Source organism: Bradyrhizobium sp. STM 3557, from assembly GCF_045571465.1.
In the GTDB taxonomy this organism is placed as follows: Bacteria; Pseudomonadota; Alphaproteobacteria; order Rhizobiales; family Xanthobacteraceae; genus Bradyrhizobium.
This window is the reverse complement of record NZ_CP120697.1, coordinates 3,916,315-3,972,223: the sequence shown is the minus strand read 5'-3', so window position 1 is coordinate 3,972,223 and position 55,909 is coordinate 3,916,315. Positions and strand designations below refer to the sequence as shown.

General features: G+C 63.9%; 51 protein-coding genes, 2 tRNA genes and 1 pseudogene (1 of these 54 cut by a window edge). 25 read left to right on the top strand and 29 right to left on the bottom strand.

What is annotated here, in order from left to right; all coding sequences use genetic code 11:
- Positions 1–118 precede the first annotated feature (118 nt).
- Positions 119–424: an ETC complex I subunit gene (locus P6U24_RS18010; protein ID WP_407153878.1), complete on the bottom strand. Its 306-nt coding sequence runs from the start codon at positions 422–424 to the stop codon at positions 119–121.
- Between the two features lie 239 nt (positions 425–663).
- On the opposite strand from P6U24_RS18010, the gene P6U24_RS18005 reads away from it, so the two are divergent.
- Positions 664–1,860: an OpgC domain-containing protein gene (locus P6U24_RS18005; protein ID WP_407153877.1), complete on the top strand. Its 1,197-nt coding sequence runs from the start codon at positions 664–666 to the stop codon at positions 1,858–1,860.
- 21 nt (positions 1,861–1,881) lie between these two features.
- Here the strand turns inward: P6U24_RS18005 and P6U24_RS18000 are convergent, their stop codons facing one another.
- Positions 1,882–2,802, bottom strand: coding sequence for a VOC family protein (locus tag P6U24_RS18000; RefSeq protein WP_407153876.1), 921 nt, complete (start codon positions 2,800–2,802; stop codon positions 1,882–1,884).
- A gap of 930 nt (positions 2,803–3,732) precedes the next feature.
- Between P6U24_RS18000 and P6U24_RS17995 the strand changes: the two genes are divergently transcribed.
- Positions 3,733–6,000, top strand: a complete 2,268-nt coding sequence (locus P6U24_RS17995; protein ID WP_407153875.1) for a TOMM precursor leader peptide-binding protein — start codon at positions 3,733–3,735, stop codon at positions 5,998–6,000.
- A gap of 14 nt (positions 6,001–6,014) precedes the next feature.
- The gene (locus tag P6U24_RS17990) at positions 6,015–7,616 is read left to right on the top strand and encodes a SagB family peptide dehydrogenase (RefSeq protein ID WP_407153874.1); all 1,602 of its coding nucleotides are present in this window, start codon (positions 6,015–6,017) and stop codon (positions 7,614–7,616) included.
- A 129-nt stretch (positions 7,617–7,745) separates the two neighbouring features.
- On the opposite strand, the gene P6U24_RS17985 is transcribed toward P6U24_RS17990, so the two are convergent.
- The 3 genes from P6U24_RS17985 to P6U24_RS17975 all read right to left on the bottom strand — a co-directional run bounded on the left by P6U24_RS17985 (position 7,746) and on the right by P6U24_RS17975 (position 9,613).
- A tRNA-Pro gene (locus P6U24_RS17985) sits at positions 7,746–7,822 on the bottom strand.
- A gap of 173 nt (positions 7,823–7,995) precedes the next feature.
- Positions 7,996–8,649: a cold-shock protein gene (locus P6U24_RS17980; protein ID WP_407153873.1), complete on the bottom strand. Its 654-nt coding sequence runs from the start codon at positions 8,647–8,649 to the stop codon at positions 7,996–7,998.
- Between the two features lie 202 nt (positions 8,650–8,851).
- Positions 8,852–9,613 carry an SIR2 family NAD-dependent protein deacylase gene (locus P6U24_RS17975; protein WP_407160504.1) on the bottom strand — a complete coding sequence of 254 codons (762 nt, stop codon included), beginning with the start codon at positions 9,611–9,613 and terminating at the stop codon, positions 8,852–8,854.
- A gap of 317 nt (positions 9,614–9,930) precedes the next feature.
- Between P6U24_RS17975 and P6U24_RS17970 the strand changes: the two genes are divergently transcribed.
- On the top strand, positions 9,931–10,095 hold the full coding sequence (locus P6U24_RS17970) for a hypothetical protein (protein ID WP_407153872.1): 165 nt from the start codon (positions 9,931–9,933) through the stop codon (positions 10,093–10,095).
- An 80-nt stretch (positions 10,096–10,175) separates the two neighbouring features.
- Here P6U24_RS17970 and P6U24_RS17965 read toward each other — a convergent pair whose 3' ends face one another.
- Complete coding sequence (locus P6U24_RS17965; RefSeq protein ID WP_407153871.1) at positions 10,176–10,457, bottom strand: hypothetical protein; 282 nt, start codon at positions 10,455–10,457, stop codon at positions 10,176–10,178.
- Between the two features lie 134 nt (positions 10,458–10,591).
- Between P6U24_RS17965 and P6U24_RS17960 the strand changes: the two genes are divergently transcribed.
- Positions 10,592–10,732 carry a hypothetical protein gene (locus tag P6U24_RS17960; RefSeq protein ID WP_407153870.1) on the top strand — a complete coding sequence of 47 codons (141 nt, stop codon included), beginning with the start codon at positions 10,592–10,594 and terminating at the stop codon, positions 10,730–10,732.
- 630 nt (positions 10,733–11,362) lie between these two features.
- Here the strand turns inward: P6U24_RS17960 and P6U24_RS17955 are convergent.
- The gene (locus tag P6U24_RS17955) at positions 11,363–11,665 is read right to left on the bottom strand and encodes an HU family DNA-binding protein (protein WP_407153869.1); all 303 of its coding nucleotides are present in this window, start codon (positions 11,663–11,665) and stop codon (positions 11,363–11,365) included.
- 651 nt (positions 11,666–12,316) lie between these two features.
- Here P6U24_RS17955 and P6U24_RS17950 point away from each other — a divergent pair.
- Both P6U24_RS17950 and P6U24_RS17945 read left to right on the top strand, forming a co-directional pair.
- Positions 12,317–12,769 (top strand): VOC family protein, encoded by a 453-nt coding sequence (locus P6U24_RS17950; RefSeq protein ID WP_407153868.1) that lies wholly within the window; start codon positions 12,317–12,319, stop codon positions 12,767–12,769.
- 324 nt (positions 12,770–13,093) lie between these two features.
- The gene (locus P6U24_RS17945) at positions 13,094–13,735 is read left to right on the top strand and encodes a glutathione S-transferase family protein (protein ID WP_407160503.1); all 642 of its coding nucleotides are present in this window, start codon (positions 13,094–13,096) and stop codon (positions 13,733–13,735) included.
- A 25-nt stretch (positions 13,736–13,760) separates the two neighbouring features.
- On the opposite strand, the gene P6U24_RS17940 is transcribed toward P6U24_RS17945, so the two are convergent.
- Positions 13,761–14,015, bottom strand: coding sequence for a hypothetical protein (locus tag P6U24_RS17940; RefSeq protein WP_407153867.1), 255 nt, complete (start codon positions 14,013–14,015; stop codon positions 13,761–13,763).
- Between the two features lie 127 nt (positions 14,016–14,142).
- Positions 14,143–14,400, bottom strand: a complete 258-nt coding sequence (locus tag P6U24_RS17935; protein WP_407153866.1) for a PilZ domain-containing protein — start codon at positions 14,398–14,400, stop codon at positions 14,143–14,145.
- A gap of 195 nt (positions 14,401–14,595) precedes the next feature.
- Between P6U24_RS17935 and P6U24_RS17930 the strand changes: the two are divergent.
- Positions 14,596–15,320 (top strand): annotated as a pseudogene (locus P6U24_RS17930) (amino acid ABC transporter substrate-binding protein); the annotation flags it as partial.
- A gap of 571 nt (positions 15,321–15,891) precedes the next feature.
- Here the strand turns inward: P6U24_RS17930 and P6U24_RS17925 are convergent.
- The 3 genes from P6U24_RS17925 to P6U24_RS17915 form a co-directional block, all read right to left on the bottom strand.
- Positions 15,892–15,966: transfer RNA gene (locus P6U24_RS17925), tRNA-Glu, on the bottom strand.
- A gap of 483 nt (positions 15,967–16,449) precedes the next feature.
- The gene (locus P6U24_RS17920; protein ID WP_407153865.1) at positions 16,450–16,656 is read right to left on the bottom strand and encodes a hypothetical protein; all 207 of its coding nucleotides are present in this window, start codon (positions 16,654–16,656) and stop codon (positions 16,450–16,452) included.
- A 196-nt stretch (positions 16,657–16,852) separates the two neighbouring features.
- On the bottom strand, positions 16,853–17,140 hold the full coding sequence (locus P6U24_RS17915; RefSeq protein WP_407153864.1) for a DUF2061 domain-containing protein: 288 nt from the start codon (positions 17,138–17,140) through the stop codon (positions 16,853–16,855).
- Between the two features lie 240 nt (positions 17,141–17,380).
- Between P6U24_RS17915 and P6U24_RS17910 the strand changes: the two genes are divergently transcribed.
- The 4 genes from P6U24_RS17910 (at position 17,381) to P6U24_RS17895 (ending at position 20,911) form a co-directional block, all read left to right on the top strand.
- A complete protein-coding gene (locus tag P6U24_RS17910) occupies positions 17,381–17,626 on the top strand; it encodes a hypothetical protein (protein WP_407153863.1) in 246 nt (81 codons plus the stop codon).
- Positions 17,627–17,925: 299 nt separating this feature from the next.
- A complete protein-coding gene (locus tag P6U24_RS17905; RefSeq protein ID WP_407153862.1) occupies positions 17,926–18,936 on the top strand; it encodes a PrsW family intramembrane metalloprotease in 1,011 nt (336 codons plus the stop codon).
- A gap of 75 nt (positions 18,937–19,011) precedes the next feature.
- The gene (locus tag P6U24_RS17900) at positions 19,012–19,584 is read left to right on the top strand and encodes an HdeD family acid-resistance protein (RefSeq protein WP_407153861.1); all 573 of its coding nucleotides are present in this window, start codon (positions 19,012–19,014) and stop codon (positions 19,582–19,584) included.
- Between the two features lie 238 nt (positions 19,585–19,822).
- Positions 19,823–20,911 (top strand): 3-deoxy-7-phosphoheptulonate synthase, encoded by a 1,089-nt coding sequence (locus P6U24_RS17895; protein WP_407153860.1) that lies wholly within the window; start codon positions 19,823–19,825, stop codon positions 20,909–20,911.
- A 65-nt stretch (positions 20,912–20,976) separates the two neighbouring features.
- Here P6U24_RS17895 and P6U24_RS17890 read toward each other — a convergent pair whose 3' ends face one another.
- The 3 genes from P6U24_RS17890 to epmA are packed head-to-tail and all read right to left on the bottom strand — an operon-like array spanning position 20,977 to position 23,397.
- On the bottom strand, positions 20,977–21,225 hold the full coding sequence (locus P6U24_RS17890) for a hypothetical protein (RefSeq protein WP_407153859.1): 249 nt from the start codon (positions 21,223–21,225) through the stop codon (positions 20,977–20,979).
- 25 nt (positions 21,226–21,250) lie between these two features.
- Positions 21,251–22,348, bottom strand: a complete 1,098-nt coding sequence (locus P6U24_RS17885) for a lysine-2,3-aminomutase-like protein (RefSeq protein WP_407153858.1) — start codon at positions 22,346–22,348, stop codon at positions 21,251–21,253.
- Positions 22,345–23,397, bottom strand: a complete 1,053-nt coding sequence (gene epmA / locus P6U24_RS17880; RefSeq protein ID WP_407153857.1) for an EF-P lysine aminoacylase EpmA — start codon at positions 23,395–23,397, stop codon at positions 22,345–22,347. The genes P6U24_RS17885 and epmA overlap by 4 nt, the downstream gene beginning before the upstream one ends.
- 153 nt (positions 23,398–23,550) lie before the next feature.
- Between epmA and efp the strand changes: the two genes are divergently transcribed.
- Complete coding sequence (efp, locus tag P6U24_RS17875) at positions 23,551–24,117, top strand: elongation factor P (protein WP_407153856.1); 567 nt, start codon at positions 23,551–23,553, stop codon at positions 24,115–24,117.
- A 132-nt stretch (positions 24,118–24,249) separates the two neighbouring features.
- On the opposite strand, the gene mdoH is transcribed toward efp, so the two are convergent.
- Entirely contained in the window at positions 24,250–26,388 is a 2,139-nt protein-coding gene (mdoH, locus tag P6U24_RS17870) for a glucans biosynthesis glucosyltransferase MdoH (RefSeq protein ID WP_407153855.1), read from the bottom strand.
- Positions 26,376–27,887, bottom strand: a complete 1,512-nt coding sequence (locus tag P6U24_RS17865; protein ID WP_407160502.1) for a glucan biosynthesis protein G — start codon at positions 27,885–27,887, stop codon at positions 26,376–26,378. The genes mdoH and P6U24_RS17865 overlap by 13 nt, the downstream gene beginning before the upstream one ends.
- Positions 27,888–28,382: 495 nt before the next feature.
- On the opposite strand from P6U24_RS17865, the gene P6U24_RS17860 reads away from it, so the two are divergent.
- Both P6U24_RS17860 and P6U24_RS17855 read left to right on the top strand, forming a co-directional pair.
- Positions 28,383–30,263, top strand: coding sequence for a hypothetical protein (locus P6U24_RS17860; RefSeq protein ID WP_407160377.1), 1,881 nt, complete (start codon positions 28,383–28,385; stop codon positions 30,261–30,263).
- 142 nt (positions 30,264–30,405) lie between these two features.
- Complete coding sequence (locus P6U24_RS17855; RefSeq protein ID WP_407160376.1) at positions 30,406–30,669, top strand: hypothetical protein; 264 nt, start codon at positions 30,406–30,408, stop codon at positions 30,667–30,669.
- A 44-nt stretch (positions 30,670–30,713) separates the two neighbouring features.
- On the opposite strand, the gene P6U24_RS17850 is transcribed toward P6U24_RS17855, so the two are convergent.
- Complete coding sequence (locus tag P6U24_RS17850; protein ID WP_407160375.1) at positions 30,714–30,908, bottom strand: hypothetical protein; 195 nt, start codon at positions 30,906–30,908, stop codon at positions 30,714–30,716.
- Between the two features lie 186 nt (positions 30,909–31,094).
- Between P6U24_RS17850 and P6U24_RS17845 the strand changes: the two genes are divergently transcribed.
- Positions 31,095–32,330 (top strand): MFS transporter, encoded by a 1,236-nt coding sequence (locus P6U24_RS17845; RefSeq protein WP_407160374.1) that lies wholly within the window; start codon positions 31,095–31,097, stop codon positions 32,328–32,330.
- Between the two features lie 2 nt (positions 32,331–32,332).
- The gene (locus P6U24_RS17840; protein ID WP_407160373.1) at positions 32,333–33,127 is read left to right on the top strand and encodes an amidohydrolase family protein; all 795 of its coding nucleotides are present in this window, start codon (positions 32,333–32,335) and stop codon (positions 33,125–33,127) included.
- A gap of 42 nt (positions 33,128–33,169) precedes the next feature.
- Here the strand turns inward: P6U24_RS17840 and P6U24_RS17835 are convergent, their stop codons facing one another.
- The gene (locus P6U24_RS17835; RefSeq protein WP_407160501.1) at positions 33,170–33,658 is read right to left on the bottom strand and encodes a cupin domain-containing protein; all 489 of its coding nucleotides are present in this window, start codon (positions 33,656–33,658) and stop codon (positions 33,170–33,172) included.
- Positions 33,659–33,698: 40 nt separating this feature from the next.
- Positions 33,699–34,181 carry a carboxymuconolactone decarboxylase family protein gene (locus tag P6U24_RS17830; protein WP_407160372.1) on the bottom strand — a complete coding sequence of 161 codons (483 nt, stop codon included), beginning with the start codon at positions 34,179–34,181 and terminating at the stop codon, positions 33,699–33,701.
- A 53-nt stretch (positions 34,182–34,234) separates the two neighbouring features.
- Here P6U24_RS17830 and P6U24_RS17825 point away from each other — a divergent pair, with 53 nt between their 5' ends.
- The 3 genes from P6U24_RS17825 to P6U24_RS17815 all read left to right on the top strand — a co-directional run bounded on the left by P6U24_RS17825 (position 34,235) and on the right by P6U24_RS17815 (position 37,231).
- Positions 34,235–34,792: a MarR family winged helix-turn-helix transcriptional regulator gene (locus P6U24_RS17825; protein ID WP_407160371.1), complete on the top strand. Its 558-nt coding sequence runs from the start codon at positions 34,235–34,237 to the stop codon at positions 34,790–34,792.
- A gap of 51 nt (positions 34,793–34,843) precedes the next feature.
- Positions 34,844–36,067 (top strand): lytic murein transglycosylase, encoded by a 1,224-nt coding sequence (locus tag P6U24_RS17820; RefSeq protein WP_407160370.1) that lies wholly within the window; start codon positions 34,844–34,846, stop codon positions 36,065–36,067.
- 180 nt (positions 36,068–36,247) lie between these two features.
- On the top strand, positions 36,248–37,231 hold the full coding sequence (locus P6U24_RS17815; RefSeq protein WP_407160369.1) for a hypothetical protein: 984 nt from the start codon (positions 36,248–36,250) through the stop codon (positions 37,229–37,231).
- A 10-nt stretch (positions 37,232–37,241) separates the two neighbouring features.
- On the opposite strand, the gene P6U24_RS17810 is transcribed toward P6U24_RS17815, so the two are convergent.
- On the bottom strand, positions 37,242–37,874 hold the full coding sequence (locus tag P6U24_RS17810; protein WP_407160368.1) for a TetR family transcriptional regulator: 633 nt from the start codon (positions 37,872–37,874) through the stop codon (positions 37,242–37,244).
- Positions 37,875–37,967: 93 nt separating this feature from the next.
- On the opposite strand from P6U24_RS17810, the gene P6U24_RS17805 reads away from it, so the two are divergent.
- Both P6U24_RS17805 and P6U24_RS17800 read left to right on the top strand, forming a co-directional pair.
- The gene (locus P6U24_RS17805) at positions 37,968–38,633 is read left to right on the top strand and encodes an O-methyltransferase (RefSeq protein WP_407160367.1); all 666 of its coding nucleotides are present in this window, start codon (positions 37,968–37,970) and stop codon (positions 38,631–38,633) included.
- A 369-nt stretch (positions 38,634–39,002) separates the two neighbouring features.
- A complete protein-coding gene (locus P6U24_RS17800) occupies positions 39,003–42,272 on the top strand; it encodes an efflux RND transporter permease subunit (RefSeq protein WP_407160366.1) in 3,270 nt (1,089 codons plus the stop codon).
- 233 nt (positions 42,273–42,505) lie between these two features.
- Here the strand turns inward: P6U24_RS17800 and P6U24_RS17795 are convergent, their stop codons facing one another.
- On the bottom strand, positions 42,506–43,315 hold the full coding sequence (locus P6U24_RS17795; RefSeq protein WP_407160365.1) for an SDR family NAD(P)-dependent oxidoreductase: 810 nt from the start codon (positions 43,313–43,315) through the stop codon (positions 42,506–42,508).
- Positions 43,316–44,174: 859 nt separating this feature from the next.
- Complete coding sequence (recJ, locus tag P6U24_RS17790) at positions 44,175–46,016, bottom strand: single-stranded-DNA-specific exonuclease RecJ (RefSeq protein WP_407160364.1); 1,842 nt, start codon at positions 46,014–46,016, stop codon at positions 44,175–44,177.
- Between the two features lie 276 nt (positions 46,017–46,292).
- On the opposite strand from recJ, the gene P6U24_RS17785 reads away from it, so the two are divergent.
- Entirely contained in the window at positions 46,293–47,381 is a 1,089-nt protein-coding gene (locus P6U24_RS17785) for a methyl-accepting chemotaxis protein (RefSeq protein WP_407160363.1), read from the top strand.
- Positions 47,382–47,419: 38 nt separating this feature from the next.
- Here P6U24_RS17785 and P6U24_RS17780 read toward each other — a convergent pair whose 3' ends face one another.
- The 5 genes from P6U24_RS17780 to P6U24_RS17760 form a co-directional block, all read right to left on the bottom strand.
- Positions 47,420–48,139: a haloacid dehalogenase type II gene (locus P6U24_RS17780; protein ID WP_407160362.1), complete on the bottom strand. Its 720-nt coding sequence runs from the start codon at positions 48,137–48,139 to the stop codon at positions 47,420–47,422.
- A gap of 15 nt (positions 48,140–48,154) precedes the next feature.
- Positions 48,155–49,156: a class II fructose-bisphosphatase gene (gene glpX, locus P6U24_RS17775; protein ID WP_407160361.1), complete on the bottom strand. Its 1,002-nt coding sequence runs from the start codon at positions 49,154–49,156 to the stop codon at positions 48,155–48,157.
- A 234-nt stretch (positions 49,157–49,390) separates the two neighbouring features.
- On the bottom strand, positions 49,391–50,710 hold the full coding sequence (locus P6U24_RS17770; protein ID WP_407160360.1) for a homoserine dehydrogenase: 1,320 nt from the start codon (positions 50,708–50,710) through the stop codon (positions 49,391–49,393).
- A 24-nt stretch (positions 50,711–50,734) separates the two neighbouring features.
- Entirely contained in the window at positions 50,735–51,955 is a 1,221-nt protein-coding gene (locus P6U24_RS17765) for an LL-diaminopimelate aminotransferase (RefSeq protein WP_407160359.1), read from the bottom strand.
- Between the two features lie 226 nt (positions 51,956–52,181).
- Positions 52,182–52,427, bottom strand: coding sequence for a hypothetical protein (locus tag P6U24_RS17760; protein ID WP_407160358.1), 246 nt, complete (start codon positions 52,425–52,427; stop codon positions 52,182–52,184).
- A 280-nt stretch (positions 52,428–52,707) separates the two neighbouring features.
- On the opposite strand from P6U24_RS17760, the gene P6U24_RS17755 reads away from it, so the two are divergent.
- Both P6U24_RS17755 and P6U24_RS17750 read left to right on the top strand, forming a co-directional pair.
- Positions 52,708–54,513 (top strand): PHA/PHB synthase family protein, encoded by a 1,806-nt coding sequence (locus tag P6U24_RS17755; RefSeq protein WP_407160357.1) that lies wholly within the window; start codon positions 52,708–52,710, stop codon positions 54,511–54,513.
- A gap of 72 nt (positions 54,514–54,585) precedes the next feature.
- The gene (locus tag P6U24_RS17750) at positions 54,586–54,984 is read left to right on the top strand and encodes an MAPEG family protein (RefSeq protein WP_407160356.1); all 399 of its coding nucleotides are present in this window, start codon (positions 54,586–54,588) and stop codon (positions 54,982–54,984) included.
- Between the two features lie 15 nt (positions 54,985–54,999).
- Here P6U24_RS17750 and P6U24_RS17745 read toward each other — a convergent pair whose 3' ends face one another.
- Positions 55,000–55,909 carry the 3' portion of a threonine ammonia-lyase gene (locus P6U24_RS17745; RefSeq protein WP_407160355.1) on the bottom strand. The gene runs 311 nt beyond the window's last position, so only the last 910 of its 1,221 coding nucleotides appear in the window; the start codon falls outside the window, past its right edge; the stop codon is at positions 55,000–55,002.

Here is a 55,909-nt window from a genome sequence, read left to right as displayed (position 1 = left end):
CTTGTGCGGCGCCGGGTCTGCATGGTGGCACTGCCTCAGGCCCCGGAGCAACCCTGAACGTTCAGCCCGTGCCCGCGAGGGAACGCCGACAAGCATCGGCTCGTCGGTGCGTGCGGTTTCAGTGTGTCCAAGGCTCGCCGCGACGGAAGGAGAAATTGTCGGCATAGGCGACCTGCCGCTTCACCGGCTCCTTGGGCTCGATCACCTGATAGGGAATACCCTTGCGCTCGCAATAGGCGACCGCCTCTTCGCGAGTATGGAAGCGCAACGTGACCTGTTGCTTCATGTCGGATGACGAGGTCCACCCCATCAGCGGCTCGATCGCGCGCGGCTGCTCCGGCTCGTAGTCGAGCTGCCATTCCCGGGTCTTGGCCTTGCCGGATTGCATCGCGTTCTTGGCCGGCTTAAAAATGCGTGCGGTCATCGGTGGACAGGGCCTTTCAGAGCGACGGTAAACAGAGCGACGGTAAAGCGCGTGGCGGAAATCTCCGGGATGGGCTAGAGGCACCTTTCGGGAATTTGATCGGTGATTCCCACCCTGGATGCTACCTATTTCCTGCCCCGTATAGTCATTCCGCTGCGCCCTGACAATCTCGGATGACTGGCACGGCGGCCGCTCGCCTCTGGACGATCTTCAACTCCAACTGTACGTCGAAGCCGCCCATGAAAATCAATGCCACCCTCCCCGAGAAAGGCCGCGATCTTCGGCTCGACCTGTTCCGCGGGATCGCGAACTGGGCAATCTTCCTCGACCACATCCCGGACAATGTGGTGAACTGGATCACGACGCGGAATTACGGGTTCTCCGATGCCGCCGATCTGTTCGTGTTCATCTCCGGCTACACGGCCTCCTTCGTCTATGCGCGGATGATGATCGAGCGCGGCTTCATCGTCGGCGCCACAAGGCTGTTCAAGCGGGTCTGGCAGCTCTACGTCGCCCATATCGTGCTGTTCGTGATCTACATCGCCGCCATCAGCTACCTGGCAACCCGGTTCGGCGATTCCGAGATCATCGACGAGTTCAACGTCGCGGGCCTGGTCGACCACGCCACCGAGACGCTTGGCCAGGGGCTGATCCTGAAGTTCAAGCCGGTCAATCTCGACGTGCTGCCGCTCTACATCGTGCTGATGGGCTTCTTCCCGCCGGTCCTGTGGCTGATGCTGCGTCAGCCCGACCTCACGATGGCCGGCTCCATCGTGCTGTGGCTCGTGGCGCGCCATTTCGGCTGGAATTTCGCCGCGTACCCGGCTGGCACCTGGTACTTCAACCCTTATGCCTGGCAGGTGCTGTTCGTGTTCGGCTCCTGGTGCGCGCTCGGCGGCGCCCGCAAGTCGATGGCCATCATCATGGCGCCGGTCACGCTGTATTTCTGTCTGGCCTATCTCGCCTTCGCGCTGATCATGACCATGGCCGGTCGCTTCCCGGATTTTGGCGCGATGTTTCCGCATTGGTTCTATTCAGCTTTCAATCCGAACGACAAGACCAACCTGGCGCCATATCGCTTCCTGCACTTTGCGGTGATCGTGGTCCTGGTGATCCGCTTCGTGCCGAAGACCTGGCCCGGTCTGGAATGGCGGGCGTTCGACCCGCTGGTCGTCTGCGGCCAGCAGTCGCTCGCCGTGTTCTGCGTCGGCGTGTTCCTGTCGTTCGTCGCGCATTTCACCCTGATGATGAGCTCCGGCTCGTTGCTCGCGCAGATCCTGGTGAGCGTGGCCGGCATCGCCATCATGACGACGGTCGCCTATTACATCTCCTGGTCGAAGCGGCAGGACAAGCCTGCAGCAAAGCCGGCTGCGGCCAAGCCTGCGGAGACAAAACCAGCGGAGCCAAAGCCGGCAGCCGAGCCCAAGCCGGCCTGATCTCCGCGCCGGCGCGACGCGTCAGCGCGTCTTTGGCTTCTTCGAGGACGGCGGCACCGCGGCCGGAGCCGGCCTGGACGCCCGCGTCCGCTTTTCGACCAGGCGACCGCGGGAGGCAAAGCCGCCCCATTCGGCCGCCCAGCCGATCTCAAATGACGGCAGGTCGGCGGAGGTGGCATCGGGCCGCTCACCTTGCAGCGCAAACATCGCCCCCTGCGGATCGATACAGCGGGCGATCCAGATGCCATTGGGCAAGTCGATCGGACCCTGAACCACCTTGCCGCCGAGCGCCGTCACGCTCTGCAAGGCGACAGTGAGATCGGCCACGTTGAAATAATAGAGCCAGAACGGGAACGGCGCACGCGGCAGCTTGGTGAACATACCGCCCAGCGTGTCCTCTCCGGCTGAGAACAACTGATAGCCATCGGCGAGGCTGGCATCGCTGCCAGCCATCCGCCACCCCAGCAATTCTTCGTAGAACGCGAACGCCTGGCGCCGCTCGGCAGCCAATAGTTCATGCCAGCCGACTCGCCCGATCTTGTTTCCATCCTTTGGCGGCGGCGGGATGTTCAGTCCCTGCACGAACGCCAGCGAGGCTGTCTGAGGATCGGCAACGATGGCGATGCGGCCGATATTGCTGTCGGTCGGCGGCACATAAACCCTGCCGCCCAGCGCCTCGAGACGGCTCACACTGGCATCGAGATCGTCGACGGCGACATAGCCAGCCCAGCGCGGTGCTGCACCACGCGAAATTCCCTCCGGTGGAAGCGCCATCAGCCCACTCACCGGTGTGCCGCCTGATGTCAGCACGCGATAGGCGAACTTCGCCGTCGACGCATCCTGCGCGTCCCATCCCAGGACCTCTCGATAGAACGCTTCCGCTGCGGCGATATCGGTGGTCAGGAGTTCGTACCAGACGAAGTGTCCGTGCTCGCTGGTCATGTCCTCATGTCCACTGAACCCAATCCGCTTCTGGACCACTAATAAGGCGCTGCATGCTGCGCGTCGATGCTGTCGCAGAGCACGGTGATTGTGGCGTTTTGCTGAAGCGAGCTACGCGCAACGCGCTGTCGAGATATTCATAAAGATGAATAGAATCGCGAGGTTACGTTACGCAAGAAACTTCTCGCGCCTTGCGTGATTTATAGGTGCAGCGTACTATGAAAGCGGGGCGGATCGACACAAACCTTTCGAAGGTATGGAGGATGTCACGATGTCAAAAACGAAGCCAGCTTCGAAACGGAAGCGAGCAGCCAAGGTCGCCGTGCCCGCGTTGGGCGCTGCTGGTCTGAGCCTCTCGCTAGTCGGCGCCGCGTCGGCAGCCCCCGCCCCGACTGCGGCCGACGCGCCGAAGACGCTGGATCTTTCCGCAACGCACCCAATCACGTTGGGTGAGGAAGAGCTCGCCGACAGCAGCCTCGCGACCTTCCATCTCTTCGACAAGGAGAATGCAGGCGGCGAGCGGGTGCAGACCGCGTGGCGCGGCTGCGGCGGATGCCGTGGTTGCCGAGGCTGTCGTGGTTGCCGCGGCTGTGGTTGCGGTGGATGCGGCGGATGCGGCGGTTGCTGTCTGTCCTGGGGCGGCTGCCGTCTGTGCTGATCTGGCACAGCGTCAGGTCCTTTGATCAACGATTTTGATCGACACTAGGATATCTAGCCGGGCATGACTTGGTCTGCCCGGCTATTTCATGTCGTCTTCCCACAATCGGCCCAATTGGCCGCCAAGCCGGTCGTCCGATCGATGTCGGTCGCTCCTTCCCGGCCCCTGCGGAATTTCCAGCACATGTCGACCAGAGCCCAGAACCTTTCCATCGCGGGAGCGACCGCCCGCCCGTCGCAGCGCCGCCCTGTCGCGTTCGAGGCGTTTTCGCGATGAGCGTGCGCAAGACCAAATCCGGCTCCGCATCCCGGACCGCCGCCGGCAAGAGCACGCTGCAATTCGCGCCCAATTTCACCGCCTATGTGATGCCGCCCGACGTGGTCTGTATCTATTCGGAGGATCGCAAGTTCTTCCTGCACGGCGAGCTCTATTGCGCGCTGGCCGCGGCGATCGGCAAAGGTGGCAAGACCGCGAGCGACCTGGTGATCCAGCTCGGCAAGCGCTTCCCGCCCGCCAAAGTCGAGGAGGCGCTCAATCGTATGGTCGAGCGCCGCTATCTCGTGAACGGCGGCAAAGCGGCCGATGACACGCTTGCCGGCTATTGGGCCAGCATCGGCCTGCCTGCAGGTAAAGCCGAGCGCAATCTCGCGACGTACAAAGTGCGGGTCGAGGCGATCGACGTGAAGGGCGCCGCGGAGTTGAGCGCTGCACTCGGCAAGCTCGGCGTGCGGGTCGTCAGCCGTTCTCCCGATCTCACCGTCACGCTGGTCAACGACTATCTCGAACGGCAATTGGCCGAGCTGAATCGCAGCCGTGTCGCCGACAACACGCCGTGGCTGCTGGTGCAGCCCTCAGGCGTGTTTCCGCTGGTCGGCCCGCTGTTCACCCCCGGCCATACCGCCTGCTGGACCTGCCTGTTCGACCGCATGATCCGCAACCGCGAGATCAAGGGCTTTCTCGATCGCAGCGGTGCCAAGCCGGTTGCTGTCTCGCCACTTGCACGCAACACGATCGGTCAGAGCGGAATCCAGTTCGCAGCCGTCGAGATCACGAAGGCGATCGCGACCGGCTTCCGCACCGAGATCCGCGACCACATCATGAGCGTCGACCTGACGGGCTCTGTGCTTACCAAGCATTACGTCGCGCAGCGGCCACAATGCCCGACCTGCGGCGACAAGAGGCTACTCAATCCGCGGCGCAAGGCCGAGCCGATCAAGCTCGATGCCGGCGCCAAGCTGCTGATCACCTCGGGCGGCTATCGCACGGTGACGTCGCGCGCCACCGTGGCGCGCTTTCGGCGGCATGTCAGCCCGCTCACCGGCGTCGTGAAGCGGCTGGAGCGGATCGAGGCCGATCTGCCGATGAACACCAACTTCTTCGCCCAGCATAATTTCTCCGCGCCGGCGCAGAGCGTCGATCAGTTGCGACACGGCCTGTCCGGCGGCAGCTTCGGCAAGGGCTCCACCGCCGAGCAGGCCGAGGCCAGCGCGCTGATGGAAGCGATCGAGCGTTATTCGGGCATCTATCAGGGCGACGAGATCCGAAGCAGCAAGCGCTTCACCGATTTCGCCGAGGGCGAGGCGATCCGGCCGAACGACATCCTGACATTCAGCGAGGCGCAATACGCTGCCCGCAATGATCACACGCACCATGACGACGCGCAGCCGGCCCCTGAGCCGTTCGATCCGGACGCCAGGATCGAATGGTCGCCGGTGTGGTCACTGCGCGACCAGCGCTTCAAATACGTCCCGACCAGCCTGCTCTATTTCTTTTACAGCGGCCCACGCGCCTTCCACGCCGATTCCAACGGCTGCGCGGCCGGCAACACGCTGCAGGAGGCGATCGTGCAGGGCTTCCTCGAGCTGGTCGAGCGCGATGCCTACGCGATCTGGTGGTACAACCGCTCGCAGCGGGGCGAGGTCGATCTCAGCCGCATCGACGATTCCTACGTCCGCGACCTGCAGAGCCAGTTCGCGGATTTCGGCCGCAAGGTCTGGGTGCTCGATGTCACCAGCGATCTCGGCGTGCCGACCTATGTCGCGATCATGCACTGGACGAAAAACGGCCAGGAGCATATCGAGTTCGGCTCCGGCGCGCATTTCGATCCGCGGATCGCTCTTCTGCGCACCCTGACCGAGCTCAGCCAGTTCCTGGCGATCGGCATGATGAATGGCGGCAGCGGGGAGAAGCCGAGCCTGGACGGCGAGACGCCGCTCCGAATCGAGAACTATCCGTTCCTGCTGCCGGCGAAGAATCCGATTCCAACCCCGGAGCTTGGCTTGCCAATCCCGCGCGCGACCACCCGCGAGCAGGTCGACGCCTGCGTCGAGATCGCCCGCCGCGCCGGCCATGATTTCCTGGTCCTTGATCAGACCCGGCCCGATGTCGGCGTGCCGGTGGTGCGCGTCATCGTGCCGGGCTTGCGCCACTTCTACCGGCGCTTCGGGCCCGGCCGGCTCTACGACGTCCCGGTCAAGCTCGGCCTGCGCGATCAGCCGATTCCTGAGACCGAGCTGACGCCGTTCCCGCCGCACAGCTGATTGCGGAGACAGCCATGGCCAAGCGTGGACGGGTGACAAAAGCCAGGCCAAGGGCCGCGCCCAAACGGACGGCCAAGGCCAATCGAAGAGCCAGCAACAGGACAGCGGTGAAAGCAAGGGCGCCCGCGCCACCGGCGGCGGCGCAGCAACGGCTCGCGACGCCGGTGCTGTCGGTCCGCGCCAGTCCGCGGGTCACGTTGGAGAACTGGAGCAACGGCCATCTGGGCGCGGTCGTCGATTTCTATCGGTTTGACCTGGGTCAGCCGAGCGAGGGCGCCAAAAAGCGGGTGCTGGCGCTGAAAGACGGAATCAGGCTCGCTGCGCTTGGCGGAAGGGCCGCCGCAGACCAGGAGGTCGCCCGCGTGGTGCGCCTACTGGCCCGGAAAGGACTCCTCGAATATCCGCTGACGCGCATGGCCGCTCGCGCGGAGGTCGCGATCATCGAGCCGCAGATGGCGGACTATTGGCCTCATGTCGCCAAGCTCGCGAACACCGACACGCTTGTGCTGTCACGCTTCGCCTACCTTCGCCGGCGCAGCAGCGAGATGGTGCTGGAATCGCCGCGTGCCGGCGCGCTGATCCGGATCATCGATCCGGCCATCGCGACCATGCTGACGATGCTGGCGACGCCGCAGACGGTCGGAACTTTGCGCAAGCTCGCCGGCTTTCCCGGCACTGAGCTGCTTGGCCTGCTCGTCGACTGCGCGATCCTGTTCAAGGTCGATGGGCCGGGCGATGACGGCCGCCGCTCGCGCGAGGGCGACGAGACCCTCGTGATGTGGGACTTCCACGATCTCTTGTTTCACGCGCGCAGCGCGGAGGGGCGGCAAGCCAATCTGGTCGGCGGCGCCTATCCTCATCTCGACTCGATCGCGCCACCACCGGCCATCCGACCGAGCTGGCCCGGCGAGCGCATCGATCTCAAGGCTGCACTGCCCGCGCCGTCCGAGACGGTCTCGCCGGCTGCAAGGCTGTTTCGAGATCGCGTGTCGGTGCGCGACTACGACAATCAGAATCCGGTCACGCTCGCCGAGCTGTCGTTGTTTCTCGACGGCGCCGCCCGGGTGCTGTCGCGCTGGGAAAGCCCGCTCGATCTCGAAGATGGCAGCGATGGTCCGATGCTGGACTACACCCGCCGGCCCTACCCCACCGGCGGCAGCGCCTATGAGCTCGAGCTCTATGTGACGGTCGCCAATTGCGCCGGCTTGGCGAGTGGTCTCTATCACTACGATGCCGGTGCGCACACGCTGACTCGGATTCCGGCGAAGCCCGAGCAGCTCAGTGCCATGCTCGACTTCGCGCAGTTTGCGATGGGCGCAGACGGACGGCCGCAGATCCTGCTCACGGTGACGTCGCGCTTTGCGCGGCTGGCCTGGAAGTATAGCTCCATCGCATATGCGTTGACGCTGAAGGATGTCGGCGCGCTGCTGCAGACGCTCTACTTGATGGCCGCCGACATGGGGCTCGGCGGCTGCGCCGTCGGCACCAGCGATATCGACCTGTTCGAGAAAACCACCGGCCTGCCCTTCCATGTCGAAGGGCCGGTCGGGCAGTTCACGCTCGGTCGGCCGATCGCGACCGACGAGGCGCCGGACGCTTTGCCGACGCAGACCTGATCCGTACGGGCACAGCGGCGTCACTCAGCAGTACCGGCGGCCGAGCCACGCGCGGCCGGGACAGCTCACTCCCAGAGCTGTGACGCAACGCTCAGGCTCACCATTAAGCCCTTGATAAGATTGGTGATTTGGTCGGGGCAGCTGGATTCGAACCAACGACCTGCAGTACCCAAAACTGCCGCGCTACCAGGCTGCGCTATACCCCGATGCTCGGTGGCCGCGGAGGCCACGCCAGCGTGAGCCCGACGTCACTACACGCTCACAGCGCCTGCAGCAAGATGCAGCAGGCACGGTGGCGACGGTAGCTTTGCGCCCCCTCCCGCACAACTGAAGGAGGGCTCCGATCGAAGTCACAACTTCGTTGCATCGGCAGATCGGTTCAGTGCGATGAGAGCGCAGATGAGCCGGTCTCGGGATGAATTTCGGCTGCCATCATGCCCTTGGAGCCGGGCCCGTAGCGGACGAGCACGTATTGCCCCGGCCGCAGTTCGGTCATGCCGAAGCGCCGCAACGTCTCCATGTGCACGAAGATGTCAGGCGTCCCCTCGCCGCAAGTCACGAAGCCGAAGCCGCGCAGCCGGTTGAACCATTTGACCTGCGCGCGCTCCAGCCCGCTGGTCGGCGTGACCGTCACATGCGTTCGCGGCGGCAGCATCTGCGCCGGATGAATCGCGGTCGACTCATCCATCGAGACGATGCGGAAGGCTTGATAGCCCTTTTGTCGCTGCACGCACTCGCAGACGATCCGCGCGCCTTCATAGGCGGTTTGATAGCCGTCGCGCCTAAGCACCGTAACGTGCAGAAGCACGTCCGGCCAACCATTATCAGGAACGATAAAGCCGTAGCCCTTCGATGCATCGAACCATTTGATCACGCCGCTGATTTCGACGAGGTTCTCGCCGAGTCCCGCCAGGGCATCGATCGTGGTATCGCGCGCCGCACCGCCTGAAAACTCGCCCCCGAGCCGGTTTGGTGTAGACCCACCAGGCACCGGTACCCCGAGCTTTTTGGACTCAAATCCGTCCGACCCCATAACCCCGGACCTCACAGATGAAGTGTGAGACGCCACCCCTGCAACGGCGCCCGCAGAAACGCGCTATCATCAACAATACTCACGATGAATCACGCGAATCTCTCGAATCAAAAGATAACATTCCGTTGTGCTTCGCATAGACAAAAATCGGCCACACCTGAAAACTATAAACAGGGTTGCATGTCTGCGAATCACTCAGGACTCAGTTACCGACAAACGGTCCGAGAGTTTCACCGATGTCGTAGCGAAGCACGAGATCGGCAACGTCGTCCTGATCAGTCTGTTCCCGGTTGATGATGACGAGCTTGGCGCCTGCTTTCTTTGCCATCAAAGGAAATCCCGCCGCAGGCCACACCACGAGCGATGAGCCGATCGCGATGAACAGGTCGCACTGCTGCGCGAGTGCGGCGGCGCGCTCCATCTCTGCTTCGGGCATCGCCTGACCAAAGGAGATGGTCGCCGTCTTCACCGGCTCATTGCAGATGGTGCAATCCGGGGCCGCGCCGTCTGGCTCGAAGCGCTCCTTGACCCAGGACAGCTCGTAGCGCTGCCCGCAGCCGATACAGCGGGCGTAGGTGGTGTTGCCGTGCAGTTCGATGACGTCAGCAGCGGCGAAACCGGATGCTTGGTGCAGATTGTCGATGTTCTGGGTGATGACCGCGGGGATCTTGCCGGCGCGGTAGAGCGACGCCAGCGCGCGGTGTCCTCGGGCTGGCCTCGCCTGCGCGAAGGTCGCGTCCATCGCGAACCGGCGCCGCCAGGACTCGTCGCGTGCGTCCTGGCTCGCCACGAACTCATCAAAGCCGATGGGCCGGTTGCGGGTCCACAGGCCGCCTGGCGAACGGAAATCGGGAATGCCTGCTTCGGTCGAGATCCCGGCGCCGGTGAAGGGTACGATCACCTTCGCGGCGGCGATCATGTCACCGAGCCGTTCCACGCCCGTTCGAAGATCCGAAGCAATCATCGGCACCACCTGACCAACGAAGACCCGCCAGTCATAGCACGGCCTTGCGGTCGGGCGCTGCGATGCTGGCCATCGTAGGCGGGGTCGCTCTCTGACCCCCTGCTCGACCGCGGCCATGCCTTCCGCCGCGCGTTGATCCGCTCGCGAGCCTCGCGCCGGAACTTCCAACGCATGACGACCTCGCGGAAACCAGGCTATTCGGCAGGCTGAGCCGCGACAAATCCGCTGGCATCGGCGCCATGCCGCGATCGTCCGCATTCGCGCCTCATTCGAGATCGCACATCGCGCCCGTGATTCGCTTCTAAGCAGGAGATGGCATGACGAGGAAGAATGAACGGCAGGAACGTCTTGCCAAGGAACGCGAAGATATCGCCGCGCGCATTGCCAAGTTCAAGGCGACGCAGGACCGCTTCATGCGGGAGCGTCAGGAATACGCCGCGGCGATCTGGCGACGGGCATCGTCCGAGGATTCCATGAACTGAAGGGATCGATCAGTTGAAGGCGTCCCTCGTGCACCCGCCTATAGCGAGAAGCCCGGAAGCAGAGCTCCCGGGCCTCATCATCACCAGTAGTGATAATAATGGCGGTGCCGGTAGTAGGGATACGGCCCGCCATAATAGGCGTAGGGGCCGGGTTCATAATAGTAGCGCGGTCCGTAGTATGCGTAGCCTGGGCCGTAGTAGTATGGACCCGAGGCGGCAATGGCGCCCGCAGTCAACGCACCGGCTGCCAGGCCGAATGCCAGACCCGGGCCGATGCGGTGCGCTTCGGCCGGTGCCGGGGCTGCAATCGCTGTCGCGGCCACCGCGCCCACGGTTGCCAGAACTGCCAGTGTCTTTCTCATCTGATGTCCTCCAATCAAACACGGGCTGCCCGTCAACGCGTGGCCTGTGCGTTGGTTGCAACAATGCCCATTTGTTCCGGTGGTGCAGGAACTCGCTGCGTGCGCCGGCCGTTCTCTGTCGAACGAGGTTGCGCATGGCATCGTGGCTGGAACTGCTCCTGAACGTGATCGGCTATGGCGGTTTCGTCATTCTGGCCACATGGCACCCGCGGCCTCACGTGGACGATCCCTCGCACGAAGTCGGCACCGATGACTCGCGGAGCGCGATGAGGTGAGCAGGTGGGACGCCGTCGCCACGCGAACGGCGCGATGACACGCTTCAGTCACGCCGACGTCCACGTCACGTCGACCCACAGCTTATCCGCAGCATATCCACAATCCGTCCACAGCTGCCCGAGAGAGAGAGTCGTTCGGCAACTGACACCGCTTACCGCGCAAAACTCCCCCGCTCCGCCGCCGGCCTCAGATCAAGATCTCCTGCCTTCGAGTTGCGGGTCACGTGGCTGGAGCAGAGGTCGCTGATGCCTGGGCCATTCCCCTTGAACCTTTTGCCGCGCCCCGCAGACCAAAAAGTGCTGGGGATTTCAGGGCCCAGTCTTTCGGGCAGCGTCACGCGGCGAACATACTCCGCCGTTGTGGCGCTGCCGACATATCTGGGCCTCACCGCTCGGCCGCGTCCTGCCCCGCGCAATGGGCGGTATCGCCGCAATCCTCGTGCAACGCAGTCGTGCCTGCGCGTGCCTGCTGTGATATCGCCGCAACCAGCTCAGCTTCGAGGCTGCATTTCCCGCGATGTTCGCTCGGGCTTCCCTCCGGAGCATTGGTGAAAACAGATCGCGCAAAAAAGAAGGCCCCCTGAGCAGGGGGCCTTCGAACTCCAGGCGTACAGCTTGATGCGCAGCGGCTCAGGCCACCGCGTCCTTGGCAGCCTTGACCGGACGAGCGCGCACGATCTTCCGGGCCGGCTTGGCCTTGAACATCATCTCCTCGCCGGTGAAGGGATTGGTGCCCTTGCGCGCCTTGGTGGCGGGCTTCTTGATCACCACGAACTTGGCAAAGCCGGGCACCAGGAAGGTGCCGTTCTTTTTCAGCTCCTTGTGGCCGACGTCGGTGAGCGTCTCCATGACGTTCTTGACGTCACGCTTGGACAGCTCGGTGGAGGTCGCAATTTTCTCGATCAACTGCGACTTGGACATTTGGGTAGCCATCGTATCTCCTTTAGATTGGTACCGATGAAGGACTAGACGACCGCGCGGCTCTCTGCGCATTGCTGCACGGATCGGTCGGGGTGACGGCTGCCTTGCACAGCCGGACTTTGAAGTCGTCTGGTGACGTGTACCCCGCGTTTTTTCGGGATTCTCCTGCGTTTTAAGGGCCCCGAAGCACCCAGAGCGCCGCCAAAATTCCAATGGTGCGGGCAGAAGTCAAGTGAGGCGTGAGCGTCATTTGCACCGCACGTTTCATTTTCCCCTGTATTTCAAGGCTTTTTTGGCTGCGGCGCATCACCACGGGTCCGAGCGGGCACGAAGGCGGCCACGGAATCCCTGTATTTTAAGGCGATTCCGTACCTCCGGATGCGGTCCGCGAATCACTTGGCGCGGAGCGAATCCGCGAGCCGCGAGAGATTCGGCTTGTTTTCAAGGCATTTCTGAATTGAATCTGAACGACGCCTGATCTCGCCGGCGTGGGTCGGCGCCGCTGCCGTGGTGCAACACCGTGGTTTCGGAAATGAACAAATCCCCGCGAGACCCGGCGGCCCCTCCTCGACAGCAAGTGCCTGAGGCGGCTTTTGCTGCTATTGACCGCGAGCGCAAAAACGCTTCACGCCTTTGCCTTCAGAAGTCCAGGAGACAGGAAACATGCGTTACCTCCACACCATGCTGCGCGTGCGCAATCTCGACCGCGCGCTCAAATTCTATGCCGATGCGTTCGGGCTCAAGGAGGTCCGCCGCATCGAGAACGACAAGGGCCGCTTCACACTGGTTTTCCTGTGCGCGCCTGACGACGAACCCCTGCTGAAGAGCCTGCCGCCGGGCCGCGGCGCGCCGCTGGTTGAGCTCACCTACAACTGGGACGAGGAGACCTATGGCGAGGATCGCTTTTTCGGCCATCTCGCCTATGAGGTCGACGACATCTACGCCACCTGCGAACGGCTGATGAAGCTCGGCATCACCATCAACCGTCCGCCGCGCGACGGCAACATGGCCTTCATCCGTTCGCCCGACCTGCATTCGATCGAGCTATTGCAGAAGGGCGAGCCGAAGCCGCCACAGGAGCCGTGGGCATCGATGCCCAACACCGGCCACTGGTAGTCTTTTCAAGACAGCCGGCCGTGGGAACGCCGGCGGCGCGACCACGTTATCTCTGCGATGGGCAAATGCGGACGATAATGAGGAGGCGACGATGGGCCGAGGAATTCTGTTGTGGCTGCTCGGCGTGCCGATCCCGGTGATCATCCTGCTATGGCTGTTCTTCGGCCACTGATCGCGGGACGTGCAAGCCCGGATAATCTAAAGTGCGCCTGAAAGCCCCGCCCTGGTGGGGCTTTCAGCATGCATGCCCCGCGTATGCTGCCCGCGCGCAAAGCCGGGATTTGCGCTATCGGTACGGCGATCCTGTTCAATGCGGAGAGCGACGTGTCGAACGAGCAGCGCCTGACAATTTGGGGCCGTCCCAACTCGGTGAATGTGCAAAAGGTGCTGTGGTGCCTCGCCGAGCTTGACCTCGCATTCGAGCGCATCGACGCCGGCATGCAGTTCGGCCGCAACCTTGAGGCCGATTATCTCGCGATGAATCCCAATGGCCGCATCCCGACGCTGGTCGAAGGCGATTTCGTGCTGTGGGAGTCCAATTCGATCATGCGCTATCTCTGTCTCGCGCATGGCCGACACTCGTCGATCTATCCGCACGAGCCGCGGCAGCGGGCGGCGGTCGATCGCTGGCTGGACTGGACGCTTTCGACTGTGCAGCCGATCGAGCGGCCGGTGTTCTGGGGATTGATCCGCACGCCGCCCGCAGAGCGTGACATGATCGCGCTGCAGAAGGCCACCGACGCGGCCGCCGAGGTCTGGCGCATCCTCGACCGCCAGCTCGCGACGCGTCATTTCGTCGAAGGAGATCTGTTCACGCTCGCCGATATCGCGCTCGGCGCATACGCGCGGCGATGGTTCGGAGTGGAGGGCGTCGTGAAGCCGGACCTGCCGCAGCTGGCGCGCTGGTTCGCGAGCCTCCAAGGCCGGCCGGGCTTCGTCCGCTACATCGCTCCGCCCTTGTCCTGAGCAGGCGCGTTCGCGCACTCTCGCATCATCTGCCGAATCCGCTTCCCGCCTCGACGCTCACCGCGCCACCGATTTTGACGCAGGTGTCGGTGCCCTCAATGCGCCTGAAGTTCGGGCCAAAGGACGCGCAGGGGTTAGCGGCGCCCGTGCCGACACGCGATGGAGATTTCACCGGCGGCAGCGGCTTGGACAACACCGAAAAATCGCCTGATGATCCGGCGCCTGCAGTCGAGATGGCGCACAGCCAGAGGGCCATACCGGGCACGATCAGCTTGAACATGTCAGCATCTTACCGCGCCAGGCGCGAGGCTGCTACCTCTGAGATCATGCTGCGATCAGAAGGACCGCATCATCATCTCATCTCTTTGATCGAGCATGTCGCCGCCCTGCGGATTCGGATCATGCTCTCAACCGATAAACTTCACGCCGACCGATGAGCCGCGCCGCCACACCACGCGGCACAAGTGGCCGGTGCGCGCATCACGCGAAAAGGCCAGCCGAACGGTCGCAGGCAGCGTTGCCGCCTCGTCCAGGGTAATCCGGGCGCCGGCGCTAGAGATGTTCTGCACGAGGCAATGCCGCACAGCAAAGCCGCCGTCCAGCGTGAGCCAGGCCGGTTGCTTCAGCGATTTTCGGGCTTCGCGTTTCCGATTGGATGCAGCCATTCTTGCGTCGGTCTCCTGAACGGCCTGCACTAGCCCAGCCCGCCTAACGGATCGTTGCATCGATTGCAGAGCCACACGCTTGCGCCTGGCACTCCCGGAAATCACGCCGCGGCGGCATTTAGGCACATCGAAGGAGCCGGCTACCGGTTCACCATCCCGCAGGGTGAACAAAGGCTGTCCGGTCCATCAGGAAACTTCGCCTTGGATATCTGCTCCAAGATCGTCGATGAGGTGAAGGCGACGCTGAAGTTCGAGAAAGCTCGAGGTCAAGCTGATGCCGGTGTCATCGGCGAGCCGTATTCCGCTGATGACGAACGGCACCATCGACCTCGAATGCGTTTCGACGACCAACAATCTCGAGCGCCACAAGCTGGTAGCTTTCTCGCCGACCTATTTCCTCACCGCCAATCGGTTCGTCGCCAAGACGTCGACCGGGATCAAGACTATCGACCTCAAGGGCAAGACCGTCGCCTCGACCGCAGGCACGACCAACATCAAGCAACTGTTCGAGGCGAACAGCTCGCGCCAGCTCGGCATGACCATCATGACGTCGAAGGACAACGCGGAAGGCTTCCTGTTGGTGGAGACCGGTCGCGCCGACGCCTATGTCATGGATGACATCCCTCGCTGGCCTCGTGGCGGGTGCAAAGACCCCGTCGGCCTATGCGATTTCGACCGACGCATTTTCCATTCCGGAGCCCTACGGCATCATGCTGCGGCGAGATGATCCCGCCTTCAAGGCCGTCGTCGACCGGGCGACCACCAAGCTCTACACCGGCCCTGAGATGACCGCGCTGTATGCCAAATGGTTCACGTCGCCGATTCCGCCGAGCGGCATCAACTTCAATTTTCCCATGACACCCGTAATGGAAAAGGCCTTTGCGCATCCAAACGACAGCGGCGATCCCAAAACCTACTGACAAGGCCTGCCGACAGAGCCTGCTAGGCTGATCGAACGCGCTGGACGGCAATAGCAACACCCCTCTTTCACCAAGGTTGTGTAAACACATAAACACGCCTTGCCGTTGTTAGCGCCCCGCCGTACCATGAAACCGTTCGAGGTAGAGCGTGCGCTTCCCTAGCCCCGCATGCTCGTGCGTCCTCGAAGGAGCGGTGATCACTCGGCTGCCCGAGTGATCCCCTCGTCTGCCTTCCCCAGAGGGTAACGAGGGTGGCGGTTTACCCCCGCCGCCCCGCTTCTGTGGCCCGAGGTGTATCGTTGGCCGGCGACACCTCACAGTTCACACCATACTCATCGATTCCGAACGACGTCAGGATCGTCGCGACCGTTTGAGAACGACATCGTCGGCCTGACACGTGATCTTCAGGTCAATGAGGCCGAGCACGACAGACGCAAGACCGATCGCCAGGTGGAGACCGGCGCGATCGTCAAGCTCGAGGACCTCCACGCGAACCAAATTCCCCAGACCCTTCGGCCGGTTTGGGAAAGTCAGCAAAGGCTGAGTGGTTTCAACGATCGGAGGCTGCCACTGGCGCTCCCTAGCGGAATCGAACCGCTCTCTCCACCGTGAAAGGGTGGCGTCCTGACCGATAGACGAAGGGAGCAAAACGCCTGATGACACGGGACTTCGGGAAGTCCGTGCGGCACCGCCGTCCTGCGCAATGGCAAAGCGCTGGCAAATCAACGTCCTGGACGAGGATTTGACCGTGCCGGCCGGTCGATCGTGACGATGATTCCGGCCTGCGCGGCGAACGTATAGTGGCCTTTCGCCGACGGGGCAAGCGGTCGCAGTTCTCGCAGCGCTGGCTCGGATTTCCTCAGCAAAAAGGTCGGCGGGCGCTACGCCGCCGACCTTTTGTCGCGACTGCCGGCTCCCGGTAGGTCCGGTTCCGTCGCATTTCCATACGCCAAGCCTGCGCCCCGTTGGTTAACAAGACGTTAACAAGACTATCCGGTTGATTGCGGAAATCTGTGATCTCCGTCACTTGCGTGTGCGCGAGATGCAAGCGGCCGCTCCGGGGGCTGGCCGCCAGTTCGCCCCCCTCTTTAACGACGCATCTTGCTGCTGATGGCTTTTGATCGGGCCGTCAGTGAGGAAGTTCTGCGGCGAGCCGTTCGCGCACGCCGATCTCCTGGCATCCCGACAGCCGGACAAATTCCTGCGGATGCATGTCGTGCCCGTGCGAGCCGAGCGCACTCTGCTGCGACATCGGAATCTGGACATGGTCGCTGGCGACCACGCCGTTCGTCCGCGGACCCTCGACGAGGCCGGTGGCCCTGCACGATGCGGTCATGGCGAACTCCCTCGAGAGAGTTGTCTGCCCCCATCTGAATTATAGACCTCGCGGCGGCGGGCACAATTGCGCAGCGTCAACCGCGGCGGTGCCTGTCGCGCTGCAACAAACCTTAAATGCAAAGTCTTGGGTTCGGTGTGGTTGCGATCCCTATCCGTAAGATGACGGCCTCAGCAAGAGGCGCGGCCCCACTGGATCATCGCCCAGAGCCGCTCGTGCAGGTACAGGCAATCTTGGTGGCGAATTCGAGTCCCGCAATCGAGCCTGCGAGTGTCAGCCGTCCGGTCAGAAACCAACTGATCAAGAATGTGTCGACAGTGCCCAATGTCCGCCAGCTAATGGCTTTGAGCACCGATCTTGTGTGCGATTCCGCCCGTTGTAGCGCGTTCACGCCTGGACCTCCCCTGCTCACCTGCTCGACCTTAGGGGCAGGTCGTGTTCGTTCTCCTAATTCCGGCTCCGTAGCTACACTGTCTTCACTCATTGACAAAATGTCGTCAGCATGAGTTTGAACACGCAAAAGAAGCAATTCGGTAAATTATCAATCTTAAGCTGCATACCTTCGTTTACTATCGACAAAGAATCGTCAAGGTCGAATGGAATTGCCCCACAAATGCACACTTTCGACGCGAGATCAGACGCGATCTCGCGATCACCAGAGTCTTGTCGCTGACCGCGTTCGATTTTCCGCATCATTGGGTCATGACCCGAAGACGAGGGCGCCATGAAGCTTGTACCCGTTCTGATTGTAGCGTGCGTAGTGAGTCAGACCGCATTTGCGGAGGGCCTGGAATGCCGTCGGGTCTCCGACCCGACGCCCCACCTCAGCTGCGTCGAGAAACCCGCAACCGCCGAAGCGCAGCGTCCCGACGAGCCGGCCTCGGTCGATTCGTCACGCCGCAACATCGGATCCAGCCGCAATAATGACGGCGTCACGTCGCGGACCACCCGGATCTGCCGCAACTGCTGAACCGTTTCGAAGCGAATTGGATACCGGTTCGCGTCAACCAAAGCGGATCAAGACAAGCGAGAGCCTCCGTCCCGATTCAAATCGGAACGGAGGCTCTGGTGCGATTTGGCCCGGCGCCAGTTTCCTGGGCGGCTCGGGTCAGGCTGCCGCTTTTTCGTGCGTTTCGAGCAACCTTTGCGTCTCAATCTGGCAGACGACATCGGATCGAAATCCACTACATTGCTAAAGCGACGGCAGATCGTCGCGCCGGCGTGATCGGCGTCGGATGACCTTTTCAACATGGCCTATTGCCAGCTGAGATGAACCTGCTCGAATCATTACCTACGGTGATCGGAACAGCGGCGGTGGCGCCTGCCCTGCTCATGTTGTGGCTCGTGGTCGCCGCTGGCGATAATCCCGGGCCACCGGTGAGGGTATGGACCGCGTTCCTGCTCGGCAGCGCCAGCATCCTGCTGCTGGGGGTGCTCCGCGCCCCGTTCCACAACACCATCCACGTTGCGCCCGAAAATCCCTGGGTCGCCCAGCTCATCCATTCCGTCTTTGGTGTCGCTTTTCCCGAGGAAATCGTGAAGGTGATGGTGATCGCCGCGATCTCCTCGCGTCGGCGTCATTTCGGCAATGCCATGGATACGGTGGTCTATGGCGCGGCGGTCGGGCTCGGCTTTGCCGCCTATGAGAACCTCGCCTATCTCGTGCAGCACGCCGACATGTGGCGCTCGCTCGCCGCGCTGCGCAGCGTTCTCACTGTGCCGTTCCATGGCGCGCTCGGCATCATCGCCGGCGCATATCTTGCGATCGCCCGTTCCGGCACGGCGCTCGGCGCCCACCGGCATCATCGGGACTGGGCGCGAACCTCGAGCTGGGTCCTGGCACTGGCCGGTCCCGTTGTCTTGCACTCGGCTTTCGATTTCCCGCTGCTGATGCTGCAGCGAAATGCCGATCTCGGCCCAAACGTGCGGATCTGGCTCGGCGTCATCAGCGTCCTGATCGGTTTCAGCTCGATCGGCTTTGCCATCCGCCTGGTCCGCCGGGTGGCGCATCATCATACGCCGCGGACAGAGGTGGCACGAGCGCGGCTCTCCCAGTTGCGGCGGATGTGGGCGCTGCTGCTGGTCGGAGGCGGCGCCGGCTTCTTCGGGCTCGCCTTCGTGCTGACCTCGATCCACCACTGGCTGCTCAATCCCGACCGCAACGTCGCGATGGTGGTGGTGCCGCTCGGGCTGACGGCGATTCTGCTCGGCACGGGTCTCCTGATCGTCACGACGGCAGTCTATATTCTTGGTCGCAATCGTATCAGGAGCACGGCCTGAGATGCGTTGACGGATGTCAATCTGTGATCCGGTCGTGCGCCGCATGATGCTGGCGATGGTGCCCGGAGTATTGTCATGACCCTTCCTGAGGACGTCGAGAAGCTGCAATCGAACATGCGCGATGCCGTGCGCGCACATTGGAAGGCATTCCTGTTCGAAGGCATCCTGCTTGCGGTGCTGGGCCTCGCAGCGCTTATCCTGCCGCCGCTCGCAAGCCTCGCGGTGACGATCTTCCTCGGCTGGATGTTCCTGATCAGCGGCATCGCGGGACTCGCGCTGACGTTCTGGGCGCGCCGCCTGCCGGGCTTCTGGTGGTCGCTGCTTTCTGCGGTGCTGGCGATCGGCGCGGGCATCATCCTGCTGGCCGAGCCCGTCCAGGGCACCGCAACGCTCACCATCGTGGTTGGCGTCTATTTCCTCGCCGAGGGCGTCGCCACCATCCTGTATGCGCTGGAGCACCGGCGCGAGCTGTCCGAGCGCTGGTCGTGGCTCTTGGTGGCTGGCCTCGTCGACATCGTCATCGCCGGCCTCATCATCGCCGGCTGGCCGGACTCGGCGACGTGGGCGATCGGTCTTCTGGTCGGCATCAACCTGTTGTTCGGCGGCGCCTCCCTGATCGGCATGGCGTTGGCGGCCCGCAACAGCTAGCCCGCCAAATCTGCAGCCCCGGGATTAGGGGATGACAAGCCGAGAACGGCACGCTATAGAGCCGGCCATGATCACCGTCGCCACCAGCTATTTTTGGTACTTTACCTACGGCAGCTCGCTGGCGGCGGGAGGATCGCGCTCAATCTGAAGAATTGCAGCAAGACATCCGAACAGCCGCCAGATCCTGGCGGCTTTTTTTGTGGCCGGCAGGTTCTTCCAAATCCCCAAGGAGCCCGCCATGCTGAGCACCACAGACGATCTTCGCATCAAGGAAATCAAGGAGCTAAGTCCGCCCGATGAGGTCATGCGCGAGATTCCGCGCACCCTGACCGCAACCCGCGTGGTGATGGCCGCGCGCAACGCCATTCATTCCATCCTCTCCGGTGCCGATGATCGGCTGCTGGTCATCGTCGGCCCCTGCTCGATCCACGATCCGGTCGCGGCGGTCGATTATGCCGAGCGCTTGACCGCGCTGCGCGAGCGCCTCGCAGGCCAGCTCGAGATCGTGATGCGGGTGTATTTCGAGAAGCCGCGGACCATTGTGGGATGGAAGGGCCTGATCAACGATCCCGATCTCGACAACTCCTTCGACATCAACAAGGGCCTGCGCCTGGCGCGCAACCTGCTCTCGGCCGTGAACAATCTCGGCCTGCCGGCGGCGACCGAATTCCTCGACATGACGACGCCGCAATATATCGCCGATCTGGTGTCGTGGGCCGCCATCGGCGCGCGCACCACCGAAAGCCAGATCCATCGCGAGCTCGCGTCGGGCCTGTCGTGTCCGGTCGGCTTCAAGAATGGCACCGACGGCGACATCCGCATTGCCGCGGATGCGGTGAAGTCGGCCGCGCATCCGCATCATTTCATGGCGGTGACCAAGGGCGGGCGTTCAGGCATCGCGTCGACCACCGGCAACGAGGATTGCCACATCATCCTGCGTGGCGGGAAGGTGCCGAACTACGATGCCGCCCATGTCGACCAGGCTGCAGGCGAACTGGTGAAGTCCGCCCTGTCGCCGAAGCTGATGATCGACACCAGCCATGCCAATTCCGGCAAGAAGCCGGAGAACCAGCCGCAGGTCGCGGCCGACATCGCACGGCAGGTCGCGAGCGGCGAACAGCGCATCATGGGCGTGATGATCGAAAGCAACATCGTCGCCGGCCGGCAGGACGTGAAGCCCGGCGTGCCGCTCACCTACGGCCAGAGCATTACCGACGGCTGCATCGATTGGGACACGACCGTCACGGTGCTGGAGCAGCTGGCCGATGCGGTAAGCGCGCGGCGCGATGCACAGCGCGGCGATGTGGTGCGTGAACGCTCGGCCTGAGCGGGGATGGACCGGCGGCGCGCATCCGTGCGCGCCGCATCCTCATCCGAACAGGCGATTCGGCTTTAGCAGCCGCGGCAGATGCTCTTGATCTTCTTGTCGAGCGCCGCGTCCTCCTTGTTGGCCTGATCGTTTGGATTGCCGAGATTCTTCTCGTTCGGCACATCGCTGGCGCGCGGCTGACGATGGCCGATCGGCGCCTCGATCACCGGCCGATCCGTGCCGGGATTGTTGGTGTTGCGGCCGCCCTGCGCCAGAGCCAAGCCGTCGGCCGCCAGCAGCAGGAGACCCATCGCAATCGCAACCTTCGTCATGTGGCTCCTCCGTCTTGCCAGCAAATCAGTCGCCCGTATCAGGGGGATAGAGATGCACGTCGCCGCAATAGTCAATCACACGATAGCGCGTTTCCTCAGCCGCTTCTTGATCTGGCGCACCTGAATCGTGCGTTGCAAGAAATTGCGGCCCGACCGGCGCCTTGCCGTGACCACCGGGGATGTCGAGCACATAGTCCGGCTGGCACAACCCCGACGCCCGGCCGCGTAAGCTCCGCATGAGTTCCTGGCCGTGCGCAAGCGTGGTGCGCAGATGGGCCGTCCCCGGCGCGAGGTCGCCATGATGCAGGTAATACGGCTTGATCCGGCATTCAACGAAGGCCCGCATCAAGGCGGCCAGCGTCACGGCATCGTCATTGATACCGCGCAGCAGCACGGACTGGCTCACCATGGGTATCCCTGCGTCGACGAGTCGCGCGCAGGCCGCGCGCACCTCCTGGGTCAGCTCGCGCGGATGGTTCGCGTGCAGTGCAACCCAGGTCGTGACACCGTGAATCCTGAGCGCGTTGACCAGCTGCGGCGTAATGCGCGCGGGATCGGCAACCGGCAGGCGGGTGTGAATCCGGACGATTTTGACGTGGTCGATCGCGGCGAGGTCGGCCATGATCTCCTTGAGCCGGCGCGGCGACAGCATCAAGGGATCGCCGCCGGTGAGGATCACCTCCCAAACATCCGGATGCGCACGGATGTAGTCCAGCGCATCGCGATAGGCGGCGTCCGAGAGCGCGCTCTCCTTGCCGGGGCCGACCATCTCGCGGCGGAAGCAGAAGCGGCAATAGACCGCGCAGACATGCACGAGCTTGAGCAGCACCCGGTCGGGATAACGATGCACGATGCCGGGCACCGGCGAATGGGCATCATCGCCGATCGGGTCAGGCCGCTCGCCGGCGCTCGCGACGAGTTCCTTGGATGACGGCACGAACTGGCGCGCGATCGGATCGCCCGGATCATCCGGATCGATCAGACCCGCCAGATGCGGCGTGATCGCGATCGCGTAGCGCGCGGCGACCTCGTCAAGAACGGCCTGGTCCGCCCGCGCGACAAGATCCTGCGCCAGGAGATCGGTGACGCTGCGCAGCGTGCTGGGTTGCGTATGCCTGTTCATGTCTCACCTGCGGGCGGCGTCCACACCACCTGATCGATCCGGGCCGCGCCGCTTGCCAGCATCACCAGGCGGTCGAAGCCAAGTGCAACTCCGCTCGCCTGTGGCATCTCGCCGACCGCGGCGATGAACTCCTCGTCGATCGGATAGCGCTCGCCATAGCGCCGCGCCTTTTCGTCCATCGATTCGGTGAAGCGGCGGCGCTGCTCCTCCGCATCAGTCAGCTCGCCAAAGCCGTTGGCAAGCTCGACGCCGCAGGCATAGACCTCGAAACGCTCGGCGACGCGCGGATCGGCGGCGCTGACCCGGGCGAGCGCCGCCTCCGGCGCAGGATATTCATAGAGCACGGTCAGGCGTCCCTGCCCGAGCCGCGGCTCGACATGCTCGACCAGCACCTTGCTGAACAGGTCCGACCAGGTGTCGTCAGCGGCGACGCGCACCTTGGCCGCGGCGGCCTCGGCCAGCGCATCACGATCGCCGACGCCGTTCTTGATCGTCGCCAGCAGATCGATCCCCGCATAGCGCGCGAATGCTGTAACAACCGGCAGCAGTTCCGGCTCCGCAAAGGGATCGGCGCCGCGCCCGCGGAACGTGAACTGCCGGATGCCGGTCGTCTGCGCCGCGAGCGCGATCACGACGACGGTATCGGCCATCACGGCATCATAGGCCGTGTCGGCGCGGTACCATTCCAGCATGGTGAATTCCGGTAGGTGCAGATCGCCGCGCTCCCGGTCGCGGAACACCCGCGCCAGCTCGAAGATCTGCGCTTCCCCAGAGGCCAGCAGCTTCTTGCAGGCGAATTCCGGAGAGGTTCTAAGATACCTCCGACGGCGTGTGCCATCGGGGCCGACAAGCTCGGTCGCTGGGGCATGCAGGTGGGTTTCGTTGCCTGGGGACACCTGCAGGATGCCGGTCTCGACCTCGACAAAACCCTGCTCGGTGAACCAGGCCCGCAGGGCCTTCGTGATCGCCGCCCGCGCCATCAGGAACGGGCGGATGTCGGCATGGCGGCCTGCCGACCACCATGGAGAGATTGACGTCGCGCCGGTCATCAACGGTCCGCCCGATCGGGTCGCAAAAGACTGGAAAGGCCAGACAAAATCAGTATGTTGCGGCCCGAAACCGCATCCGATACCCCAAAATCCGACGCGCCGCAGCTCCTGGGCCTGCCCAGGGGCACGGCCCCAATATCAGGAAGAACAGCTTTGAAAGTCATCGCCAGCTCTATTCGCAAGGGAAACGTCATTGAGCAAGACGGCAAGCTCTATGTCGTCGTGACGGCCGAGAACATCCACCCTGGCAAGGGCACGCCGGTCAGCCAGATCGAAATGCGTCGGATCAGCGACGGCGTGAAGGTCTCGGAGCGCTACAAGACCACCGACCAGGTCGAGAAGGTCACGATCGAGGAGCGCAACTACACCTATCTCTATGAAGATCAGGACGGCTACCATTTCATGAACCCGGAAACCTACGACCAGGTCCAGGTTCCGAAGGACATCGTCGGCACCCAGGCGGCTTATCTGCAGGAGAACATGACGGTCAAGCTGTCGATGCACGACACCACTCCGGTGTCGATCGCGCTGCCGCAGCGCGTCACGCTGGAGGTCGTCGACACCGAGCCCGTCACCAAGGGCCAGACCGCCTCCTCCTCCTACAAGCCCGCGGTGCTGTCGAACGGCGTCCGCACCGGCGTGCCGCCGCACATCACGGTCGGCACCCGCATCGTCGTGATGACCGAGGACGGCTCCTACTGCGAGCGCGCCAAGGATTGAGGCACGAGCTCGCTTCTGAGCTGACGATGCAATTGTGTGGGATGAGGCGGTCGTGGTGACGGCACCCGGCCGCCTCTCCTCGTTTACGACCGCGTCGAGGTGGCGCCTGGTCAAGGTCAGCTAGGTCGCCAATTACGGGCCTGTGCAGCGCAATTCCACGACACGCTGCAGAACCGCGGCATTGCTCAGCACGGCGCGGACTTCCGACTTGTCCAGCCATTTCACGGCTTCGTCAAAGCTGTCACACTGTTCGATCTTTGCGCGTGCTGTCGCGAGCGCCACGTCGATCCGCTCGAACTTGCGACGATTTTCGCGAGGAACTGACTCCAGATGGGATATCAGCAGTTCGGAATCTTCGCGGAGCTGCTGCAGAGCGCCAGTGAATTCGATACGCGAGAGCGCGGCGAGCTCGTTCGCGCGGAGCACGACCGGAGGCGGCTGACGGTCTTCGGGTGTCGCAAACAGCCCGGCCGACGCCGACCGTCGGGACGTCGCCAGTCCCAGCGGAATCGCAAGCACCAGGCCGGCGATCACCGGGGACATCCACAACAGCAGGGGAAGCGACACAGCGAACGCGCTCAGTCCCATCAAGAGGCCGCACAAGGTCGGCGCGGCGAGCTTGCGATAGATTTCGCGCTGCGCGACCTCACCGCCGCTTCGGCGCTGCACCTGCCATCCGGCGTCGCGGCCAAGAAGAATTTCCGTCACCGCCACCGACTGAAAGATCATCATCGATGGGGCAATGAGTGCCGCCAGCAGCGTCTCGGACAAGATGCCGACAAGCACGCGAAAGGGACGGGAAAAGGAGCTGCGTTCCTCGCGCCGGCTGATCAATGCCAGATAGGCCAGGAATTTGGGCACGATGAGCAATCCCATCGTCGCGGCAAACACCCATGCGGCCAGGATGGGGTCCTGTTGCGGCCAGGTCGGAAACAGCGAAAAGCCTTTCGGAAAATATTCCGGTCGGATGAAGTTGGCCTGTAGTGAAATCAACAAGCCCAGGACCAGGAAGATCAGCCACATCGGCGCTGTAATGTAAGAACCGATGCCCGTGAGCAGGTGAACGCGCGACACCCAGTGCAGGCCGCGCGCAGGCAGCACGGCGAGATGCTGCAGGTTGCCCTGGCACCATCGCCGGTCCCTGGCGGCAAAGTCGAGAATTGACGGCGGCCCCTCTTCGAAGCTGCCTCCAAGCTCGGGCGCCATGTAGATGGCCCAGCCGGCCCTCCGCATCAAGGCGGCTTCCACGAAGTCATGGCTCAGGATGTGTCCGCCAAAGGGTCGGCGGCCACGGAGCTCCGGCAGTCCCGCATGCTCTGCGAACGCGCGCACGCGGATGATGGCGTTATGCCCCCAATAGTTGCTTTCCGGACCGTGCCACCAAGCGTTCCCGGTGGCGATGATCGGTCCGTAGACCCGTCCGGCGAATTGCTGCAAGCGGCTGAACAGGCTGCGTGCGTTGACGATCACCGGCTGGGTCTGGATCAGCGCGGCGGAGGGACGGGTCTCCATGGCATGGACCAGACGCACGATCGTCTCGCCGGACATCAGGCTGTCCGCATCAAGAACGATCATATGGTCGTAGGCGGCGCCGAACCGTCTGACCCAGTCTGCGATATTGCCGGATTTTCGGGCGGTGTTGTCGGACCGATGCCGATAGTACAGCCGGTCCGCGCCGCAGTCGCGACGAAGCGCGATGAAGGCCATCTCTTCACGGATCCAGATGTCCGGATCAGTCGTGTCGCTGAGCAGAAACCAATCGAACTGAGCGCCCTGACCTGTCCCGGCGACGGACTCGTACATCGCGCGCAGACGCGCCATCAGCTCATGCGGATCCTCATTATAGGTCGGCAACAGCATGGCCGTGCGTGATGACAATTCGGAACGGGGATCATCGTGCGCGACCGCGAGCCCGCCCATACGTCCTGTCGCCAGCACGACGAACCCGGCAACGGCCGACATGAACGAAAAAGCGACCCACGCCAGCAGCAGAAGGAAGAACGCGAGGAGCAGCGCTTCGAGCACGGTCACGCCGCCGACTTTCACGACGCCGTACATCTCATAGCCGCCGGCGATCGTCAGCAACGCCGTGCCGAGAAAAATGAACAGCCTGCGAAACAGCAGCGCAATCTGCAGCGTCGCCGGCGACCGCTTGCTCTCCATTGGTTGATCGAGCCGGCAGGGCTCCATCGCAAGTCCGCTCTCCCTGGGCAAAAACGCGCCGGCGGCGGCGCTCCGGGGCAAGGCGGGCGATGTCTTCAGGGCGTCCATCGATAGGTCCACACTTCGGAGATCGGGGTATCGTTCTGGACCAGCACCGCTCGCAATTCGATCGGCGCCTTGTTCTTGATCGAGCATTGGAAGCTCAAGCGCCATCCACCCGTTTCGGGGTTCGGTTCAGTGACGATGTTGGTGATCTCGGATTTTTCCGCGCTCACCACGCCCTTGATGCTTTTCGGATCGATGCCCTTGAGCTTGTCGCCCATCAACTCCAGCACGAACAGCTTGCTGTCGTCGCCCCGGTTGCCGATACCGGTCCGCGTGAAGCGCGCCAGCGCGTCGGACTTCGGAGCGTCCGGCCCCCAGTGCAGGCGATAGGTGAGGTTATGCTCGTTCTTGGCGGTGAGCGGCTGTTTGGGACGCCAGAACGCCGCGATGTTGTCGTGGATCTCCTCCCTGGTCGGGATCTCGAACAGGACGACGGCGCCTTCGCCCCAATCGCCGATCGGCTCGACCCAGAGGCTGGGCCGGCGCTCAAACCGCGATTCGAGGTCCTGATAGGCGAAATACTTCTTCTCGCGCTGCATCAGCCCGAAGCCACGCGGATTGAGGTCGCTGAAGGTGCTGACCTGCAGGTCGCGCGGGTTGTTGAGCGGACGCCAGAGTTGCTCGCCCTTGCCGTTGAAGATCGCAAGCCCGTCGGAATCGTGCACCGCGGGCCGGAAATCATCGAAGTCCTTGCGGTCATTTGGTCCGAAGAAGAACATGCTGGTCATCGGCGCAAGACCGCCATGTGCAAGATCCACGCGCGGATAGAGCGACATCTCGACGTCGAACACCGTGCTCTCGCCGGGGCGGATGGTGAAGCGATATCCGGCGGCGGCGCTCTTGCTGTCCAGCAGCGCGTGAATCACGATAGAGGTCGCGTTCGGCGCCGGCTTCTCCAACCAGAACGCCTTGAACACGGGGAATTCTTCGCCGCTGGCCTCGCCGGTGTCGATCGCAAGTCCACGGGCGGATAGGCCGTAGGTTTCTCCCTTCGCGACGGCTCGGAAGTAGCTGGCGCCAAGAAAGACGCAGACCTCGTCAAAATAATCCGGTCTGTTGATCGGTGCGTGAATGCGAAAGCCGGCAAAGCCAAGATCGGCGTCGGGCCATTGCCCCAGACCCTCACCGAACGAGAAGTCACTGCGCCGGTACTGGATCGGGACGGCGCGCCCGTTGCTCACTTCGAACAGATCGACCCTGTTCTTGTAAAAGAACCCGCGGTGAAAGAATTGCGCCTGGAAGGGCAGCTTCTCGTTACGCCATAGCGCATGCTCCGGCAGGAAGCGGATCGATCGATACTGGTCGTAATTGAGATCCTTCAGCGCATCGGGGAGCTTTTCATCCGCCGGCTCGAACGACTTTGCGGCAAGAGCGCGAGCGAGTTCGCGCACTGATGATGGACCGAACGCCGAATCCGATGGCGCGCCCGCAGCGGCCAGGCGCGGTAGCGCAGCGGCTGCCGAAAACGCCACCGAGGCGCGAAGCAGTTGCCGACGATTCAATGGAATTTCCCTCCTGGCTCCAAGCCAAGAAAGGAAACGGTCGGCCTTTGAATGAGTTCCACAGGTGCGACATTGCCACCCCAGGATCGAAGTGTGACCCGACTGCCGGAAAAAAATCGTGCGTTCAGCGGCGAACTGGCCCTTTCGCTCGCTCTTGTCTCGGCCATCTCCGGCGTTGCGATCCTGCATTGGATCGTCAAGGACGCCGTCGTCCCCTGGGACTCCAAAAATCAGTTCTATGCCTTCTTTCGGTTTTTGTCCGAAGCGCTGCATTCCGGCGAACGGCCGTTCTGGAATCCCTACCATTATGGCGGCCATCCAAGCGTTGCAGATCCGCAATCCCTGGTGTTTTCGCCTGTGTTCGTCGCCTTCGGCGCGATCGATCCTCTTCCCACAATGCGGGCATTCGACATCGTCATCCAAGCCCACCTTCTCATTGGCGGCCTCGCGATGGTCTTCATCGGTTGGCGCGCCCGTTGGCCGGCGGCGAGCACCGTGCTGGTCGCGGCATTGTTCATGCTCGGCGGCCCGGCCTCCGCGCGTTTGCAGCATACCGGCATCATTCTGAGCTACAGCGCCTTTCCATTGGCACTGCTGCTTCTGCAACTCGCGTTTGAGCGGCACTCGCACGCGCTGGCTCTCGCCTTTGCGGTCATCGCCGCGGGCATCGCGCTAGGCCGCAACCAGGTGGCTCTGCTGCTATGCGCCCTGCTCGTCTCGGTGGCGATCGCGGAAATCATGAGCTCGCAACAGCCGGCGCACTATCTGCGCCAGCGCGGCGGCGTGCTCGCAACGATGGCGATTGCAGGGACCGCGCTGCTGATCGTGCCGCTCCTGCTCACCCTGCAATTCGCTGCTCTGTCAAACCGGCCGAGCGAAACGCTCGGTGATGCGTTGAGAGGGTCGCTGTATCCGGCAAATTTCGCCACCGTTGCGGTTCCCGACATCTTCGGCACGCACTCCACCTATTGGGGGCCTGGAGCCGCCACTTTGGCCGACGTCGACCTCACCGATGATTCCGGTAACTACCTCTTTCTCGGCGCGGTGCCGACACTGCTGCTGCTCTGGTTAGGTGTTGCGGGGGACCGCCTGTGGCAGCCCGGCCGCCGCCTCATGGCATGTGTGCTCACCATGTCGTGCCTTTTCATGCTGGGACGCTACACGCCGTTTTACAGCCTGGGATTTCGGTTCATTCCCGGCATCGATCTGTTCCGCCGGCCCACGGACGCCAGTTTTGTCTTCACCATTGCGTTCGCGTTCATGATTGGTCATTGCCTCGCTGACTACGTCCGCGACGGTTTGCCGAAAATGCGACCACTGAACACATTGCTTGCGGTCGCGGCATCGTTTGCGGTTATTGGGTCGGCTATCGCTTTTTCAGGCAAGACCGGACATGCGCTGGCTGCCGTACGTGAGACTCTCGTTTCAGTGGCAGTGATGGCGGCGGCCGGCCTGTGTCTTTCCGCCTTGCGAGGCGAAGCCGGCCGCGCGCTGGCAGCGGCGGCGGTCACGCTTATCGCTGTGGCCGAATTGATGTGGTGGAATACAGCCTCACGCCTCAACGCCGAACCCTGGACGCTCTATGCCGTTCTTGAAGCACCATCGGGCGGGGAAGCAGCGGCGATCGCGCTGCTGGAAAAATCCATCGCAGCGGACCACCAGCGCGGCGAGTATCCGCGTGTCGAAGTCCTGGGCCTTGGCGGGCCGTGGCAGAACCTTGCAATGGTTCGCGGCTGGGAAGCCATCAATGGCTACAATCCGCTACGCATCGGTTTGTACGACCGTCTCGTCTCTCCCGGCGAGCAAAATTGGAGTGTGTCCCAGCGTCAGTTTCCGCCGTCGTTCAGCAGCTATGACTCGCCGCTCGCGAGGGCACTCGGTCTAACCTACCTCGTTCTAGGCTCCCCGCTGCAAGGCTTGCCCGACCTTTCGGCGCCACGTTCTTCCGAACTCCTGCTCTCCGGTCCCCCTGTCTGGATCTACAGGCTCCCCGGCGCATTGCCTCGCGTGAGCTTGGTCAGCGAGCTCGGAACAGAACAGGCGCAACTGGATCGTGATTCTTCCAGCTCGGCTGCGCATGGTGAACAGCCTAGCGATGGAGTTGCGAATATCGTGTCGTTGGCGCCGGGTCGACTCGAGGTTGTCGCCGGAGCGACAAGCGCCGCATATTTGCTGGTGCACGACCTCTACTATCCAGGCTGGGTGGCGGAAGTCGACGGGACACAAAGGCCCATCATCCGGACCGGAGGACTATTCCGCGCCATCGAGGTGCCGGCCGGAATGCACCATGTTACATTGCATTTCTCGCCGTTTTCATTGGAAAATCTGAAGAACGCGCTTGGCGTTGCCGGCGGGCTTCGGGCGACGCCTCCTTAGACTGACCGTGGGCGAAGAAGCGCCGCATGAGGAATATCAGACGCGCCTTGATGATAGACACGGGTTAGCTCGCCCGTTCTTCAAGAGCCGGAACCTGAAGCTCGCCGGTCGAGTTAACTCCGCATACGGAGGAGGCCGGACCATGAGCGAGGCACCCAAACAACATCGAGCGGGAACGATTGCGACGGTGATCGGGATCGCCTTGGTTTGTATCGTTGCCCTTGTCTTCCTCGTGCGCGATCGCTGGCACAGCCCCGAGCTCAAGTCAGCCGAGCAGGCGCGTAGCTCGATCACAGGCAAGGTCGCCCGTGCAGCCGGGGCCATCGTGCTGCCGACCGATCCCAAGCTCACGGTCGAGCCCAAGCCCGCCGGCCCCAAGCCGGCGCAGCCGGCCATTCCCAACTGATGGCGCCATCCAAGCGCGGCGCCGTAAGCAGTGCCTGAATTGGTTCAGGCGGACCACCTGTCCTCTTCGCGGCGATGCTCGTCGCAATTCAGGCGCTCGGCCATGTCCTTGGCCAATTCATCATTGTCGGTCTTCGCGACCGGCTTACCATCCTGCCGCTTGATCTTGTCCTGGTCGGCCTGCAGCGGAAAATCGTTGGGCTTGAGCTGGTCGCCATCGCTCTGATGCCTGGCGCTCATCATGATCCTCCTTCCGGAGCACGTGCCTGCCATGAAGAACTCCGCGGCCGACGCGCAGGTTCCGAGCCGCTTTGCCGAGACCGCTGTTCCCCCTTGACGGGGTCACCGCCGCCGATTCATATAGATGACTAAATGACTGCGCTGGGACCTGGCGTGGATCAACGAGGTTCATCAGGGATGGAAATGATGGCGAACTGGTACGCGGACTCCACGCCGCTCGAGCGACGAACCTTTTGGGCCAGTTTCGGCGGCTGGGCGCTGGACGCGCTCGACGTGCAGATGTTCAGCCTCGCCATCCCGGCACTGATCGTAGCCTTCGGCATCAGCAAGTCCGATGCGGGCCTGCTCGGCTCTGTCACGCTGTTCTTCGGCGCCTTCGGCGGCTGGCTTGGCGGCGCGCTCGGAGATCGCTTCGGCCGCGTCAACGCGCTGCAGATCACGGTGGCGACCTTTGCGCTGGCGACCTTCGCCTGCGCCTTCGTCACGAGCTACAACCAGCTCCTCGTGCTCAAGGCGATCCAGGGCCTGGGCTTCGGCGCCGAATGGGCCTGTGGCGCCGTGCTGATGGCGGAGATCATCCGGCCCGACCATCGGGGGCGTGCCTTGGGCACGGTGCAGAGTGCCTGGGCGGTCGGCTGGGGCGCAGCCGTGCTGCTCTCGGCCATCGTCTTCACACTCGCACCGAAAGAGCTCGGCTGGCGCATCCTGTTCGCCACGGGCCTTCTGCCGGCGCTGCTGATCCTTTACATCCGCCGCGGCATCAGGGAGCCGAAGCGCCCCGTCAAGGATGCTCCGGCGCCTTTTCTTTCAACACTCGCGGGAATCTTCAGCGCGGAGACGCTGCGCGCGACCCTGGTCGGCGGCCTGTTCGGCATTGGCGCCCATGGCGGCTATGCCGCCTTGACCACCTTCCTGCCAACTTATCTGCGCGAGGTGCGGAAGCTGTCGGTGCTGGGATCGAGCGGCTATCTCGCCGTGATCATCGTGGCGTTCTTCTGCGGATGCGTCGCTAGCGGCATGCTCAGCGATCGCATCGGCCGTCGCGCCAATGTCGCGCTGTTCGCCTCCGCCTGCATCGCGACCGTGCTCATCTACATCTTCGCACCGCTCTCGAATGGCGAGATGCTGGTGCTCGGCTTCCCGCTCGGCTTCTTCTCGGCCGGCATTCCCGCCAGCATGGCCGCACTGTTCAGCGAGCTCTATCCGGCCGGCGTGCGCGGCACCGGCGTCGGCTTCTGCTACAATTTCGGTCGCGTCGTATCCGCCGCGTTTCCGTTCCTGGTCGGTTTGCTGTCGGAGCATATCGGCCTTGGGCCCGCGATCGGCATCGACGCGGCCTTCGCCTATTCGCTGGTGCTGCTCGCGGTCGCGATGCTGCCCGAGACCCGCGGCAAGGTGTTCGAGCAGCCCGCGCGCGCCTGACCATGTTCGGCATCGACACGCACGCGCATGTCTTTCACCGCGACCTGCCGCTGGCCAGGAACCGCCGCTATGCGCCGGATTACGATGCGCGGCTCGATACCTACCTCCCCGAACTCGACAAGGCCGGCCTCGATCATGGCGTGCTGGTGCAGCCAAGCTTTCTCGGCACCGATAACTCCTATCTCATGGAATGTCTTGCGCGCGCGGGCGGCCGGCTACGCGGCATCGCCGTGCTTGATCCGGCGACGCCGGAGGGCGAATTGCGCGCGCTCGATCGCGCCGGAATCGTCGGCATCAGGCTCAACCTGGTCGGACGCCCCCTGCCCGATCTCGACGCCGTCGCCTGGCGAGACTTTTTCGCGTGCGTTGCCGCGCTCGGCTGGCAGATCGAGCTGCAGCGGTGTGCTTGCGATCTTCCCGCGCTGGTCTCGCGGCTGCGCGATCATGATCTCACCGTCGTGCTCGATCATTTCACCCTGCCCGATCCTGCGCGCGGCATCGCCGATCCGGCCTTCACGGGAGTCTGCAAGCTCGCTGCATCGCGCCGCGTCTGGGTCAAGCTGTCCGGTGCCTATCGCAACGGCCCGCATGGCCGCGCCTTCGCCCGCGCCGCATATCCGCGCCTGCGCGATTCCTTCGGTCTTGACCGCCTGATGTGGGGCAGCGACTGGCCCCACACCCAGTTCGAGGCGACGGAGACTTACGCCGCGAGCCGCAGCTTTCTCGACGAGCTGATCCCCGACGAAGCCGAGCGCGCGACTGTGCTGGCAGCGCCGCGGGATCTGTTCCGATTCTGAGCCCGATTGCTGTCGCACGGCCGGAGCCTCCGGCGAACGCAGCTATTCCAGATAGGTCGTAAGCTGCGCGCCCTCGTCGGCGACGAACACGGCGATCAATTCCGCAGGCTCGGTCATGCTCGCATTGGCCGACACGAGATGCGTCGAGCCCGGCGGCTCGAAGAAGGATTGGCCGACGCCAAAGGTCTCGGGCGGACCACCTCCCAGCTGCGAGCGGACCTCGCCCTTGGTGATGTAGGCCGTCACCGAACCCGCATGGCGATGCGGCCGTGAGAAACCGCCGGGGCCATAGAAGACGCGCACGATGGTCACCCGCTTGCCCGGCACGTTGGGCAGCGGATAGGAGCCAATCGGCTCGACCCTGTCGAGCGGCGACCCCGCCGCGGCGGTGGCGCACATCGGCCCGAGCACGCCGGAGATCGCGTCTTTCGTGACAGGCAGCGCCTTCGCGATGGCCAAGGCGCAGGCGAGCCCCGCGATGACCGCGAGCCAGACCGGTTGCGTCTGCGGCCGAGCCGGACGAAGGCACATAGTTGGTGCAAGCGATGTCATCATCGTTCTCCCAAATCGTTCATTGGGCGGCTTCTGCACGAGCCGCAGGCCGGCGCGCCGGAGGCGTCCAGCGATAGGCAACGCCAAAGCGATTCCAGACATTGATCACGCCGATCGCCGAGCTGAGATAGACCAGCTCCTTCTCCGAGAACGCCGCACTCGCCTGCGCATAGACCTCGTCGCCGACCTCGTTGGACAACAACGTCAACGCTTCCGTCCAGGCCAGCGCGGCCCGTTCGCGCTGCGAGAATTGCGGCGCCTCGCGCCACACCACCAGAAGATTGAGCTTGTCGGCGGGAATACCGAGCCGCTCGGCCTCAAGGATATGAAACTGGACGCAGAACGCGCAGCCATTGATCTGCGAGGCGCGTATCTTCACCAGCTCCAGCAGGTCCTTCTCAAGCCCCGCTTTCCCTACCAGCTGGCTTAGCGCCAGAACGCGCTCGTAGATATCCGGCGCAAGCGCCTTGAAATCCGGATAGTCCTTGCGGGCATGTGACATGCGATGCTCCTCGCGATATAAGAACACTACTAACTTATAAGAGCTCTTATAATATGCACAAGCCGAAACTGACGCGAAGCAGCCATGACGAAAACGGAGCCCCGCGTTCCGGCGGAAAGCCGTCCGGGCAAAAATCGCCGCCGGCGCCAGCCGCTCCGGCCGTGCCGCCGCCCGGCGAAGGCAAGCGTGGCGAGGAGGGCTATCTCGGCTATCTCTTGCGCCAGGCCCAGGGCGCGGCGCGCCTATCGCTGGAGCGCGCGCTCGCCGAACTCGGCGTCACGCCGCCGCAATTCCTTGTGCTGACCATGCTCAAGGCCTATCCGGGGCTGTCCGGCGCCGATCTCGCCCGCGTCGCGCTGCTGACGCCGCAGACGGTCGGCGTCATCATCCGTAACCTTGAACGCGACGGCGCGATCGCAAAGACGCCGCATCCGGTGCACGGCCGCATGCTGCAATGGACGCTCACGCCGCACGGCCTCGACCTCTTGCAGAAATGCCGCCGCCATGCGCAGGCGCTGGAACGGCGACTGGCCGGCGGCATGAGCGAGAAGAAACTCGCGACCATCCGCCGCTGGCTGGCGAAAATTGCGGTCGATCTGCAGGAGGGTTAAAACTCGCAAGCGCTTTGCCGGCATGCCACCAGAGCGGGTAAACTTGCATCCATGACCCAGCACGATTCCTTGAGCCGCCGAACCCTGCTCCGCCTGGGCGCGGGCGCGGCCGCGCTCGCGGCTCACCCATTGGCGGCGCTTGCCGCCCCAGCAGGCTTCGAGAGCTGGCGCGATGGCCTGCGCGAGCGCGCCATGGCCAAGGGCATCTCGGCCGTGACTTGGAGCCGGGTGATGGCCCATCTTGAGCCCGACATGAGCGTGTTCAAGGAGCTGAGAAACCAGCCCGAGTTCAAGGAGCAGCTCTGGCAGTACATCAATCGCCGCGTCTCCGACTGGCGCGTCATCAACGGCAAGATTGCGCTGAAGGACAACGCTGCGCTGTTCGCGCGCATCGAGAAGGACTTTGGCGTCGAGCGCGGCACGCTGCTGGCGCTATGGGGCGTCGAGTCGGCCTATGGCGATCCCTTGGTGCAGCAGAACCATATGCGCCCGGTGTTTCCGGCCCTGGCTGCGCTTGCCTGGAACGAGCCGCGCCGCAAGGCCTACTGGGAGGCCGAGCTGATCAACGCACTCAAGATCGTCGATCGCGGCTGGAGCACGCCGGAGGAAATGCGCGGCTCCTGGGCCGGCGCCATGGGCCATACCCAGTGGATGCCGGAGGTCTGGCTCAATGTCGGCTTCGACTATGACGGCGATGGCAAGATCTCGCCATTCGGCCGGCCCGACGACGCGCTCGGCTCGACCGCACGCTATCTCGTCAATCGCGGCCATTATCATCGCGGCGAGCACTGGGGCTACGAGGTTCGTGCGCCCGGCGGGAATGTCAGCGGCAGCCGCTCTTATGCCGCTTGGCAGAACGCTGGTGTTGTCAGGGCCGATGGCGAGGCGTTTCCGCAACCGAATGCCTCGGCGCAGCTCTGGATTCCTGTCGAGGGCGGACCTGCCTTTCTGCTGGGACCGAATTTCTATTCTGTGAAGAGCTACAATCCGGCGATGAGCTACGCGCTTGCGATCTGCCATCTCGGCGATCGCATTCTCGGCGGCCCGCCCTTCATCCAACAATTCCCGGGCTCGGAGCGCGCGCTGACGCTTGCCGAAGTGCAGGAGATGCAGAAGCGCCTCACCGCGGCCGGCTTTGACACCGGCGGCACCGACGGCCGCGTCGGCAACGACACCATGCAGGCGATCCGCGATTTCCAGGTCAAGGCCGGCATTCAGCCCGCCGACGGCTATGGCGGACTGAAGGTGCTGGCGAAGCTGCGACAGAACGGCTGACGCCCTCAAGCTGCAAATAAGTCACACCACCCGCTTCGAATGCGCGCGTGCGGTAGCGCAGTGCTGAGTCAAGCCCAATATAGGTCAGTACTACTGTCCAATTGGTCACAATTTGCTCATGCTTCTGATCTGACGTCAAAGTTGTGGAAAACTCGCAGACCACAACCCCGGAGCCTCGTGATGCGTATCTCGGTGGTTTTTGTTGCGGTGATGGTGATAGCGGCGCCGGTGCCAGCATCGGCCGCTTGCATGAGCATTAGTGAAGCACGTCAGCATTTCGGCTCTGTCCATCTCTACTGGCACGGCTCGGATCATTGTTGGGATGCCTCGCCAGGGCGGCGTCGCGAGGCCGCAGCGACGCAGCGGCATGCGCGTGGGCATGAGCGCCCCGAACCTCGGCGACCGAAATGGCGCGAGGCAAGATCCGAACTCGTCGCCGACAACGGGCCCGTGCCCGTCCGGGCATCCCAGGACATGGCCGATCAGCCCGTTGCGACGCCGGATGCACCGCCGGTCAAAGTGTTGCCGGTCAAGCTGGTCTCGATCCTTTCGGACTGGACTGAGCGCTGGGTCGACGTCGAGCAGGTCGATCCTGAACGTCTGATCAAAGCGCAATCGATGTCTCGGCCGGCGCCGGCGTCCGATCACAAGATCGACGCCACGCTCGTGGTTCACGGTCTGGCACTGTTCGCGTTCGGCTTCGGCTTGGTGCTGACCTTTGTCGCACTCGTCATGCGCTCGGGTGCCAGCTCCATCGGGCCGCCTTCAGCAGCTGAGGAGAGTTCATATCCAGCACAAACTGACTCCGAAGATGTCGCAACCACACTGCAAGGCTCGCCCGCCGCGCTCCCACCGCTCGTAGCTCGCGGTGGGCGCAGGCTCGCGTCAGTCAGACACCTCATTCTCGTTCTGATTTCACGCCAAGCCCATTTGATTTGCTGGAAGGCCCTGCGATGGGGCCGACATATTGACCGCTTCGTCTCTAACGGCGCCTATCCGACCGAGGTCAAGTGGCCGCCCTACTCTGCAGGCGCAATGATCTCCAGCGAAGACATTCCGCGCCCATTCACCATTCCGAGCCGACTGCTCGAGGAGACGCGGCAGGCCGCATCACGCGCCGTCTCGCCGCCGCTGCTACCGAAGCCCCGTATCAGACCAGGCTGAGAGGCACGTCTCAGCCGTTCTCGATCGCCGCGAGATAGGCGCAGAACATGTCGGCGATGGCATCGGCATAGGCGTCGATTTCCGCCGGCGATCGCGGGCTTTCCGAGAATTGCTTTCCGACGGCGCTGAGCGTCGTCTTGATCACATCAGCGGCGAGCGCCCGCGTGGCGTCCGAGGCTTGCGGCAACGCCTCGCGCATGAAGGCCTGAAAGATGCCGCGCCCCGACGCCTTTGCCTCACGTGCCTCGGGCGCATCGCGATAGAGCGGCGCGGCGTCGTCGAGCGCACCGCGGATCGCGGCCTCCTCGCATTCCGAGCGGATGAAGGCGTGCACCAGCCTGCGCAGCCGTTCGAGCGGCGGCCTGGTGTTGGCCTCAAGGATGCTGCGCAAGAGCTCGCTGGTCTGCCGCCATTCGTCGCTTTGCAGGCGAAACAGGATCGCGGCCTTGTTCGGAAAATATTGATACAGCGATCCGACGCTGACGCCGGCCTTCTCGGCAACCCGCGCCGCAGTGAAACGCTGCGCGCCCTCCTTCGCCAAAACCTGAACAGCCGCCTCCAGAATGGTCGCGACGAGCTCGGTCGAGCGCGCCTGTTTGGGCTGTTTTCGCGAGGAAATTGAAGGGCTTCGACGAGCTGCCATGGCGGCCTCCGGCAACGCGAATAGGAAATGCGACGAATTAGTCGTATTTCAACTCCCGCGCAAGACTGCGCTGAACCGACACCGGAGACCTTTATGACCACCCTTACCACCGCCCCGCTTGCGCCGCTGCTCGATCGCCTGTTTGACGAGGCCGCAACCAGCACGCGCGACATCGACGCCGCATTCGCCGACCTCACCGAGACGGCACAGACGCAGCTGATGCGCAGCAAGACCGACTACCGCGATCTCTACGGCCGCCTGAAGAACGTACCGCTTCCCGTCTCCCGCACGACCGGCACACTGCTCTACATGCTGGCGCGCAGCTTTGGCGCACGGACGATCGTCGAATTCGGCACCTCGTTCGGCATCTCGACACTGCACCTCGCCGCAGCCTTGAAGGACAATGGCGGCGGCCGCCTGATCACCACGGAGTTCGAGCCGTCAAAGGCGGCACGCGCGCGCGATCATCTGACGGCCGGCGGTGTCATCGACCTCGTCGAAATCCGCGAAGGCGATGCGCTGCAGACGCTGAGCGTCGATCTCCCCGATGCGATCGACCTCGTGCTGCTCGACGGCGCCAAGGCGCTCTATTCTGATATCCTGAATCTCGTGGAAAGCCGACTTCGTCCCGGTGCCTTCATCGTCGCCGACAACGCCGATCACAGCCCGGACTACCTGGCGCGCGTCCGTTCATCCGCGAACGGCTATCTATCGGTGCCGTTTGCCGACGACGTCGAGCTGTCGATGCGGATCCATTGAGGCGGCGAGCGACCGGCCGATTCCGGTGTCTCCTTGCAGGCAGTCGGAAGCCCGGCTTGCGCTCGATTGCAATCGGCGCCAGTTATTCTTGATGCCGCCGCTACACATGCGATGTCGTCCCGGCGGCTCAAGGCCGGGACGACAGCGGAGCTTGCGGCGGCAGCGCGGCTCGCGATGGCTATCAGGCTGTTGCATCGGATGGTTCACTTTCTTGTCAGACTATTTCTGCACTCCAGGCGTTGGTGTTAGGACGTTTCCGGCTGGCCGGAAAACGGCAGCTTGATGACACCATGCTGTGACAAGATGAGGCTTCTGCACCTGTGCGCAGCCGGATAGAACCGCTCCGCACTCGATCCATTCAAGTTCCTGATGAATCTCTCCGCGCCCTTCATCCGCCGTCCGGTTGCCACCACCCTGCTCTCGCTCGGGCTCGTCGTGGCCGGCGCGGTCGCGTTTTTCAAGCTGCCGGTGTCGCCGCTGCCGGACGTCGACATTCCCACCATCTCGGTGCAGGCGACGCTTCCCGGCGCGAGCCCGGAGGATGTGGCGACTACGGTCGCGAGCCCGCTCGAGCGGCATCTCGGCCAGATTGCCGACGTGACCGAGATGACATCGACGAGCTCGCTCGGGTCCGCGCGCGTCAATCTGCAGTTCAACATCGATCGCAACATCAACGGCGCCGCGCGTGACGTGCAGGCCGCGATCAACGCGTCCCGCGCCGATCTGCCGACCAGCCTGCGCACCAATCCGAGCTATCGCAAGTTCAACCCCGCATCGGCGCCGGTGCTGATCTTCACGCTGACGTCCAACACGCTGACGCCGGCCGAGCTCTACGACGCCGCCTCGACAGTGATCGCCCAGAAGCTGTCGCAGGTCGAGGGCGTCGGCGAGGTTGCTGTCAACGGCGGATCGCTGCCCGCGGTACGCGCGGAGCTCAATCCCTCGGCGCTCTACAAATACGGCATCGGCCTCGAGGATGTTCGCGCCGCGCTGGCGAGCGCCAACGCGCACAGTCCGAAGGGCGGCATCGATGTCGGAAGCCGCCGCTTCCAGCTCTATGCGAACGACCAGGCCACCAGGTCGGACGACTATAAATCGCTGGTCGTGGCCTATCGCAACGGCGCGGCCGTCCGCCTCACCGATCTCGGCGACGTCATCGATTCCGTCGAAAATGTGCGCACGCTGGGCCTCGCCAACGGCAAGCCCGCCGTGATGATGATCGTGTACCGGCAACCGGGCGCCAATATCATCCGGATGGTCGATGCCGTGAAAGCGCTAATCCCGGTGTTGCACGCTTCGGTCTCGCCGGCCATCGACATCAATCTCGCAGTGGATCGCTCCAAGACCATCCGCGCGTCGCTGCAGGACGTCGAGATCACGCTGCTGATCGCCGTGGCGCTCGTCATCCTCGTCGTGTTCGCGTTCCTGCGCAGCGCGCGTGCGACGCTGGTGCCGGTCGTCGCTGTGACGGTGTCGCTGGTTGCCACCTTCGCCGTGATGTATCTCTTGGGATACAGTCTCGACATCTTCTCGCTGATGGCGCTGACCGTCGCGACCGGTTTCGTGGTCGACGACGCCATCGTCGTCTTGGAAAACATCACCCGTCACATGGATGCGGGCCTGTCGCGGCTCGAGGCGACATTGCTCGGCGCGCGCGAGGTCGGCTTCACCGTGCTGTCGATGAGCGTCTCGCTCATCGCGGTATTCGTGCCGATCCTCCTGATGGGCGGGCTGGTCGGCCGCCTGTTCCGCGAATTCGCTGTCACGATCACCATTGCCATCGTGATCTCGCTCGTGGTCTCGCTGACGACCACGCCGATGATGTGCGCCGTGCTGCTGCGGAGCGAGGCCGGCCAGCGCCATGGCCGGATCTACCGCGCCAGCGAGCGCGTCTTCGAGCTGCTATTGCGCTTCTATCGCTGGACGCTCGGACTCGCGCTCCGTCATCCCCGCACGGTGATGCTGATCCTGGCTGCGACGCTTGCCCTGAACTTCTATCTCTATGGCGCCGTCCCCAAGGGCTTCGTCCCGCAGCAGGACACGGGGCTGCTGATCGGATCGATCCAGGCCGATCAGCACACGTCGTTTCAGCTGATGCAGCAGAAGCTCGCGCAGTTCATCGACATCGTCAGGAGCGATCCGGCAGTCGACACCGCGGTCGGCTTCACCGGCGGCGCCGGGCCGGGTCCTGGCGGCGCGACCAACACCGGCTCGGTGTTCGCGTCGCTGAAGCCGCTTGATCAGCGCAAGCTGTCCGCCGAGCAGGTGATCGAGCGGCTGCGCGATAAGTTGACGGCGGTCGCCGGCGCCCAGCTCTTCCTGCAGTCGATCGGCGATCTCGGCGCCGGCGGACGCACCGCCAATGCGGCCTATCAATACACGTTGAAGGGCTCGACACCTGCCGAGCTGAACGAATGGATCCCGAAACTCGTCACGGCACTTCAGCATGATCCGGCACTGGCCGACGTCAACAGCGATCAGCAGAACCGCGCGCTGCAGTCCAATATCGTGATCGATCGCGATGCCGCCTCGCGCCTCGGCATCACCGTCAGCCAGATCGACAACACGCTGTACGATGCTTTCGGCCAGCGCCAGGTCTCGACCATCTATGTCGCACGCAACCAGTATCACGTCATCATGGAGGTCGCCCCGCCCTATTGGCAGAATCCAGAGACGTTGAAGGACGTCTATGTTAGCACCTCCGGCGGCTCCGCCACGGGATCGCAGGCCACCAATGCGGTCGCTGGCACTGTGGCGTTATCGAACCAAAAGGCTTCGATCAGCGCCATCGCAACCAATGCCGTGCGCAACCAGGCGACCAACTCGATCGGCGCGACCGGCAAGGGCGTCTCATCGACTGGAACGGCCGTCAGCACCGGCGCCGAAACGATGATCCCCTTGTCCAGCGTCGCCCGCTTTGCCCAGAGCGAGACGCCGCTGCAGGTCAATCACCAGGATCTGCTGGTCTCCGGCACCGTCTCCTTCAATCTGCCGACGGGCGGCTCGCTCGGCGCGGCGACGGCTGCCATCGAGGCGGCCATGCGCCGGATCGGCATGCCCGCGACCATCCGCGGCGAGTTTGCGGGCGTCGCCAAGATCTTCCAGCAGTCGCTGGCGAGCGAGCCGTTCCTGATCCTCGCGGCGTTCGCGACCATCTACATTTCGCTCGGCATGCTCTACGAGAGCTACATCCATCCGCTGACGATCCTGTCGACGCTGCCCTCGGCGGGCGTCGGCGCGGTCGCGGCGCTGATGCTGTCGCACACGCAATTCGACCTCATCGCCATGATCGGTGTGATCCTGCTGATCGGCATCGTCAAGAAGAACGCGATCATGATGATCGACTTCGCGCTCGATGCCGAACGGCAGCAAGGGCTGTCGTCGCGAGACGCCATCTTCGAGGCCTGCATGATGCGCTTCCGCCCCATCATGATGACGACGATGGCCGCGCTGTTCGGCGCGGTGCCGCTGATGGTGGGCCTCGGCGAGGGCAGCGAGTTTCGCCAGCCGCTCGGCATCGCCATTTTCGGCGGCCTGATCCTGAGCCAGATCCTGACGCTCTACACCACGCCCGTGGTCTATTTGTATCTCGATCGCGCCAGACACTGGTACCAAAGGCGGCGGGCGGCACGGGCGTAGCACCGCGTTTCTCTTCAACCTCGCCCCGCTTGCCGGGAGAGGTCGAATTGCATGGTCAGATGCAATCCGGGTGAGGAGGTACAGGTCTAACAACTTATATCGACCGTGCGTCTGCCCCTCACCCCAACGCTCTCAGCGCGAGCGAAGCTCGTCGCGGCCCCGTAAAGAACGGGGAGAGGGAGCGCACCGAGATCGGCGCAATAGTTGGACTACCAGCTCGCAGGAAGAACTCCCTACCCTCGTCGTACCACGCCGCCCGCATACATGCCGCCGTCGATGACGAGTTCCGTGCCCGTCACGTAGCGCGCGGCATCGGAGGCGAGATAGAGCACGCCAGCGGCGATCTCCTCCGCCTGCCCGGCGCGGCCGAGCGGAACGGCCACCTTCGCACGCTCCTCCGGATCGATCGGCGCGTTCTGCCCGCGGCCCTCGGCTTCGGTCGGGATCTTGCCCCAGATCGGCGTTTCGATGATCCCCGGATGCACGGAGTTGACGCGAATGCCGTCACTGAACGAGGCGCATTCCAGCGCGACCGCCTTCGCGAACAGCCGCACGCCGCCCTTGGTGGCGCAATAGCCCGCCAGTCCCGCCGCGCCGCGCAGTCCCGCCAGCGACGACATCAGGATGATGGAGCCGCCGCCCGTCTTACGCATCAGCGGCAGGCTGTGCTTGACCGACAGGAACACGCCGTCGAGGTTGATGGCGGTCTGGCGCCGCCAATCCGAAAGCGACATCTCGGTGATCGAGGGCACAGCAATGCCGATGCCGGCATTCGAGACCAGAATGTCCAGCCGGCCGTGGAGCCTCTCGACCTTGGCGATGACCTCGGCCCAGCGCGGCTCGCTGGTGACATCCTGATGCAGGAACGTCGCCCGATGGCCGTGCGCGGTAATGCCGGCGACGACCTCCGGACCCCTGAGCTCATCGATATCGGTCACCACGACCGATGCGCCCTCGCGCGCCAGCAACTCGGCAACCGCAGCCCCGATCCCCGATGCGCCGCCCGTGACCAGCGCGATCTTGCCTTCGACCTGTCCTGTCATCTTCGCTTCCTGCCCTGTCCTTTGTTGTCGCTGTTCGTCGGCCAGTCCAATGAATAGCCGGTTCGGCTCGTCGGGCAAATCGCTTTGCGTCCGCATGCACCGTCGCGGCACGGCCGGACTGCAAATCCGGACTTGCGCGAACAAACTCATTTCTCGGGACAATTCAAGGCGATGGACGTTGTGCCGCCCGTGGCTGCAAAAATTTCACTTTCGTTTTTTCGGAAATCATGATTGAATGCGTCCGTCCTGCCTCACCAAAGGGGCGTACGCGTCGTCACGAACGCGAGGCAGGATGCGGTGGACGCGATGAGCAGCGCAGGACGAGCGCACGCTCGTGCGGACGGCGAAGTCGTGTGGTCCTGGCATCCCGGTGCTGATGCCAAGGTCGCTGAACCCGATGAGTTCAACGACTGATGGGGGCAAGAAAGCCGGTCCCCAAGGAGAGCGCGTATAAGCCGTAAACTATCGCGCAGGGAGGGCCGGTTGTTCGGCCGTACCTGTGGTTCTGCCGCGTGCATTCTTGTTGCACGCGGACCATGGGTGCGACCAGCACCCGGCCTTCCCTGCGCCCTCTTCTTGCAGAGGGTTTACGAACATGCATCACTCGGACGCGAATGGCGTGGCGAGAAGGTGAGCGTATGTCCCTACTGTCATGCCCCGCGCAGGCGCGGCATCCAGTACGCCGCAGCATCTCGATTAGTTACTACTGTTTCTGGAATACTGGATCGCCCGCCTTCGCGGGCGATGACGGCGGAGTTGATCATTGTTATCGTTATTGCGAGCGAAGCGAAGCAATCCAGTTCCACGTAAAAGAGTCCGGATTGCTTCGTCGCCTTCGGCGCCTCGCAACGGCGCGCAACTACCTGATGAACGCTGGGCCCTGGTCCGGCACCGCGACATCGAGCACGCGCAGTTGCACGCGCTCGACACCCTGGTAGCGGTCGACGGCGAGACAGCCGGCGACATGCAGAACCTGGCCACGATGCTGCGTCAGCGCGTTGCCGAGCCTCGAGCCGACGCTGCGGAAGGCGATGCCGTTGACGGTGGCGCCATCGCCGGCCTTGAAGCGAAGCTTGAGATGCGCCTGGCCGACCTCGTCGGCGAACACGAGCTGATGCGACGGCAGCGCCACGATCGGCTCCGGATTGCCGGTGCCGAACGGGCCTGCGCGATTGAGCGTATGCACCAGCTCCGGCGTCGCAGCGCGGGCGCTGATGGCGCCGTCGATATAGACCTCGTTGACGTGGCGTGCTTTGGCAACGTCGGGTGCGAGCGCGCTTTCGAGAAAGGCGCGGAATTCGGCGAGCCTTTCTTTGCGCAACGTGACGCCGGCGGCCATCGCGTGCCCGCCGCCCTTCATCAGGATGCCCTGCTCCACCGCCTGCCGCACCGCCTTGCCGAGATCGACGCCAAGGATGGAGCGGCCCGAGCCGGTGCCGATGCCGCCGGGCTCCAGCGCGACGGCGAAGGCCGGACGCGAAAACTTCTCTTTCAAACGCGAGGCGATGAGGCCGACGACACCCGGATGCCAGCCCTCGGACGCGGTGACGATGACGGCGCCCTTGTCCTCGAGCCCGAGCGCGGCGAGCGCCTCGGCTTCGGCCTGCGCCTCGGCCGCCTGTTCAATCACGCGGCGCTCGGTGTTGAGACGATCGAGCTCGGCGGCGATGCGTGCGGCCTCGGAGATGTCGCCCTCGAGCAGCAGCCGCACGCCGAGATCGGCACGGCCGATACGCCCCCCCGCATTGATGCGCGGCCCCAGCATGAAGCCGAGATGCCAGGCTTCCGGCGGCCCGTTCAGCCGCGCCACGTCCATCAGCGCGGTGTGGCCGACATGGTCGCGCCGGCGCATCGCGATCAGCCCCTTGGCCACGAAGGCGCGATTGAGCGCGATCAGCGGCGCGACGTCCGCGACCGTGCCGAGCGCGACGTGATGCAGCATGCCGAGCAGATCGGGCTCGGGCATCTCCGAAGTCCAGAAGCCGCGCCCGCGCAGCTCGCGATTGACGGCGACCAGCGTCACCAGTGTGAGGCCCACGGCGGCGAGATAGCCGAGGCCGGAAAGATCATCGGGACGGTTCGGATTGACCAGCGCATCGGCCTCGGGAAGGTCGGCGCCGCATTGATGGTGGTCGATCACGACCACGGACATGCCGAGCCGCCGCGCTTCCGCCAGCGGCTCCAGGCTCGTGGTGCCGCAATCGACCGTCACCAGCAAGGTCGCGCCCTTGGCGGCGAGCGCGCGCACCGCCTCGACATTGGGGCCATAGCCTTCGAAGATGCGATCGGGAATATGGATCAGCGGATCGAGCCCGCAATGGCGCAGATGCCAGGCGAGCAGCGCCGACGAGGTCGCGCCATCAACGTCGTAATCGCCGAAGATCGCGACCTTTTCGCGTCGGGCGGCGGCGTCCGCGATGCGCTTGGCGGCCGCCTCCATCTGCGTCACCGTGAAGGGATCCGGCATCAGCTTGCGAATGGTCGGGTCGAGGAAGTCCTGCACTTCGTCGAGATCGACGTCACGGCCGGCCAGTACGCGCGCCAGCATCTCCGGCAACTGATAACGCTGCACCATCGCCAGCGCCTGCGCTGCCGCCCGCGCATCGAGCCGGTCGCGCCACAGCTTGCCCGTGAGCGACCCCCGCACGCCGAGAAAGGCTTGCGGCGTTTCGCTGGGAAGAACGATTGCGGGAGGCGTCATGAAGACTCGGGAGTTGGAAGGAATCGCCACTGTCAGCCCAAGCTACATCACGCGCGTTGGGGCGAAACGCCGGGGCGCGCAAGTTCCTTGTCGGAACTGACACAAATCACTGATTTTGCACAAATTTCGGGCAGACCTGGCTGCGTTCAAGGCCGCGGAGTTAATCCGGTGTTAGGCGAAATCGCCGACAAAGGTATTCAATTCATACTCAAATTTGATTCATCGCGCATCTCCGATGCCGGGCGGGACGCGCAAGCCTTGTGGAGTTCGCCACCCATGGTGACAGCGCCTGCTCTGAAAAAGTCGCCCTCGATTGCGCCATCGCAGCCGCTGGCCAGCGAGGACGAGACCGATGTTTCCGCGCTGATCGCGCGGCTGACCGGCGAAGTCAATCAGATCGCCTGCGAGAAGACCAAATCGATCCAGCAGATCACCAATCAGATGAAGATGCTGGCGCTTAACGCACTGATCGAAAGCTCGCGGGTCGGCGCCCAGGGCGCGGGCTTTGCCGTGGTGGCGCAGGAGGTGCGCGCGGTCGGCCAGCAGGTCGAGACCATCGCGCGCGAGCTGGAAAGCCATCTCACCACGCGCACCGGCAATCTGAAGAGCTCGATCGAAGAGATGACCAATCGCGCCCGCGGCGAGCGTATGGTCGACCTGTCGCTCAACGCCGTCGAGCTGATCGACCGCAACCTCTATGAGCGCACCTGCGACGTGCGCTGGTGGGCGACCGATTCCGCGGTGGTTGATTGCGCTGCCAAGCCCGAGGCAGCGACGGTGGCGCATGTGTCGGAGCGGCTCGGCGTGATCCTGTCCGCCTACACCGTCTACCTCGATCTGTGGCTATGCGATCTCGACGGCAAGGTGATCGCCAACGGCCGCGCCGATCGCTCCCACGTGGCCGGCGCGAGCGTCGCCGAGACCAAATGGTTTCGCGAGGCGCGCGGACTGCGTTCCGGCGACGACTACGTCGCCGGCGACATCGAATGCCAGCCGCTGCTCGGCAATGCCCAGGTGGCGACCTATTGCGCATCCGTGCGTGAGCGCGGCAAAGCCAACGGCCGTCCGCTCGGCGTGCTCGCGATCCATTTCGACTGGGAGGCGCAGGCGCGCGCCATCGTCCAGGGCGTGCGCGTCAGCGCCGCCGACAAGGCGCGCGTGCTGCTGGTCGATTCCAGTTTTCGCGTCATCGCCGCATCCGACGGCCAGGGCATTCTGAGCGAACGCCTACCGCTCAAGCTCGAGGGCAAGCCGAGCGGCTTCTATCACGATGCGTCGAAGCGGATGATCGCCTTCCACGCCACGCCGGGCTACGAGACCTATCGCGGGCTCGGCTGGTACGGGGTGATCGTCTCGGGCGGGTAAACAATCAGATCGAAGACGGAGTGGAAGGTCTGTTCGAGCTAACAGCCGAGCTTGTCGGCGATGCTGCCAAAGTCTGGGGCGATGATATCCCAGGCGCCGGTGGCCTCGAAGTCGATCTTCTGCAGCGGGCCGTATTCGGTCGGCCGCGCCACGAAGGCGGTCTTCAATCCGTGGCTCTGCGCGGCCTTCAGATCGTTGTTATGCGCAGCGACCATCATGACCTCGCTCGGCGCCAGGCAAAGCAGCCGTGCAGCGCCGAGATAGGTCTCCGGGTCGGGCTTGTAGTGCTGAAACAGCTCGGCCGACATCACGAGGTCCCAGGGGAGACCAGCGAACTTCGCCATATTGGTGAGCAGCGCGACGTTGCCGTTGGAGAGCGGCGAGATGATGTATTTTGTCTTCAGCCGCGTCAGGCCGGCGACGCTGTCCGGCCAGGGATGCAGCCGGTGCCAGCCCTTGGTGAGATAGTCGAGGTCGGCATCGGTGAGACCGGTGATGCCAAGTTGCGCGACGAGCTTCTCGAGCGAACGGCGGTGCAGGACATCGAGGATGACATAGCCGCGCTCGGGATGCCTGCGCACCTCGTCCATCGAGCCGACATAGAGGCCGCGCCAGCCATCGACCAGCGCGGTCCAATCGCCTGTGACTCCGCGGCGCTGCGACCATGCGCTGAAGTCGTTGATCAGGCTGGTGCGCCAGTCGACCACGGTGCCGAACACGTCGAACACCAGCGCTTTCACGGCGGATAAGTCGGACATGTTCGGCCCTCGCGCCTAGTCGAGGTGGAATTTTGCCAGTTCGCGGTGCTCGGCGCGGATGTAGCGCACCGTTCCGGTGACCGAGCGCATTACGACCGTCTCGGTCTCGATCACGCCGTCCTTGCGGAACTTGACGCCGGAAAGGAGCGAGCCCGTCGTGACGCCGGTGGCGGCGAACAGGCAGTCGCCGCGGGCCATGTCCTCGATGCCGTAGATCATCTTGGGGTCGCCGACGCCCATCTTGGCCGCGCGCTCACGCTTCTCGTCCGTATCGAGGATCAGCCGGCACTGCATCTGGCCGCCGATGCAGCGCAGCGCCACTGCTGCGAGCACGCCTTCCGGCGCGCCGCCGGTGCCGAGATACATATCGACGCCGGTGTTTTCGGGATCGGAGCAGTGGATCACGCCGGCGACGTCACCGTCGGTGATCAGGCGGACAGCGGCGCCGGTCGAGCGCACGCCCTGGATGATGTCGGCATGGCGTGGACGGTCCAGCACGAGCACCGTGATTGCCGAGGGATCGACGCCCTTGGCCTTGGCGAGCCGGAGGACATTGTCTGCCGGCGGGGCATCGATATCAACCACGCCCTTGGCGTAGCCGGGACCGACCGCGATCTTCTGCATGTAGACGTCGGGCGCGTGCAGGAGCGTGCCGCCGTCGGCCATCGCCATGGTGGCGATCGCACCGGGCATGTTCTTGGCGCACAGCGTGGTGCCCTCCAGCGGGTCGACGGCAATATCGACCTTGGGGCCGGCCTTCATGCCGACCGTCTCGCCGATATAGAGCATCGGCGCTTCGTCGCGCTCACCCTCGCCGATCACGATCGTGCCTTCGATCGGCAGCTTGTTCAGCTCGCGTCGCATCGCGTCCACCGCGGCCTGATCGGCGGCCTTCTCCTGGCCATGGCCGCGCAGGCGCGCGGCCGATACCGCCGCACGTTCGGTCACGCGCACAAGTTCGAGCGTCAGGATGCGCTCGAGCATCAATTGCGGCGGGACTGAAATATGCGTGGACATCGGCCAACTCCTCAAAGACATCATGACGGGCATCCAACGCCCGTTAAGCCTAACCGTTCACGGACCGCCCGGCGGCGGGGCGCCGCGTGGGACCAGGCGACCGGCGCATCACGACGCGCTCGCCCATAGCCCCGGTTTGAGCATGTAATCTTCGCAAACGCCATGCGTTTGTTTAAGCAAAAACGGTGCGTGCTGTGGGCACGTCAGGCCCGCCCTTTGCCCGTACCCTTGGCCCTAATTCTTCTCGATCCGGATCACCTGCGGCTTGCCGCTGATCACCTTGTCGCGCTGCACCGCCTGCAGCGCCTTGTACATGGCGTCCTCGTGCGTGGCGTAGGTGATCAGGATCACGGGCACGGGCGCGCCTTTGCCCGACGACTTGGCGACCTCGCCGCCATTGGGATGGCGCTGCACGATCGACTCGAGCGAGATCTTTTGCTCCGCAAGCCGCGTGGCGATAGTCGCCGCCGTACCGGCATGGTCGCGCGCCATCAGACGGATGTAATAACCACCCTCGTGCCGCTCCATCGGCGCCTTTTCGGTCGGCCGCAGCGCCTCGACAGGCCGGCCGAACGGTGCCGCGCGCACGCCGCGCGCGACATCCGCGATGTCGGCCACGACCGCAGACGCGGTGGCCGCACCGCCGGCGCCCGGCCCCACCAGCGTGATCGGCGGAATGCCCTCGCCGTCGATGGTCACGGCATTGGTGACGCCCATGACCTGCGCGATCGAGGAAGATTTCGGCACCATGGTCGGGTGCACGCGCTGCTCGATGCCCTTGGCGGTGCGCACGGCAACACCGAGCAGCTTGACCCGATAGCCGAGATCGTCGGCCGCCCGCAGGTCCTCCGGCGCGATCGAGGAGATGCCCTCGACATAGACGGCGTTCTGGGTCACCGCGGTGCCGAAGGCGAGGCTCGCCAGGATCGCGAGCTTCTGCGCGGTGTCGTGGCCATCGACGTCGAACGACGAATCTGCCTCGGCATAGCCGAGGCGCTGTGCGTCCTTCAGGCATTCCTCGAACGGCAGCCCGTCCTGCTCCATCCGGGTCAGGATGTAATTGCAGGTGCCGTTGAGGATGCCATAGACGCGATTGACGCCCGTGCCGGCCAGTCCCTCGCGCAATGTCTTCACGATCGGGATTGCAGCGCCGACGGCGGCCTCGAAATTCAATGCGCCGCCGTGCTTCTCGGCGGCCTTGGCGAGCCTGATGCCATGTTTGGCGATCAGCGCCTTGTTGGCCGTCACAACCGACTTGCCGGCTTTGAGGGCGGTGTCGATCGTCGACAGCGCCGGATCGCCGGCGCCGCCCATCAATTCGACCAGACAATCGATCTCGGGATCGGCCGCGAGTGCCAACGGGTCCTTGGCCCAGGTGATCCCGTCGAGATCAAGACCGCGCTTCTTGGCCTTCGAGCGCGCGGTGACCGCGACGACGCGGACGCCGCGCCCGGTGCGCTCGGACAAGATGCGCTCCTGGCGATTGAGGAGACGGACGACCTCGGTACCCACGGTGCCGAGGCCCGCGATACCCACTCTCAGGGGTGCGACCATGACGATGAAGAACCTGCCGGAAAATTACCGCCGGTTGGCGATGGGAACCACGTTGTGCAACGTTTCAATGCCGCTTTCAAGGAAACGGCGCACGCCGCGCGCGGCTTGCCGGATTCGCTGCTCGTTTTCCACCATGGCGATGCGCACATAGCCCTCGCCATGCTCGCCGAAGCCGACGCCGGGCGAGACCGCGACGCCGGATTTCTCCACCATCAGGGTGGCGAACTGCATGCTGCCAAGACCCTTGAAGGCCTCGGGCAACGGCGCCCAGGCGAACATCGAGGCCTGCGGCGAGGGAATCTCCCAGCCGGCGCGGCCGAATGCCTCGACCAGCGTGTCGCGGCGCTTGCGATACGTCTCGCGCATCTCGCGGATGCAATCGTCCGGACCGTTGAGTGCGGCGGTCGCAGCCACCTGGACCGGCGTGAACGCGCCGTAGTCGAGGTACGACTTCACCCTCGCGAGAGCCGCAATCAGGCGCTCGTTGCCGACGGCGAAGCCCATACGCCAGCCGGCCATCGAATAGGTCTTGGACATCGAGGTAAATTCGACGGTGACGTCCATCGCGCCCGGCACCTGCAGCACCGACGGCGGCGGATTCTTGTCGTCGAAATAGACCTCGGCATAGGCGAGGTCGGACAGGATGAAGATCTCGTGCTTCTTCGCAAACGCAACGAGGTCGCGATAGAAATCCAGGTCCGCGACATAGGCCGTCGGATTCGACGGATAGCAGACGATCAGCGCCAGCGGCTTCGGGATCGAATGAATGATCGCGCGTTCGGCGGCTTCAAAAAATTGCGGCGTCGGCTCGGCCGGTACCGAGCGGATCACGCCGCCCGCCATCAGGAAGCCGAAGGCGTGAATCGGATAGCTCGGATTCGGACAGAGGATAACGTCGCCGGGCGCCGTGATCGCCTGGGCGACGTTGGCAAAGCCCTCCTTGGAGCCGAGCGTCGCGACGATCTGGGTGTCCGGATTGAGCTTCACGCCGAAGCGGCGGTCATAATAGGCCGCCTGGGCCTTGCGCAGGCCGCCGATACCGCGCGAGGCCGAATAGCGGTCGGTGCGCGGCTTGCCCAGGGTCTCCTTGAGCTTCTCCAGCACATGCGGCGGCGCCGGCAGGTCCGGGTTGCCCATGCCGAGATCGATGATGTCGGCGCCGGCATTCCGTGCGGCCGCCTTGGCCCGGTTGACCTGCTCGAACACGTAAGGCGGCAAACGGCGGATGCGGTAGAATTCTTCCATGGGTTCCTGGCTCCGGCAACCGGGCGGGCGAGCTGGCCATCACGGCAATTTTGCGCTGCGGCAGCCTCGATCGAAACCCGTGCCATGGCAGCAGTCCAGCACGGTGTCACGGACCGGACGGTCCCGCCTCACCTTCACTTTGCGGTTGATTCCGGTCTTTTATCACGGACGCCGCGCTGCGCCAGCGAATACGTCGGCCATAAGAGCGCCAGCCAAGTCGCCCCCGTCACTTCCCGGCGGTATTCTTGGCCGCCGACGCCTGGCGGTCGCGCGCGGCCATCAATTCCTTCTCGATCTTGGCACGCTCCTCGGGCGAGATCGTCGCATCGTCACGATCCCGCGGCAGATCGTTCACCGGCAGATAGGCCCCAGGCTCCTTGGGGCGGGCTGGCGCGTCTACGGGCTCGAGCGAGCGCATGTCGGCGAGCTGGCTGGTGCAGCCAGACAGCGCCAGCGCGCTCGTCACAAGCACACAAGCAGCACAGATCAAGGCGCGCGCCTTCCTGCTCCGATCCACCAACGTCCCTTTCGGAAGATCCCCTTGCCGGGATCATCTTGCCGCAGCCCGACGGTTGTCACCTGAAACAAATTGGGCTGACCACGAATTGCTTGGCTGAGTATCGCATCCAATATGTCGGAAGCAAGAATGCCTATCGCAACGCAACACGCAAAAATCGAAATCGGTGCGAACTCGCGGATTGTTGATCTCGCGCGGTGACGAACCGTCCGCGACACGTTAGTGTATTTCGGCCATGAGCGACGTACCCACCGAGACCAAACCAGCCCAGACGTTCGATGCGGAAGCCTTCGCGATGAACATCGCGCGGGCAATGGAAAATGGTGGCAAGGCGCTCGCCGCCTATCTCAAGCCGCGCGAGAGCGGCGAGGTGCAGGATCGGCCGCCGCCCGAGCTTGCCGAGATGATCAAGTCGTTCACTGCTGTGGCCGAATATTGGCTGTCGGACAACGACCGCGCCGCCGACATCCAGACCCGGATCGGCAAGGGCTATCTCGACCTCTGGGGCTCTGCGATGCGCCGCCTTGCCGGCGAGCAGGCGCCGCCCGCGATCTCGCCCTCGCCGCGCGACAAGCGTTTCGCCGACCCTGAATGGAAGTCGAACCAGTTCTTCGACTTCATCATGCAGGCCTATCTTTTGACCACGCAGTGGGCGCAGGACCTCGTGCATAACGCGGAAGGGCTCGACCCCGCCACGCGCAAGAAGGCGGAGTTCTACGTCAACCAGATCACCAACGCGCTGTCGCCGTCCAACTTCGTGCTCACCAATCCCGAACTGTTGCGCCACACATTGACGTCGAGCGGCAACAATCTGGCGCGCGGCATGCAGATGCTCGCGGAGGACATCGAGGCCGGCAAGGGCATGCTGAAGATCCGCCAGTCCGATCCGGCCAATCTCGAGGTCGGCGTCAACATGGCGACGACGCCGGGCAAGGTGATCTTCCAGAACGAAATGATGCAGCTGATCCAGTACACGCCGACCACGGAGAAGGTGCTGCGCACCCCGCTCCTGATCGTGCCGCCCTGGATCAACAAGTTCTACATCCTGGACCTGCGGCCGGAAAAGTCCTTCATCAAATGGTGCGTCGATCAGGGCGTCACCGTGTTCGTCATCTCCTGGGTCAATCCGGACAAGTCGCTCGGGACCAAGACCTGGGACGACTACATGAAGGAAGGCCCGCTGACCGCGATGGACGTCATCGAGCGCGCCACCGGCGAGATGAAGGTCCACACCATGGGCTATTGCGTCGGCGGCACCCTGCTCGCCACCACGCTGGCTTGGCTCGCGGACAAGCGCCGGCAGCGAGTGACCTCGGCGACGCTGCTCGCCGCGCAGGTCGATTTCACCCACGCCGGCGATTTGCTCGTGTTCGTCGACGAGAACCAGATCTCGGCGCTCGAGCGCGACATGCAGGCCTCGGGCGTGCTCGAAGGCAGCAAGATGGCGATGGCCTTCAACATGCTGCGCTCGAACGACCTGATCTGGTCCTATGTCGTCAACAACTACCTGAAGGGTCAGCCGCCGTCGGCATTCGACCTCCTGCACTGGAATTCCGATGCCACCCGCATGGCGGCGGCCAATCATTCCTACTACTTACGCAACTGCTATTTGGAGAACCGGCTGACCTCCGGCACCATGGTGCTGGACAACACACTGCTCGATCTCTCCAAGGTCAAGGTGCCGATCTACAATCTCGCCACCCGCGAGGATCACATCGCGCCGGCCGATTCAGTGCTCTACGGCTCGCAATTCTTCGGCGGCCCGGTGAAATATGTGCTGTCGGGCTCGGGCCACATTGCCGGCGTCGTAAATCCGCCGGCCTCGGGCAAGTACCAGTACTGGACCAACGACGCGATCAAGGACATCTCGCTGCAGGACTGGATCAAGGGCGCGCAGGAGCACAAGGGCTCGTGGTGGCCGGACTGGCGGCAATGGCTCGGCGAGCTCGACCCAGAAGAAGTTCCGGCACGCACCGTCGGCAGCGACGCCCTGCCTCCGCTCGAGGACGCGCCCGGCAGCTATGTGCGCGTCCGCGCGTAGCGCTTCCAGCCGCGCTTTTGTATAATTCCCCTCGCCCACCGGGATGGGACGATATCAGTCGAGGGGAAATACATGACGCGCGAATTGTTCTGGCTGACGCTGACGGTCATCCTGACCGGGCTCTTGTGGATTCCCTATGTCGTCAACCGCTGCCAGGTGCGCGGGCTCGCAGGCGCAATGGCCAACCCGCAGCGCGGCGACAAGCCGCTTGCCGACTGGGCAAGCCGGCTGATGTTCGCGCACGACAATGCGGTCGAGAACCTCGTGATCTTCGCGCCGCTGGTCTTGATCCTCAACGCCATCGACTATTCGACCAAATGGACCGTGCTGGCCTGCGCCGTCTATTTTTGGGCACGGGTCGCACATCTGATCGTCTACACGCTGGGTCTGCCGGTGTTCCGCACGCTCGCTTTCACCGTTGGCTTCCTGGCGCAAGCCGTGCTGGCGGTTGCGATCTTCGGCTGGCTGTAAGTCCCTATTGCTTGCTCAGGTGCAGCGAGCCTGAAAACCCGCTGCCGCCAGCGCGGCCATCACCTCGTCCAGATGCGTCTGGTCGCGGGTTTCGATGACGAGCCCCAGCAGGGTCGCCTTGGCCGGCAGGTCTGAGAAGGTGCGCTGGTGCGACACCTCGATGATGTTGGCGCCGGCATTGCCGAGCAGATGCGACACCGCGGCGAGCTGGCCGGGCCGGTCGACGATGTCGATCGTCAGCTGCGTCAGCCGGCCCTCGCGCGCGAGCTCGCGCGTCAGCACCGAGGCGATCAACCTTGTGTCGATGTTGCCGCCGCTCAGCACCAGACCGACGTTGCGCCCGGCGAAGCGCTCCGGGTGCGCCAGTACCGCGGCAAGCCCGCTGGCGCCCGCCCCCTCCACCACCGTCTTCTCGATCGAGATCAGCGCTGCCACCGCGCGCTCAATCTCAGGCTCGGTGACCAGCACGATGTCATCGACCAGCGCGCGGATGATCTCGGTCGTGATCCGGCCCGGCGCCTTGACCGCAATGCCTTCGGCCAGCGTATCGCCGCGCATCGGCAGCGCGCCGCCATTGATGGCATTGTGCATCGACGGATAAAGTGCGGCCTGCACACCGACGATCCGCAACGCGGGATTGAGTGCGCGCGCGGCGATCGCGATGCCCGAGATCAGCCCGCCGCCGCCGATCGGCACCACCAGCGTGTCAAGCTCCGGCACCGCGGCCAGCATTTCGAGGCCAATGGTGCCCTGCCCCGCGATGATCAGCGGATCGTCGTAAGGATGGATCAGCGTCATCCCATGCGCCGCGGCATGATCGCGGACGAACGCCCCCGCTTCCTCCAGGGTTGCGCCTGAAATGATCACCTGGGCACCATGCCGCCTGGTGTTCTCGATCTTCACCATCGGCGTGCCCATCGGCATC

What these genes read in the sequence shown, in the direction of transcription:
- P6U24_RS18010 (WP_407153878.1), bottom strand. Translation starts at nt 424, where the DNA reads ATGACCGCACGCATTTTTAAGCCGGCCAAGAACGCGATGCAATCCGGC.
- P6U24_RS18005 (WP_407153877.1), top strand. Translation starts at nt 664, where the DNA reads ATGAAAATCAATGCCACCCTCCCCGAGAAAGGCCGCGATCTTCGGCTC.
- P6U24_RS18000 (WP_407153876.1), bottom strand. Translation starts at nt 2,802, where the DNA reads ATGACCAGCGAGCACGGACACTTCGTCTGGTACGAACTCCTGACCACC.
- P6U24_RS17995 (WP_407153875.1), top strand. Translation starts at nt 3,733, where the DNA reads ATGAGCGTGCGCAAGACCAAATCCGGCTCCGCATCCCGGACCGCCGCC.
- P6U24_RS17990 (WP_407153874.1), top strand. Translation starts at nt 6,015, where the DNA reads ATGGCCAAGCGTGGACGGGTGACAAAAGCCAGGCCAAGGGCCGCGCCC.
- P6U24_RS17980 (WP_407153873.1), bottom strand. Translation starts at nt 8,649, where the DNA reads ATGGGGTCGGACGGATTTGAGTCCAAAAAGCTCGGGGTACCGGTGCCT.
- P6U24_RS17975 (WP_407160504.1), bottom strand. Translation starts at nt 9,613, where the DNA reads ATGATTGCTTCGGATCTTCGAACGGGCGTGGAACGGCTCGGTGACATG.
- P6U24_RS17970 (WP_407153872.1), top strand. Translation starts at nt 9,931, where the DNA reads ATGACGAGGAAGAATGAACGGCAGGAACGTCTTGCCAAGGAACGCGAA.
- P6U24_RS17965 (WP_407153871.1), bottom strand. Translation starts at nt 10,457, where the DNA reads ATGAGAAAGACACTGGCAGTTCTGGCAACCGTGGGCGCGGTGGCCGCG.
- P6U24_RS17960 (WP_407153870.1), top strand. Translation starts at nt 10,592, where the DNA reads ATGGCATCGTGGCTGGAACTGCTCCTGAACGTGATCGGCTATGGCGGT.
- P6U24_RS17955 (WP_407153869.1), bottom strand. Translation starts at nt 11,665, where the DNA reads ATGGCTACCCAAATGTCCAAGTCGCAGTTGATCGAGAAAATTGCGACC.
- P6U24_RS17950 (WP_407153868.1), top strand. Translation starts at nt 12,317, where the DNA reads ATGCGTTACCTCCACACCATGCTGCGCGTGCGCAATCTCGACCGCGCG.
- P6U24_RS17940 (WP_407153867.1), bottom strand. Translation starts at nt 14,015, where the DNA reads ATGTTCAAGCTGATCGTGCCCGGTATGGCCCTCTGGCTGTGCGCCATC.
- P6U24_RS17935 (WP_407153866.1), bottom strand. Translation starts at nt 14,400, where the DNA reads ATGGCTGCATCCAATCGGAAACGCGAAGCCCGAAAATCGCTGAAGCAA.
- P6U24_RS17920 (WP_407153865.1), bottom strand. Translation starts at nt 16,656, where the DNA reads ATGACCGCATCGTGCAGGGCCACCGGCCTCGTCGAGGGTCCGCGGACG.
- P6U24_RS17915 (WP_407153864.1), bottom strand. Translation starts at nt 17,140, where the DNA reads ATGAGTGAAGACAGTGTAGCTACGGAGCCGGAATTAGGAGAACGAACA.
- P6U24_RS17910 (WP_407153863.1), top strand. Translation starts at nt 17,381, where the DNA reads ATGAAGCTTGTACCCGTTCTGATTGTAGCGTGCGTAGTGAGTCAGACC.
- P6U24_RS17905 (WP_407153862.1), top strand. Translation starts at nt 17,926, where the DNA reads ATGAACCTGCTCGAATCATTACCTACGGTGATCGGAACAGCGGCGGTG.
- P6U24_RS17900 (WP_407153861.1), top strand. Translation starts at nt 19,012, where the DNA reads ATGACCCTTCCTGAGGACGTCGAGAAGCTGCAATCGAACATGCGCGAT.
- P6U24_RS17895 (WP_407153860.1), top strand. Translation starts at nt 19,823, where the DNA reads ATGCTGAGCACCACAGACGATCTTCGCATCAAGGAAATCAAGGAGCTA.
- P6U24_RS17890 (WP_407153859.1), bottom strand. Translation starts at nt 21,225, where the DNA reads ATGACGAAGGTTGCGATTGCGATGGGTCTCCTGCTGCTGGCGGCCGAC.
- P6U24_RS17885 (WP_407153858.1), bottom strand. Translation starts at nt 22,348, where the DNA reads ATGAACAGGCATACGCAACCCAGCACGCTGCGCAGCGTCACCGATCTC.
- epmA (WP_407153857.1), bottom strand. Translation starts at nt 23,397, where the DNA reads ATGACCGGCGCGACGTCAATCTCTCCATGGTGGTCGGCAGGCCGCCAT.
- mdoH (WP_407153855.1), bottom strand. Translation starts at nt 26,388, where the DNA reads ATGGACGCCCTGAAGACATCGCCCGCCTTGCCCCGGAGCGCCGCCGCC.
- P6U24_RS17855 (WP_407160376.1), top strand. Translation starts at nt 30,406, where the DNA reads ATGAGCGAGGCACCCAAACAACATCGAGCGGGAACGATTGCGACGGTG.
- P6U24_RS17850 (WP_407160375.1), bottom strand. Translation starts at nt 30,908, where the DNA reads ATGAGCGCCAGGCATCAGAGCGATGGCGACCAGCTCAAGCCCAACGAT.
- P6U24_RS17845 (WP_407160374.1), top strand. Translation starts at nt 31,095, where the DNA reads ATGGCGAACTGGTACGCGGACTCCACGCCGCTCGAGCGACGAACCTTT.
- P6U24_RS17840 (WP_407160373.1), top strand. Translation starts at nt 32,333, where the DNA reads ATGTTCGGCATCGACACGCACGCGCATGTCTTTCACCGCGACCTGCCG.
- P6U24_RS17835 (WP_407160501.1), bottom strand. Translation starts at nt 33,658, where the DNA reads ATGTGCCTTCGTCCGGCTCGGCCGCAGACGCAACCGGTCTGGCTCGCG.
- P6U24_RS17830 (WP_407160372.1), bottom strand. Translation starts at nt 34,181, where the DNA reads ATGTCACATGCCCGCAAGGACTATCCGGATTTCAAGGCGCTTGCGCCG.
- P6U24_RS17825 (WP_407160371.1), top strand. Translation starts at nt 34,235, where the DNA reads ATGCACAAGCCGAAACTGACGCGAAGCAGCCATGACGAAAACGGAGCC.
- P6U24_RS17820 (WP_407160370.1), top strand. Translation starts at nt 34,844, where the DNA reads ATGACCCAGCACGATTCCTTGAGCCGCCGAACCCTGCTCCGCCTGGGC.
- P6U24_RS17815 (WP_407160369.1), top strand. Translation starts at nt 36,248, where the DNA reads ATGCGTATCTCGGTGGTTTTTGTTGCGGTGATGGTGATAGCGGCGCCG.
- P6U24_RS17810 (WP_407160368.1), bottom strand. Translation starts at nt 37,874, where the DNA reads ATGGCAGCTCGTCGAAGCCCTTCAATTTCCTCGCGAAAACAGCCCAAA.
- P6U24_RS17805 (WP_407160367.1), top strand. Translation starts at nt 37,968, where the DNA reads ATGACCACCCTTACCACCGCCCCGCTTGCGCCGCTGCTCGATCGCCTG.
- P6U24_RS17800 (WP_407160366.1), top strand. Translation starts at nt 39,003, where the DNA reads ATGAATCTCTCCGCGCCCTTCATCCGCCGTCCGGTTGCCACCACCCTG.
- P6U24_RS17795 (WP_407160365.1), bottom strand. Translation starts at nt 43,315, where the DNA reads ATGACAGGACAGGTCGAAGGCAAGATCGCGCTGGTCACGGGCGGCGCA.
- recJ (WP_407160364.1), bottom strand. Translation starts at nt 46,016, where the DNA reads ATGACGCCTCCCGCAATCGTTCTTCCCAGCGAAACGCCGCAAGCCTTT.
- P6U24_RS17785 (WP_407160363.1), top strand. Translation starts at nt 46,293, where the DNA reads ATGGTGACAGCGCCTGCTCTGAAAAAGTCGCCCTCGATTGCGCCATCG.
- P6U24_RS17780 (WP_407160362.1), bottom strand. Translation starts at nt 48,139, where the DNA reads ATGTCCGACTTATCCGCCGTGAAAGCGCTGGTGTTCGACGTGTTCGGC.
- glpX (WP_407160361.1), bottom strand. Translation starts at nt 49,156, where the DNA reads ATGTCCACGCATATTTCAGTCCCGCCGCAATTGATGCTCGAGCGCATC.
- P6U24_RS17770 (WP_407160360.1), bottom strand. Translation starts at nt 50,710, where the DNA reads ATGGTCGCACCCCTGAGAGTGGGTATCGCGGGCCTCGGCACCGTGGGT.
- P6U24_RS17765 (WP_407160359.1), bottom strand. Translation starts at nt 51,955, where the DNA reads ATGGAAGAATTCTACCGCATCCGCCGTTTGCCGCCTTACGTGTTCGAG.
- P6U24_RS17755 (WP_407160357.1), top strand. Translation starts at nt 52,708, where the DNA reads ATGAGCGACGTACCCACCGAGACCAAACCAGCCCAGACGTTCGATGCG.
- P6U24_RS17750 (WP_407160356.1), top strand. Translation starts at nt 54,586, where the DNA reads ATGACGCGCGAATTGTTCTGGCTGACGCTGACGGTCATCCTGACCGGG.